The following is a 55,803-nucleotide window of genomic DNA, read 5'->3' on the forward strand; positions in this document are numbered from 1 at the left end:
CAGGGCTCCTGCCACTCTTCAGGGCGCTTGATCGCCTACCGAAATACTCGGTTTTGGACCAACCGATGATCAAGGCCAGCCGTGACGAGTGGCTGGATTTGATCATGCGCTCGGTGGGGCTGGAGCCGACGACGCTCTCGCACCGGATCAAGCTGCACTACATCGCGCGCCTGGCACCGCTGGTCGAGCCCAATTACAACTACATCGAGCTGGGGCCGCGCGGGACCGGAAAGTCCTATTTCTTCAGTGAGTTCTCGCCCTATGCAACGCTCATCTCGGGCGGACAGGCGACCAAGGCGACCCTCTTCTACAACAATGCGCGGCGCAAGGTCGGACTGGTCGGCTATTGGGATACGGTGGCCTTCGACGAGGTGGGCGGGATCAAGATCCGCGATCCCGACACCATCCAGATCATGAAGGACTTCATGGCCAACGGCCGCTTCTCGCGCGGTGTCGAGGTCATCGCCGATGCCAGTCTGAGCTTCGTCGGTAACATCGATCTCTCAGTCCAGCAGGTCGTCAACTCTACCGAGTACGACCTTTTTCAGCCGCTGCCTGTCGAGCTGGACCTGGCCGTCATGGACCGCTTCGCGGCCTATATCCCAGGCTGGGAGATGCCGAAGAACAGCAGCGAATTTCTCACCGACCGCTACGGCTTCATCACCGACTACCTGGCCGAGGCCTTCCACTATCAATTCAGCCACACCAATCGCTACGAAGAGGTCAGCAAGCGGATCCGCTTGGGCCAGGCCATTGAGGGGCGCGACGAGAAGGGCATCAAGAAGACGGTCTGCGCCTTCCTGAAGATCCTGCACCCGGACGGTGCGCCAAGCGACACGGAATTCGAGGAGTATGTCGCCTATGCGATCGAATGCCGCCGGCGGGTGAAAGAGCAGATGAACAAGCGCAAGCCTGATGATGAGTTTGCGCGGATCGGTCTGTCCTACTTGCGCTCGGACGATAGCGAGGTGGTGGTCTACTGTCCGGAGTCCAAGGACGCCTTGGCGACTCAGCAGCCAGCACGCCGGCGTTTGGCGAATCGACAAGGCGAGGTTGGGCACGACAGCGGTGCATCAATACCTGGAGATGAGCATAAGGGAGTTGGCGCGCCATCGTCCGCATCGTCTGAAGTCGAAGCTGGGACTTCCAGCAATCCGGCTGGAGAAGGCTCGACTCCAATCGATCCAGGGGTCCTGGAAGGTCCGCAGCCGAGTGAACGACATTTCACCATCCTCTACGACGATACCGGACACACCTATGAGTCGATCATGGGACCCTACTTGAGAGGGGCTAGGGCTGTCGTTATCGAGGAGCCCTATATTCGTGCCCCGCATCAGATCCACAACTTCGTGCGGTTCTGCGAGACCTTGTTGAAGGCCGGCACGATCAAGCAGGTGACGCTGATCACTAGCTACGACGACACGGCCCAGCTCAAGGACGTTGCTGAAAAGCTGGAAGACCTCAAGCAAAGCCTGCTGGAGCTGGATGTGGTGCTCGATGTGCAGCTCAATCCCAACTTGCACGACCGCGAAATTCGTATCGACAACGGGTGGGTCGTCAAGATCGGGCGCGGGCTGGACATCTATCAGAAGCCTAATAGCTGGTTCGAGGTTGGCGCCAACGATCTCAGTCTGCGCAAGTGCCTGGAGACGAAGGTCGATATTTTTCGGGCCTGAGGTGTTCTGTCAGGGCTTCGCCACCTCAAGGATAGGCGGCTCTTGCGACAGTGACCGATCCAATTGCGACCAAAGATCCTGTTTCACCCGTCGGATGCGCATCTGCGGCATCAGCCGAAGACGCTCGATCGCCTCGTCGAAGGTCCAGCGTTGCCGGAGCATCTGCTCGACATCCTGCCCGAAGGTGGCGGCGGGATACTTCGGCAGCGTGATCCACCCGAGGATGCGTTCGTCGAAGTGGCGGAAGAGCTCCAGCTCCGCGACGGTGCGACCGCGATGCTCCAGGGCGCCGAGATGGGCGTTCAGCCAGATCAGTGTCGGCACGCGCGTGTGCTCCAGGACCGCCTTTGTGCTGCTCAGCGTCTCGGCAACATCCGGCCCACCGGCGATGACCGAGTTGATCACCACCCGCACGCCCAACCCTTCCAGGACCGTGAAGAGGTCGTTTTCCACCGCATAGGCCATGAAGGGTTGGAAGCCGTTGCTGCCGACGTCGACGACAAAGTGCGTGGCCGCGTCGGCCGCCGAGAGCATCTCGACGAGGCGATCGAAGGCGCGCGGATTGACGACATGCTCCTCGGCGAGCTTGAGGTAGTCGCAGCGCAACGGCTGGTAGCGGAGCAGTGTCGGGTTGGTGGTGTCGGTATCGATGCACCTCAGCGGAACACCGGCTTCGAGGAGGTACTGCGCCAGGATCGAGGAGACGTAGCTCTTTCCCACGCCGCCCTTGGCCTGGAGGGTGATGTATAGCTGGGACATGCGGGGGCACCTTTGCGGGAGTTTGTCTCATGGTGATTTGGCGGGCAGGGTGCCGTGCGGATTTCCGCGCGCAGCGTATGCCGCTCCTCTGACGATGTTCCTCCGCGCCCCGTTCTAGCTGAGGTCATCGACGTCTGCGGTCGGATCCCATTCGAAGGTCGTGGGCCGGACAGCGCCCGGTTGTTTCGCAGACGGGCTGCTTGGCGTCGACGGCTGTCCGTGCGTGTTGTCGGGCACCGTTGTCTCTGTCGCCACGCCGGGGAACCGCTCCAGCTGATGGCGCCGGCGAGGCAGATCGGTGATGGATCCCAGATCTCGCTTCAGCGCTCGCACGTATCGGCGGAACTGCCGCTCGCTCATCGGCGGATGGAAGCCCAGATCATCGAGCGCGCGGTAGATCTGCGACGCGGAATAGCCTTCCAGGAGGCAGGTTGCGATCAAGCGGCCGTGGACGCAGACGAAGGCGGCGGCCTTTGATTGACGGGCCTGTGCGTCCTCCGCAAGGGCGTTCAGAAATGACGCCGTGTCGGGGAGATCATTTTGGGCGGTCTTCATCGGTCGGCACTCGCAGGCTTGACTGTGGGACGCTTGCTCCGGGTGATCGATCCGCAACCGCGAGGATGCATGAGGGCTGCGTTGTCCTCGGCGATCGCGTCAGGCTTGCCGATCACTTGTCCATCCCGACCGTCAGCGGCCCGGGCGCTGTCCATTCGGCGCCCATCGGGTGTCCGGAGCCTGTCCGAAGCGGCCATGACGCGTCCACGCGCTGTCCGGGAGGCGACCACAGTCCGGTGGCTGTTCAATCCGATCCTATGGAGGGGCCAAGCCCCTGTCCGGGAGAAACGGTCATTCCGCCAATGAACCGTTTCCGTCAGACGGCAGGCACTCTCGTTGCTTAGCCTGTCGGTCCCGATCGCGCTGTCAGTCCCGGCCGGGTCGTATGTGGAGCGACCGCCTCGGGTCGCGGGAAGGTAGCGCAATCGCACGCCGTCAGGGCAACGGGCTTGCGACGGGGGAATAGGGTGGATGCCCCACCCACATCCACCCTAGATACTAGGGTGGAGGAGGGCAGTGGAGTGTCGGGGGAGATGACGGGTCACTGGGTAGCACATCGATGGGTGAGATCCCTTCAACAACGTCTTCGCACTCTGCTGGCGAGCTGGTGGCGGACAACCGCGATGCCTGGCTGCTTCAGCAGATCGATGCGCTCGACACCGAGGTCGAGCAGCGCTGCGCCGTGATTCTGGAGGTGCTGCGAGAGCAAGCGATCGATCTCCAGACCGACTTCACCGAGGCGATGCTGCGCGAGCGCCGTACCAGCCCGCCCAGCGAGCGGGGGCGTATCGGACTGCGGGTCCGGACCGCCACGACCTCGGCGCCGGGCATGTTCCAGATCGAGTGGTATCGGGTCCAGGGTAAGCAGCGCACCAAGTACCTCCGGCGCGGCAAGGACAAGCACGGCCGGCCGCGCATGGCGTACAGCCTCGCCAGCTTCGGTCGGATCACGACCTGGGAAGAGGCCCTGATCCGCGAATACGAGCCACAATGCGCGCGGCTACGGGCGTTGCTCCACCACATCGGTCAGCTCCGCCGATCGACGCATCCGATCCTGCGGGAGTATCAAGAACTGCTGGCACTCAGGGAGACGGCTGAGCCGTCAACGGGCCCAACGGACATCCTGCCGTCCGCGACGCGACTCGACTGATCCACCGTGCCAAGGTGTCTTCGGTCGCAGGGTCGATCACCATCAGCTCGCTAAGAAACTGCGCAAGATCTGGGTCGATGGCGGGTACAGCGGAAAATTGCTCGAATGGGCCGCCGAGCGTTTTCAATTCGTCCTGTCGGTGGTCTTGCGTCCTAAGGAAAGCCGCCGGTTTGTGCTGCTGCCGCGTCGCTGGGTCGTCGAGCGAACCTTTGCTTGGCTCAACCTGTCACGACGCCTCAGCAAGGACTACGAGCGCCTGATGTCGAGCAGCGAAACCTGGATTTATCTGGCGATGATCAAGCTGATGGCCAACCGACTAGCCTGACACAGAGGTTTCCAAACAGCTTCTGACTGACGGCGTCGTCCGAGTAGCGGGGAGTCGCCCGTGGCGGCTAACCGGAACGATTCGGCTATGGACGGTCACTCGTGCCCTTCGCATACTGCGTTGATTGCTTCCTCAAGGCGGACACGGCGCTTTTTGTGAAGAAGCAAAGAAACTATACTCAGATCGTGACTCGGATGGATCGTCATTGATTTCTGCTACCCACCGCGAAGCAGCCGTCTGCACCTCGCTGTCGCGGCTATCAACGCTCTATAGCGTCGTGCATCTGGATCCCACCCAAGCAACAATGTTACGGCGTGATGAGTTGATCGCTGGCCACTGCCGCACATAGCAGCGGCGAAGGAGTATTCGGTTTGACCGCCTTGAGTATCGCGCGGAAAGGATCGCATGATCCCCATCGCACGTTCCCCATCAGAATCTGGCCACGCAGGAGCACACTATGCGCCGCGTTCTCACGCTTGTCTGGCTAGGGGTGCTGCTTCGCAAGCTTGTCGGTTTAGTCAAGCGCGGTGCTTACTGGCTGTCGCGCGATCTCCCAGCCGCAGTCAAGCGGCTGCGCGTCTCTAGCCTCGACCGTCTGAGCGCCTTTCAAGTCCACCTCGTCGGTAATTTGTTGCTTGGACTCACCATCGCGGTCCTGTTGCATCTGGTCCACGAGAGTGCCTATCTGGCGCAGGTGGAAGACCTGGCGATGGACTGGGCCACGCTCATGCACCGCGGCACCACACCAGGCGGCGATCCCCGACCCATCGCCTTCATCGACATCGATGAGACAAGCTATCGCGCTTGGGGTGAGCCTCTGCTGACACCACGCGATAAGCTCGCGGCGCTGATCAAGCATGCCATTGGGGGCGATGCCGCGGTGGTGATCGTGGACATTGATCTGAGCCGTCCGGATGGGGAGAACGGTCGGGCTCTTGAGCAGGTGCTGGAGTCCTATGCAGACCCGAGTGCGCGCGGGGCCGAGCTCCCTCCGCTCGTTCTAGTTCGCACGCTCCGCGGTCAACTGCCCGAGCATGCCGGCCTCTTGCCTTCGGAGCGCGAGACGCTCCTGGACTCCTTGGTTGATACCGCACCTGGAATCTATTGGGCTACTGCGATCTTCGACCTCGACTTGGATGGCCGGGTTCGCCGCTGGCGGCTGTGGCAAGCCGCCTGCGATGCAGAAGGGACTCCTGTGGTTTATCCCTCACTGCAACTACAGGCCAAGGCCCTGCTCGACGGCGATGATGAGCAAAAAAGGCAGCTGGCCGATGCGCTGCAGGCACTGACCCCGCAGAGCTGCGCGCCCAGTCGTCAGCCGGACGACGCGCCTGAAGCGATTGGTGCTGAAGCCAGGGAGGTGAATCCTCATGGAGTCCGGCCGACACCCTCTCGGGATATGCAACGCCGCGGCGGAATGTCGATCGCGCTCGGCGACGACATCATCGACCTGCAGCCCCACAAAGCCGCACGGCGCATCCTTTATCGCATCCCCTGGAAACTAGGCAACGATGAAGCGCGACCCGTTGTGCAGCTGGATGGTCACCAGGTCCCCTTCTTGTCCGTGCGCTCAGCAACGACCATTGCCGACGCCGTCGGCCCCCTAGACGCGAGCTGGTTGGCGGGGCACCTCGTGATCATTGGTGCCAGTCACCTTGACAGCCGTGACCTCTATCAGACACCAGTCGGTCGAATGCCAGGTGCCCTGATCGTAGCGAATGCCATCACGTCGCTGGACGAGCATGGCGAGCTGCGCACCCCAAGCCTGCTGGAGACGCTATTGATCGAGGCCGTCTTGATCCTGGCCATGAGCCTGCTGTTCGCCCGATTCGACTCCTTCTGGGGCAGCCTGCTGTCCGGTGCTATCGTGATCGGTCTCCTGCTGCCGCTCAGTCTTTGGCTGTTCGACTCCGGCTATTGGCTGAGCTTCGCGCTTCCGCTGCTCGCGATACAGCTCCACCAGATGGCGGGGGAGCTCAAAGTGGTCGCCAGCTCTTGTCTTGAAAGGGAGTGCAAACATGACTGACCGAAGCCTCCATCGGCTGCAGTCCGCGTTATACGCCAAATCGACTTCGGCCGGACGCGTCCGGAGCAGCGTGAGGCGTCCTGAGCGCGGCCGTCTGCCACCACTTCTCGCTGTTGTCGCCTGGATACTTCTGGCCGCCGGTTTGGCCATGGCCGATGAGGCCGTCGTCGCGACTCGCGCAGGCTGGATCGATAGCTTCGAGGGTCCGGCAAAAGGTTACGCCGTGATCCGGGTCGGCCAGGAGCTTCCAGTCCGTTACCTGATGCCGCTTGAGCAAGGTGACCTGGTAGAGGTACGCGCCGCAGACGGACGGATCAGGATTCGTCTGGGTGAAGGCAAAGAGATCTCGCTGAGCCACGCGCGGTCGCGCTTTACTGTGCCCGCACCGGCGGCCCCCCCGACGACGTGGGGAAATCTCGTGCGTTGGGCTGGCGACTGGCTCACGGCGCTGCACTCCGACGCTGCGCCAACGCGGACGATCACGGCTGCCAGCCGAGGCGAGACCGACATACCGCTGTCGAGCGGGCTCTTGTCGAGCGAGCGGGTTGGCTGGCCCGCTGGCCAGCGCCCCATCACGCTCGCCTGGAACGGCGGTCAGCCGCCATTCCAGGTTACCGTGGTGGCAACGGCAGATCCGGCCAAGGAGCCAGTGCTGAAGGAGATCGGCATCCGCCAACGCATTCATCGCACGGCGCCCGTCATGTTAGAGCCTGCCGAGTACCTCCTCGTGATCGCCGACGCCGCGGGCTATGCTTGGCGCACCCTGGTTATCGCTGGCGCCGAGGAGGCGGTGCCGAAGCCGCCGGCCGGATCCATCCCCGACGACCTGCCGCCGGAGGTGCGGACCACCGTCGAAGCCGCTTGGCTTGCCTGTCAGGACGGGGGGCAACCGTGGCGCCTGACCGCCTATCAGCAGGTCGCCGATCTGGGGGACTACCCGCCAGCGGCGCTGCTGCGCCGCGCCTTGGTTGAGGACGCCAAACTGCCAGCGAGTGCCAAGGCCGGCGATTTGACATCTCCATGAGAAGCCTCGGCTTCACACACAGAAAGTCCCGCGCCGTCAACCAACTCCGGATGAGCCCCATGAACCGCTTACGTTGCACCATCCTGGCACACGTACTGGCTATCACCCTGGTATCGGCCAATACCTCCGCAAGTGACGAAGCCGCGCAAGTCTACGCGCCAGGAAACAAATTCGCCCTGGTTATCGGCAATTCCCGCTACCGTAGCTTGCCCCTCGAGAACCCGGCCAATGATGCTCAAGCGATTGCCGCTTCACTGGAGAACGTCGGGTTTTCCGTTACTCATCGCGAGAACCTCGAACGCGCAGAAATGATGCGGGAGATCACGATGTTTGGCTCAAAGCTCGAAGAAGGCGACATCGGCGTCTACTATTACGCCGGGCATGCTGTTCAATATAACGGCGAGAACTTCCTTTTGCCCATCGGTTCCATTCGGGAAGTCAAGACCGCCGCTGACTTACAGCGCACAGCCGTTAGCATGCAGCACATTCTCGATAGCATGGCATACAACGGCGGGTCTGCAAACGTCCTTGTCTTAGATTCATGCAGAAGCTCGCCATTCACACAGCTCGCAGACATTCAATCCGGCTTATCACGGGGGCAAGGCGTCCGCAAAGCAGAGTCAGCGGGAGGGGGCTCGACAGCGCCGACGGAGAGTTCAGCAAGCGCTCAGAGAAGCGTGGTGAGATTTAACAGGGAGCAACGGCTGCAAGAATCTGCTGGGGGCGTTCTCATCGCATATGCCACGTCTCCGAACAATGTCGCTCTCGACGGCGACGGAGACAATAGTCCATATACGCGGGCATTGCTGCGCCATTTAGAGACGCCAAATACAACGCTCGAAGATATCCTTAAGCGGACCAGGAATGATGTCGTTCGAGATACCGAGGGGGCGCAGACACCCTGGTATGAATCTTCGATCGAGAAAGAAGTGTTTCCTTCAGGAAAGGGTACTATTGAGTTCGCAGCCCTCCTTAAACACTTTGTTGAGTACAAGGAAGACTACGAGCGCAAGAATAACTTGAGTATCGGTTGGAATAGAGGCTCCGAGAGAGGATTTCCAATTGCTTGGGCTCATAAGGACGTGTTGAGTCCGAGCCATGCCAACTACACGAAGTCGCTTCCCGATGAGTTCCAGTATTCCGACTCACTTTTGCTCACGGCAAACGAGAAGGCAAGGAAAAGGTTTGGTGTGTCTCTCCTGCGTGCGGGTAAGGTGGTTCTCACGAACAAGGGTATCCCGACAGGGTGGAGGCTTGAGGAAAGGGATACGCCCGTGGCATGGAAGATCGTTCTCGGGGGTTCGCGATGCTGTCCACGTGTCATTCAAATTGCCGTCAGCGCAGTCGTCGAAAAGCCGAGGATTCCCGGAGAGCATATAGTTTATTCGAAAAGGTTATGCGATGGCGTTGGAGGCGGCGACGGTTATGAAGTCAACATCTATAAGCTCAAAATGCCAGATGCCAGGCCGGTATGGGTCACTACCAATCTACACAAGGGCGGGAATGACCCAACGACAGACATCGCGTACCACGTCTTTTTTGGCGAGCCAAACACAGAAGAATTATCTTTACTTCTTGAAGAATGCCGGGAGCTGAATCAGATCAAACGCCAACTAGAGCTAAGTCAGTTATTTGAACAAGGAGACTGGCAAGATGTGCCGGGAACGGAATGGGAAGGCATATCGGATTCCATCGAGATGAACGGCATCAGCAAAAGAGGTGAGCGATACACGTTCGATGCGCTGTCGGGAATGCAATATTCTCGAATCGAGCTTGACTGTAGCGACAGAAATTATCGAGTCTTACGCGAGCATGCAAGCAACGACGATGGGGGTATTTTCTTTGAGCCCGTCGAGAATGCGACCTGGCAGGACTCCAGTGAAAACGTGATGCACTATTATGCGCGAATGCTCTGTGATTAGCGTTTTCACTCCAGGGTTAGCGCAACGTCGGCCGCTTCCAATGCTCCGTCTTGTCTGGATGGGGCACGCTGTAGTCCTGCTGGCCCTGTTAGCGACAGGACCACTTGCGTACGCCGGGCAACATGCCCTCTTAATCGGGATCTCAGACTATGCTCGAGCAGGATTGACGCCGCTGCCAGGGGCGTTGACGGACGTCGCCATGATGCGAGACGTGCTCCACGATCGGCTTGGCTTCCGGCCGGAGGAGATCAAAGTGCTGACCGACGAAGAGGCCACACATGCAGGGATTCGGCGAGCTTTCGCTGGGCTCGCCGAGCGCGTCGCGCCCGGGGATTTCGTTTACATCCACTATTCCGGACACGGTTCGCTTCTCGCAGACCAGAGCGGCGAGGGCGAGCGCGGCGGGCAGGATCAAACGTGGGTGCCTTACGGTGCGCGTACTTCGTTCGCGGTGGGCTTGAATCGATACGACATTCTGGACGATGAGATCAACGCCTGGCTCGCGCCAATCGTTGGGAAAGCCAGTGCGCTGGTCTACGTGGCAGACGCTTGCCATTCAGCAACGAACACCCGTGGGGAACACGCACTGGTTGCCAGGGCGGCCCCGTCGGCCGCGCAGGCGGATCATCCCTTTGCGCGCTCCAAGCGGGAGTCGACCACGCTCGCCAACGCAGTGCTGATCGGCTCGGCACGGGACGATGAGAGCGCAAGCGAGGTCGCTATCGACCAGGGCCATGACCTGGCGGGTGCCCCCACCACGGACTCGAGCACGAAACTCCAGGCCGGGGTCTTCACCTACCAGTGGGAACGCGCGGTACGGGAAGCGCAGCCCGGCGATACCTGGCGACATCTCTTCGACCGCACGGCCATTCGCATCGCCGCCCAACACCACTTGCGTCAACGGCCACAACTCACCGGCACAGCCGCAGATCGCCCGGTATTGGGCGGCGAAGTGAGCAAGCAAGCGGTGGTTCCCGTCGCCGGGGTCGAAGGACAAGCGGTGTCGCTGAAGGCTGGGCGTCTGTCGGGAATCACGATTGGAAGCGTCTTCAGCACGCAGGACCCCGCTGACTCCGTGCGGGTGCGTATCACCGAAGCCGGTGCAGGTTGGAGCAAAGGCACGCTCGAGCAAGGGAGACTCGCTACGGGCGACTTTCTTGTAGAACGCGAGCACGCCTATGAAACCGCGCCACTGCGTGTGGCTACTCTACCTCCGGAGAGCGACGGGGATGCTTTGCTCTTGAGGCGTGCCTTCTCCCGCGTGACGACTCTGCCCGGCTTTGTGCCCGCCACAAAAGACGAGGAGGCAGATCTCTTTGTCGTCGTGTTGAGGCCTCTGCGCAGCAACGGCGGTCTTCAACATGCGGTCGGCGCGTCGGGACGCGACAGTCTGCCAATTCAGGATCCGCAGGCGGCACCGCAGCTCTGGGTTCTGGATCGTGGCGAACGTCTGATTCATGACGACATGGCCATTGACCTCGGGCCGGAGTCCGAGGCATTCGCAACCTTGGCTGCGAACCTGACGCGCTATCGTCGTTTGGTCGAGCTCAAGCGCTTGGCATCCGAAGACCAGGCCGCCAGCGATCTGGGCCTCGCGGTGATTCATTTCGCCCCGTGCAAGCCGGGCAGCACTGGTTGCGAGCCCATCGATAGCGACGGTCACTATGTGTCACGCGTGCCTGGCACGTCCGCATGGACTGTACTTCAACGCGATTCCGGATTGCCAAAGAATACTGTCGCCAGCTTTGAGCTTCACAATCCTGGACTCCGAGATCGTTATGCTTATCTGTTCGAACTGGCGCCAAATGGCTGCATTAACTTAATCTTCCCCAGTCGAGACCTACCCAGGGACATCGCCCGCCTGATTGGGGGCCAACGCTTGGATCTGAGCCAACCGCCCATTGAGACTGGCGTGATTATGGACACCGTCGGCGACGCATCCCTGGTGCTGTTGTCGACACAGATGCCGATCCAGGCGGAGCTACTTGCCCAGACGTGCTATCGGGGAAGCATGTCGGTCGTCGCGAGATGGGGCATGAATCCACTCGAAGCGCTCTTACTGTCTGCCGTGCAAGGAAGCGGCCAGCGAAGCGCCTTCACCTTCAGCGTCGGCACCTGGGGCGGAACCGTGATCGACTACCGCGTTGTCGCGCGGGACACACCACCATCTTTTTCGGATTGATCGCCGCAAGACTTTCCCTGAATGCGATCTCGGCTCCAAGCTGTTGAGCTTTTCGTGCACTGCCTTGATCGAGGCGGGGATCGCCGTGCGTGCCCCTTGATAGGCGGCATGCACCGAGGGCTGCTGACGCGTCACCACCTGCAGCATCAGCTCGAACAGCGTCGAGAACAACACCCTCCGGGTTTATTGGTCTTGGGCGACCGCATCGAACCACGCGTCGAGCTGCTCTGGGCGGAAACTGCGCTCGAGCACCGCGCGGGCCATGTTCGGGATGGGGAAGTTCTCGGCGAAACGCTCCAACAGCGGGTCAGCATAACGATCAAGGTCCGGTCGTTAACAAAGGGGCCAGACTATAGGGCGATTGGCGCCAGATGCCGATGCGGCAGTGACCAAGCCGCCCAGGCTGCCAGGATCGCCCTGCGTGCACCTTATGTGACCTGCAAAGCCATGGTTGAGCGTCGCATATCGGATCGATAGAACGGGTGGCTGCTTAATTCAGGAGCGACTGGGATGGGTGTCGTCCTCCTCGGGAAGGCGCGTAATGATCTCAAGCAGATCGTTGTTGTCACGATCCAGTAAGTACTCCTCGGTATCTCGATCGAAGTCGTCGCGCCAGTAGCTGAATGCCTTGCTCTGACCCTGTGGGGACTCGTCGGCGATCTGGATCGGACTCGAACTTGTGACGGGTTCTCCGTTTCTGAAGATAAAGAACAGAGCCGTCAGAAGCAGCCCCACAGGACCGGCCACGAACAGAGAGAGGACGATCATCAGTACGTGGCTCGGTTTCCAGGAGCCGCGCGAATGGACTCTACGCATATGCACCCCTCAGGGCGAGCGACTCAGATGTCGTGCAGTCTGTAAGGATACTGCACAGAATGCTATCTGCAGGAAATCGCAGCGACTGGTGCGGGGGCACCGGGTGCGAGCTCTCAGTCCACGCTGATTTCTGCTGAGACAGCGTGCACCAACCGTTCTGCTGAGCCAGCGCTAGCCACGGCATTGACGGACTGTGCGGCCGGTTGAGATAGGCTAAGGTGCTGGTATTGAAGAGATTGTCCGTCTTTCCGTAGTGATCGCGACCTGCACCAGTATTTGCTGACTCGGGATCGGTTTATCGGGATCGGCGCGCAGTCGGACGGCCCGTCAAGTCCTGCGGAATGGAATCCGTGAAGGGTTACTGGGAGCCTGCGAGTTATTGCAGAGGCGCTTGCGCGGCTGACCTGGTCACGGAGTCGTTGCTGGCGACTGAGCGACCGCCACGCCTAATGATCGCAAGCGTTTCCATCACCTGCGCGTAGTCGATCTGAGTCGCGTTGCCTCCAACGCCGTCGTGGAAGCTGAGATTCGAGGCATCTTTCGGCAGCCCGGCCCAGATCTGCGAGAGGTTGTAGGCGAAGCTGTCGTCGTCGAGGCGTCCCGCGGCCCAATCATTGATGCCTGCGTCGCGAGCGAGCGTCAGTGCGAGGCGGTCCTGAAAGGCAGGCGTGAAGGGCTCAGAGCCACTGATCCGCAGGCGCTGCTTTAGATCGGCGAGGGTGTCGGCAAGAAACTGATAGCGCCCGATCGCGGAGCCGCCATTTCCGTGCGCGAGCAGCTCGTCCTGTAAAGCCTGTACTTCGGCGAGGGTCAGCGTCGACAGGATCACCTGGTCTTGGTCGGCGTGGCGGTACCAGGCGTTGTAGTTTCCATGTGATTCTGGCGCAGCGATCAGGTCCAAGACCTGTCCCAGCGGGCCAGCGGTCACGCTCAGGTGTCGGAGTGGGAGCCCACCGAGCTGCGCGGCGGCGGGGAGGCTAGCGTTTTTTTTTCCGCCGTCGCCTGTGGCGGATGACGAGGACGGAAGGGTCAAGGCAGGTGGCGGGTCAAGGCGCTCTCCCAGGTGCCCGATCGGTGGAGCCGGCTCGGCTGTTTCGACGATTTGCTGCGTCTGGTTGTACGCGCCGATCAGTCGCAGGTCACTGTCATCGCGCGCCGTGACCGCGCGCTCGATCAAGGTGGCGATCTGCTCGCCGGTTGCGACCGAAGGGGCTTCTTCGATCACGGCGGCGTGCGCGACCTGCTGGGCCTCACTCGGCGCGAAGGCGAAGAGGCTGGTTTGTGATGCGGTCCGGTAGAGTTCGGTCTGCGCGGCCGTCAGCCCATAGCCCGCCACCTTGGCGAGGCGTGCCTCGACCATCGTCTCGCGGGCACGCGTCCAACCTTGCTCGCCTCCTGCCGCGGCTTCACCGGCCGCTCGGGCGGTATCCCATCCGGAGCCGTTTACAAGCGCATGGCCATAGGCCAAAGCGGCTTGCGCGTTCGCGGACGCCTGACCTGCCAGGCCCATGGCTCCTGCCTGGGCGAGGGCGCCCGACTCGCCGAGCTGGAGCATCAGTCCACCGACGTGCTCTTGGACGGTGCGAGCGATGGGTGCCGGCAACTGCACACGTTGGTCGATGGTCTCCAAGAGTTCGGCTTGCCGCTCTGCCCGCAGCTGGTTGGTTCGGATCGTCCCTTGGTCCGCGACCGATTGGCGGGCTCCAGCCGCGAAGGTTTCCACCTGCTCCGGTCCGGTCATCACGCGGGCGATGGTCCCATCCGCCTCGACGCGCAACGTCCTCAACGCGGAAGCCACCTGGTCACGGTTGTCCTGCACGCCAGCGGTGGCGACCTCCATCCGCTCGTCGCCCAGCGCTGGGGTCGCGTCGGCTAGGGTGGCATTGACCTGCGGGTCGACCCCCGCGGGAATGCTCACCCCGAGCAGGCTCGAATAGATGCCCATTGCCGCCGTTTCCGCCTGCTGGCTCTCCGCCGCTGTCATGGTCTCGGTACGCCCACCACCGTAGAAGCCGAGAAGCAGCCCCATCCCGGCGATGGCGCGGGCCTGCATGGGCTCACCTACGGCACCGCCTGCGAGCAGTCCGTCGGCTTGGCGCGCGACATCGCCCGCGAGGCCGAAACGGTCGATGGCGTGCTCCAGTCGGCTCATCGCCGCGGGTTGTCGGAGCAGCATCGCGGAGGTCTCGATGGCACTGAAGCTAGCGTCTGTGCCAACCGAGCGGGCGAGCGTCGCCGCTTGCTCGTACGAGCGCCCGGTGCTCAGGACGTTCTGGGCGCTGCGGCTGAGTTGGGTCGTTTCGCTATGTGTGAGTCCTTGACTGTAGGTCTCTCCGTGGCTACGGCTGATGTCAGCGGCCAAGCCTTCGTTGAAGGCAGCTTTCAGTTGCTGATCTCTCGTGACTTTCTTGGCGACGGCTTGAGCGATCTCCGCCGCCTGGCTGTCCGATACGTCGTACTGCTGCCGGATGTGGCCCGTGAGGTCGCCCGCCAGTCCGGTCCGCGTCGCGCCGGCCATGACGCCTTTCAGGCCCGCACTGAGCAGCGTGCCGAGGCCTTCTTTGCTGATGCCCGTTTCCGCGAAACGCCGCGAGAGGTCTTCGGCGCTCATCATCGCCGAGGCGTCCGCTTGACTATAGGACGCATCGAACTTCTGCCCCAGCGCATACTGTGTCGCCGTCTGCTGATTCGCCGTTGCCGACTGTGCGAAGGCCTGCCCGAAGGTGCTCTGGAAGCTTTCCTGCGCCTGCTCGGCACTGACTTCCGCCGAACGCAGTGTCGCTTGTGCCGACTGCCCGGCCTTGAACGACCAGACCATCCCCTGAGCCCCGGGAGCGTGGGTGCCACCGAGCGCCGTGGTCTGCATCAGCGGTCCGACGGTGCTGGCCGCACTCGGCTGCACCACATCCGGGGCGGTCAGCCGCTCATTGACGTGATCGCCACTCTGCAGCCGACCAGCTAAATGGGTCGCCGTGATGGCGGTGCCATAGATGAGCATGAGACTGATCGCCGGGGTCGATGCGATCAGCAGGCCGGCGGTCGCCAGATAGCTCTGCAGCAGCAGGTCGCTCTCATAGAGCGCGCGGAAGGAGGGCAGCACGGCGCTGTTCTGATCGGCGAGCGCCTCGAAGGCCCGCTGGGCGGTGAGGATCAGATAGAGGTTGGAGACCGCCAGGACCGGCATCCACAGCTGAATCCAGAGCCCGAACAGCAGATACTTGCCGACCATCCGCACCCCGATCGGTCCTAAGCCGATCACGAAGGCCATGAAGGGGCCGATGGCGAAGATGAAGCCCTCGAAGTAGACCATCATCGGCTTCATGATGGCGACGAAGAGGTTCTGCTCGGTCGCCCATTGGCTGTTGCGCTGCTGGATGGCCTGACTGGTCTGAGTCGCCGCCGCCTGATCGCCGAGGTTGCGGTAGTGCTGCACCACCCCCTTCTCGAACATCGGCAGCAGCGCGGCCATCACCATGTACTGCTGGGCATCGACCGCGTCGCGCGAGAGGGCGGTGAGGGCGCCATTCACACGGGTGTCCACCGCAGTCGCCGCGGTCCCGAGCTTCGCGGCCAGCGCTTGCCGGAACTTAGGCAGGAACTGGCTATTCGTATAGCTGCGCAGCCGGCTGTAGGCGTCCACGCAGGGCAGGAGCTCGCGCGTCGTGCCCAGCTGGATCTCGGTCGTCCCGGTGACGATCGGCGTCTGGAGCGCCGCATCTATGTCCGTGGCCTTCAGGATCGCATCCATGCTCGCTCCATTGATCTGGCGGTCCACGCCATAGAGCACGCAGTCGGCCACATAGTTGATCCAGGACTGCTCGACGTCCGCGCCCTCGGTCGGGCTGTTGGCGTCCCCCGTGGTCAGGCGTGAGAGCGCGGTCTTGCGCACCGTCGCCAGCACTTGCAGCGCATCGACATAGCCGTGCTCCGTCATGGTTGGCGTCGTGAAGACCTGCTCGAACAGCCGCGTCACCCCATAGCCCAGATTCGACACCGCCGACCCCACGACCGCCGGACCCAGTGGAACGTTATCCACCACCCGCGCCGAGCCCGAGTAGGCCCCCTCGATGGTCACCGAGACCGTCGGCACGAACAGCAGGGCATAAAGCAGGAAGGACACCAGCAGCCCCTGAAAGCGGATGCCCTGCGCCCCCAGGGTCAGCCCCTGGAAGGCGATGATCAGCACCCCGATCAGGAAGCCGATGGCGACGAACTGGAGGAAGTCCGCCGAGCTGAACAGCATGGCCACCGCATTGAGGACCTGCTGGAGGAAGACCGGATCGCCGATCGAGTAGATGGTCCACATCTCAACGGGCTCCCGACGCGAGCACCCATCGGCCCAATCGGCGGAAGGCGCTCTCACTCATGGCCCGCCTCCGCATCGCCCTGGCCCTCGGTCGCCTGCATCACGTCCAGATAGCTGGGCGCCTTATAGAGCGCGAGCAGGTTGCGGTAGCTCTCGAGCAGCTCGTTGGGATTGCCGTAGCGCGCGGCGAGGGTGTCGTACTCGGTCCAGATGTCCTCGCGCACCGCCGCCAGGTGCTGCATCAGCGCCGTCGCGTGGGTGTGCTGCAGGGTGCCGCTCGCCAGACGCACGCTGCTCAGCATGTCGCGCACCAGGACCTGGACGAGCTCGATGGCGATGATGGGCGCGGCGCGCTCGGCGAAGGCCAGGGCCATCCCCGGCTCCTGGCGGGCGAGGGTGCGGATGGCGCCACCCAGGCCCCAGGGCGCCTGCTCCATGAAGCCTTGCTCCTCGGCCGAGAGGGTCTCGATCCCGAGCTTGAACTTCTGCACCAGACCGGCGTCCCCGGTATCGCCGATCAGCAGGGCGCGCACGCGCGGGATGAGTCCTTCCAGAGCCACTTGTTCCTGCGTCGGCTCGCGACACTCCGAGAGTGATGCGCAGCGCCAGACGACGACCTTCTGTAGGTCACCGTCGCCGCTGCCATAGAGCAGGTCGCTCACGGTGAGGGTGGCTTCCAGGTAGGTCGTCGGCAGACTCTTGCCCCCATCGTCACTGGTCTCGAGTCCGCCATCCGCCGAGCCGACGATGAGACTCCCGGTGAGACTCATCAGCGCCTCGAGCAGGGCCTTGTCCCCATGGCTGTACCAGCTCTGCACCGAATGAGCGGTCAGCGCCTTCCACACCAGATTGCCCTCGAACTGCTTGCTCGCGGCGGCCGGGACCTGCTCGTAGACGGTCTCCAGCGGCCCCTTGCCGGTCACCGTCGAGCGGTTCTCGAAGACGTCGCCGATCTCGTAGAGGTCGGCCATGAGGCTCGCCTCGCCGTAACGCTTGCCCGTGAGCGCTGAAGCGGCATCGTTCACCAGTCCCTGGGCGAGCTGACAGGAGTTGGCCGAGAGGGCATTGATCTGGGCGACCTTCTTCTGCAGCTGCTCGATGATCTCCGCCGCCGAAGGTGCCATGGTGGTCAGCGCCAACTGGAAGGCATAGCCCGCCGCGTTGGAGGCGATCGAGCGCAGCAGGTTGGTGAACTGCTCGACGTTGATGAAGGAGAAAGAGCCGCCGAAGAGGTCGATGCCGCCGCAGCCGGCCTCGTAGGAGGGCGGGACGATGGAGATCGGATGCACGTTGGTGATGCGGTTGCGCGAGACGATCGAGCCGCCGGAGAGGACGCCACGGCGCTGTCCCAGATGTGCCGAGGGGTCGGTGACATTGACCAGGGTGCCGAAGAGGCTGTTCATCTCGTCGCTCAGGTCGGCGTGGGCGGGGAGGGTGGTGCAGAGGGCGATCGCCAAGGGCAGCGTCGGCCAAGGCCGGTGAGGACGATGAGTCGGCATTGGACGCCTCGCTTAGGGCAAGTTCAGCGGATCGGTGTGAAGAGGCGTGGCCGCCGGGATGGCGCCGCGCGCATGCGCGCGCAGCACTGCGAGGAAGGCGGCTGGATCCTCCGGCACCTCCGCCGGGAGCGCGCCGGGCGAATCCAGCGACAGCGCCGCGACCAGCGGGCGGGTTCGCGCAAAGCTGTCCGCATCGATCCAGCCCGCCTCATGCGCGGCGACCAGGATGCGCTGCTCAAGGTCCGTCAGTGACAGCAGCCCCTGGGCGAGGGGGACGATCCCGTCAGGCGGCCGCACCAGGAAGAGCGCCGGCGTGGAGATGACCCCGAGCCGTCGCGCCTGTCCGGCATCGGGGCGGAAGTCGGGGAAGATCCCGCCGGACAGCGGCCGGCCATCGAGCGCGATCGCCTGGATGGTGAAGCCCTGCCGTTTTGTGAGGAGCCGCAGCACCGGCGCCTGAGCCGCGCAATAGGGACAGTCCGAGCGGTAGAAGAGCCAGATCCCGGCCTCCCTGGCCAGACTCTGGAGCACCTGATCGCGCTGCTCGCCGGCCACGCGATTGAGCAGGTTGGCATAGTTGCCGACCGGCCGGCGGGTGGTCTCGTCGAGATAGGGATCGCTCTGGACGACTCGCTGAAAGGTCTCGGTGAAGCGCGACGCCTTGTCGAGGGCGAGCTTCTGCAGATAGAGGTAGAGGGCGACCCGGGTCGGGCTGGGGTCGTCGATCGCCTGGAGCCGGTAATCCTCGAGGTGCGCGCGTAGCCAGGCCGCTGAGAGCGGGGCAGGCTCGGTCAGGTCCGGAGCGCTGACTGACGGCGCGATCGGCGGTGGGGAGGCGGGTGTCGCCGCCTGCTCCGGCTCCGGCTCGCGTGGTCTGGGGGGCGTGAGCTGCGGCTGGCGCTGATACCAGAACCAGCCTTCCGCGCGACGCTGGTAAAAGCCGGTCGGCTCGGCCGCAGTCGCCAGCGGTGGCTGAGCCGCCAGCAGGAGGGCGATGAGCATCGCTCCCGACCGGCCGGGAAGGCCATCAGGCCTGGCGTCGAACATGCTCGCGCGTCGCCTTGTGCTGGCGCCGGGATTGGCGCAGCGGCGTCGCATGCGCGGCGATCTGCGCGGGCGTGGAGAGCGTCACCGGGTACCAATGGGGCCGCTTGTAGGCATGGTGGCGGCGCTTGGCGATCGGCAGCCGGAGCATCTGCCCATCGATGAGATAGACCAGCGGACTGCAGGCGACGAAGGCGATCTGGCCGCGGCGCTGCAGGCGATTCAGCGCCGCGATGCCCGCGTCCGAGACGCCCTGCCAGAGCACCACCCGGTCATTCAGGGTGCAGGCGTGCGGGCCTGCAAAGCCCTCGATGCGCTGACACAGCTCGATGAAGGACACCCCACCACCAACGCCTTCGATGAGCGCGCGAATCGCCTGCTCCATGCGCTAGCCGCTTCGCCCGTCCGGCCAGGGAAGGGACAGGGACCGGCTACCGGATGCGGCGCTGCGCAACCGCACGGAAGCGGTGGCCTCGAGTGCCTCGCGGTCGCGCTCCTCGCGCAGGCTGAGCGCGCGGCAGACCTGGCGGACACTCACCTTGGCCGCCAGGGCGGTCTCCAGATAGCGCTCGGGCAAGTCCAGATCGGCGAGGCGGTCCCAATGCGCGAGGATGCTCTCCTCTTCGGTCAGGCTGGGATTGGGCGGACGACCACCATTGGGGAACTCCTCATCCAGGCGAAGAATGCAGCGCTGACTGCGATACTGCTGCGGAATCCAGCCGTAGAGCCGGCTCATCAGGTGTCGCGGCGCCCCGTGCACCAGGAGGCGATGCTGAATCTCCTGGCTGCGCTTGTAGTCATCGACCCGGCGCAGCGCCAGGTTGAGCTGGGCATGGTCGATCTGGACCTCGATCCGGATGAAGTGCGGGCTCAATGTCGTCAAGACCTGAAAGTCCAGGAGCGTCAGTGCTTCCAGGGCGCGAATCTCATCCCAATCGAGCCCAAGGCGAAGCGCGCAATCATAGTCGGCCTCGTGGAATTGTTGGGTCATCCTCTGCAGAATGAGGACCGTGAGCTCTTGGTTCTCCATTGAAGCCTCTTTGCCTGCTTGATCGGTGCGCCATCCATCGATTGCCATCGTTTGAAGCGCCGCTTGTCGAATACAGCGGATCGAATCATAAGCGCCTCGAATCATATCGGGATGGGCGGCAAGACTCGCCCATGAACGGTTAATGACTCATTTACCGTTTCCGATGACGTCATTCAGGTCTTTGATGCCGGGGATGCGCGGGTGAGGAGCGGATCTGGAATGTCACTCCGCGTCCGGGTCACCATCTGTCTCGTCCGCGGATGGATCCTCATCGGTCGCGGTCACGACCTCGCGGGCGGCGTTGTCGACGGCCTCGCTCTGGCCACGGCGTTTCGCCTCATCGTAGGCATAGCGATGCAGCTCGATGAAGCTCTGGGCCGCGCGTCCGAGCTGGTTGCGCCAGCGGATCCCGATCTCCGTGCGCGCCTTGCTGGAGAGCAGGCCCGAGAGCCAGAGGGTGTCGATGGCGATCATCAGCTGATCGACCTCCAGGATCAGATGGGTGTAGGCGCCGATATGCGGCGAGGCGATTTGCACCTTGAGATCGACCGGATGGGTGTAGCGCGGCCGAGCCTTCAGCAAATCGTGCCGCTCGAGCTCGAGCTGCAGGCGCTCGCGCTCCGCCACCAGGGCCTCACTGAGCGCCTCGAGTCGCTGGGTGATCACCCGCTCGAACTGATCGGCCTCCTCGTCGGTCGCAACGATCCGCAGGATGACGTCGATGCCGTAGAGGGCCGTCATGGTGGGGCGGAACTGGCGGAGGCTGACGAGCCGTCGCGCATACTCGCTGTGAATGCGGATCTGCCGGTCGAACACCGGCCGACTGTGGCGGTAAGCGCGGGCGGAGCGGCCTGATCCGGCCACCTTGTCCGCGGCAGGCGGCTGACCGGGATCGACGGCCGGGGGCTGAGGCGGCGCCGCAGGTGTCGTTGCTTCGCTGGGTTCGATAGCCATCGTGGAAGGCTCCTCCGGGCTGAGTGGCGATTGGCGGCGTCTTTTTGCCGTGGCGATCCGGTCATTCGGCGGTCGATGAAGCACACGCCATTGGATCTTGTGCATGCGCGCTCCGCGACGCAATGAAGAACGGTTAATCCAAGGTGACCGTTGATGGGAATGAACGGTTTTTGAGCCAATGACCGTTCATGCGCTCAGGCAGTGAGGCGAATGGATACACTCACGCATGGATTCCGCCGCTGTTTGTTAAACGAACGGACGAGCTTCGATGCGCGTGCTCAATGCTCTATTCACTCTGCTATGCGTCCTCTGCTTCTCCACAACCCTGACGGCAAACGATCACCCCGCAATGCGTCTGGTCGCTGCCGCATCGGCTTCGCAAGCCATCCCCACATCGCTCGCAGCGACTGCCAGGAGCACCCCGGCGCCAACGGTAGCCGCCACATCGACGCGCTTCCTGGAGGGCACGCTCTGGGCGGCGATCGCACGTCGTCACGGCCTGGACCCCTACCTGCTGTACGCCGTCGCACTGCAAGAGACGCGTCACCGTGCGGGACCCCATACCTCGGCACCCTGGCCTTACGCGCTGCGTGGACCGAAAGGGGCGCAGTTTCCCGGCTCCCGCCAGGCCGCAGAGCGCGCATTGCGCCAGCTCATGACGCGTCATCGCCGCCAGGCGATCGATGTCGGTCTCATGCAGATCAACCTGTACTGGCATGGCGACAAGGTTGCGGATCCCGTCCAGTTGTTGGATGCCTGCACCAATCTCGAGATCGCCGCGGAGATCCTCGCCGAGGCCATCCGATCCGCGCCGGGCGACCGCGAGCTGGGGGTGGGGCGGTATCACCACTGGAAGGATCCAGCCATCGCGCGTGCGTACGGGCGCCGGGTCCTGCGCATGGTGCGGGCGATGATGGCGCCTGAATGAGCCGAACTGGCGACAGCGGGATTGTCCGGCGCCAGTCGACCCGAAGTCGCTAGTCAGCATCGCTTGGCTTGGCGTCGATCTGGATCAATCCCCGCTGACGTCCGGTGACGGGATCCTCGGTGCGCATTGCGGCGGCTAGCAACGCGGTCGGCACGAGCTGCATCCCGAACCCGGGTGTGACATCGAGCAGCAGCACCCGATCGCTTGCGGGGTCATAGCCGCCGATCGGCGAGAAATGACCGAGAGCGACGCCATGGATCGGCGCGCGGTCGAAGTTGACGATCAGCCGACGTCCCGGGGTGCTCAGCGATCGCAGCAGGGTGCGCAGGTCCTGCTCGCTCAGATCCCGTCGCACCTGCACGTGCCCGATGCCTGTTGCCTTCGCAAGGGCCGCCACCTCATCGAGTGTCATCCCCGTTGCCAGCATCCGCAGCCACGCCAGGGTGTCGCCCTGGAAGAGGTCGCGCTCGCGCGCGACGGGTCGGTTCAGTGAGGCAAGGACGTTGCGCAGGCTGGCCGGCCCGCAGGAAGACCACAGCGCCTGCGTTCTGAAGTCCCGCAGGAAGCGCTGAGCCAGCGGGGCTTGCTGGAGCTGGACCAAGGCGGCGCCGTCGGTCATCACTCCGCTCGCGAAGCGCTCGGGTTGCGGCGCAACCAGCGCGCGTCCGTACCACATGAGGCCCGCGAGCATGCCGAGCAGCAGGACGCCGCTGAGCGCCCACCGCAGCGCGCGACGACGCCTGTGTGCTGGCTGATCCGATGCCGAGGTGTTCGCTTGGCTCATCAGGGTTCTCTCCAGTCAGGACGCTCTCTCGAATCTGGGATCGGGGTTTGGGCGTCACCCTATCCAGCTGTACCGGGCCTGCCTAGGCGTCTTTGACGCCCCTTGCCGCGGGCATGGCGAAAACTGGCGTCTTTGACGCCTTGTGACCGTGGCGTGCATCGCTATGCTCACCGAAACGACGTCACGATCAGGCTAAATCCATGACAAACCAAAGGATTGAGTGCCCAGAGCGCCAGTCTCGCCGCCCGTTTCGATCGGCTGCTAACGCGCACGCAACGCTGTCGGATGCGGTGAACGGAGATCGGCTGTCACCCATTCGCGTCCTGATTGCGGAGGACGAGGCGCTGCTGCGAACAGCCGTCGCCGAGCTGCTACCGCAGGTGGCCGGCTCGATGGTGCAGGTCGTCAGCAGCTGTGCGACCCGCGTGGAGATGCTGCGTGATACCCGGGCCCTGCAGCCGGACGTCGTGCTCCTGGATCTGCGGATGCCGGATCGCGACGGCGTCCTCTGCACGTTGGGTGGGGCGGAGACCATCGCTGCGCTCCAGCGTCAATGGGCTGCGGTACGGGTCATCTGTCTCAGCGTCCATGCCGAGCCCGACCGCGTGCGCGCTTGCCTTGACGCCGGAGCGGCGGGTTATCTCGGAAAAGGCGTCTTGCCGGAGGAGCTGTGGCGGGCCGTTCGGACGGTCGCCCTGGGTGGACGCTATGTCGAGCCGATGCTTCAGGCGCGGCTCGCCATGCAGAGCGCCGGCGCTGACGCCGAGGCCGAGGTCCGCACGCAGCTCCTGGCGGGGCGGCGCGGCGACGTCCTGCGCCTCCTGCTCGAGGGCTATTCGCCGACCGAGATCGCCGCGACGCTTCCCATCACCAAGAAATACGTCGACAAGAAGATCGCGGAGATCAAGGCACTGCTTGGCGTCGAGACGCCCATCCGGATCTATCGGCTGTGTCGCGCGCTCGGCATCGTTGACGACTAGCCAGGACGGGCACGTCTGTCATGCCCACCACCGCTGCCAACGACGTCTACGACCCGGATCTGGCCCTTGCCCGTGCGGGCGGGCGTGCAGAGGTCCGCGACCGGATGCTGATCGGTCTGCTCGACCTCCTGGACGACCCAGCGTGTGGCGGGCGGCTGCTCGCGGTGCAGCGCTACGGCAGCGAGCGCGCCGCTTGCCGAGAGGCGGCACATCGCGCGGCTGGGGTGGCGCGGCAAGCCGCGACGCGGCAGCTCGAAACCCTGCTGCGCGCACTCGAGCAGGCCCTCGAGGCCGGCGACTTGGAGGAGGCCGGGCGTTTGGGAGCTGACCTACCCGCGATCATCGCGGCCGTCTGCAACGCCGTTGCGCATGCCGGGTCATCGGGTTCTGGCTGAGCGGACGTGCAGACGGGAAGGGGAGCATGGTTGCACGATCGACTGGACGAGGAGAGGGCATTGCATGGATGGATTGCGTCAGCTGGTTGTGGTGCTGCTGTGGTTGTTGCTCCCACGCCCCGCGCTGGCGCACGCCTGTGAAGAGGCTGTGCTGATGCTCATCCATCCGGCCGTGGCGTCGGCCTATCAGCCCGTTATCGATCAGCTCGCCGAAGGATTGGCCGAGACTGCAGGGCAGTCCATTGCGGTCTGCGCGCTCAAGGCGCTGAACGCGGGGTCCTGGTCGCGTCCGCCCGGTCAGGTCGTGGCGGTCGGCGCATCCGCCTATTCAGCGGCGGAGCGGGCCTTTCCGCAAGCCCGGGTCTTACCGATCCTGGTCGAGCGCCCGCCTGGGCGCGCACGTGACGGCTTCTCGCGCTTCATCGATCCCGCCCTGCTATTGCAGGGGCTGCGATCCATCGCCCCCAAGACCGAAACGCTGTACTTCATCCACCATCGGGAGGTGCCGGCCGCGTTTCTCGCCCGCGCCCAAGGTGCCGCGGACGCGCTCGGCTTGCGCTGGACTGCGATTGGGGTCGGCGACTTGCGTGAGGCGGCGTTGGCGATCGAGCGTGTCAGACGCGAGGCTGGGCCGACCAGCGCCGTCTGGTTCCATCGCGACGTCCTGGCGCTCAATCCCGACATCCTGGTCCCGCCCATCGTGCGGCGCAGCTGGGAGGTGGGCTTTCCCGTCATCAGTGACGACGCCGATACGGTGGAGCGGGGACTGCTGTTCGCGCTGACCCCGGATTACCGGGCGATTGGTCGGGCAGCGGCCATGCAATTGGGCCAGCCGCGGTCGGGGCTGGTGGACCTGCGTTGGGTCCACCGGGTGCTCAACCCGCGCACCGCGCGCGCCCTTGGACTGGCGGTTCGTCCGAGCGAGGAGACTGGCTTTGATGCCCCCGACGAATGACGCTTCTGTCCCCACTGGGAAATCCTATGGCCGCCAACTCATTGAGGCCTTCCTGGTGATCGCGCTCGTGCTCGGGCTCGCGGTGCCGCTGATCCTCTTCTGGACCGCCTGGCAGCAGGCTCGGCTGTTTAGTCTGAGCACGGCCGAGGAGCTGGCCACTATCCTGGCCGAGGACGCCCGCTATGCGCTGCTGGTGGGCTCGCGGCCGGATGCCGAGGCCCTTGTCGACAGCCTGATCAAGTTTCCCGACCTCACGCACGCGCGGCTTCTGGACGCAGAGGGACGGATCGTGGTCGCACAGTCGGCGGTGGGGCCGCACGCGCAGGCCAATAAGGCCGCAACGGTTGAGGCGCCGGTCGCGGCCGACGCGCAGGGGAGGGCGCCCGCGCTCGACACCAGGACGCCGGATCGAGCGACGGCGTTGGGACGCGTCATCCTGACGGTCTCACTGGACCGTGCGGCCAGCGTGGCACGCGAGACGGCGCAGGCGTCGCTGCTGCAGATCGGGGGCCTGATGCTCCTGCTCGGCGTCGCCGTTGTGCGGCTGTCGCTGCGCATGCTCACGCCGCTCGGGACCCTGGTGCACCACCTGGGCGACCCGCTCGGGACGGCCATTCCGCCAGCGCCTTCGGCGAGTCCGGCCGAGGTGCACCGCCTCTATGCGGCCGTTGGCGCCATGCGGGCACGGCTTGCCGAGAACCAGCGTCAATTGGAGGCCCACGCCGAGGAGCTCGAGGCCAAGGTCGCCGCGCGGACGCAAGCCCTTCGTGCCGCGCGTGATGCCGCCGAGCAGGCCAATCGCGCCAAGACGCTCTTCCTCGCCAATGTGAGCCATGAGCTGCGGACGCCGTTGCAGGCGATCATTCTGCACGCCCGGCTGCTCGAGCGTCAGCGCTCCGGTCCAGATAGCGCGCCGTTGGCCGTGATTCTGCGCGCTTCCAACCAGCTGCTCGCGCTGATTGAGCAGCTCCTCAATCTCGCCAAGGTCGAGTCCGGGCATGCCATCGAGGTGACCTACCAGCGCTTCGCGCTCGGGCCTCTGCTCGAAGAGGTGGTCGCGACGCTCACCCCAACGCTGTCGCGGCGCAATCGGCTCGAGCTGAAGCGGCCCCCTGCGGACATCACCCTGATCAGCGACCGGGGACGGCTGACCCAGGTGCTCTACAACCTGGTGCGCAACGCCGACAAGTTCACCGACGGTGGTGTCATCCAACTCACGTTGGAAGCGGGCGATGCGGGGGAGGCGGTCATTCAGGTCATCGACCAGGGCGTCGGGATACCGCCGGAGGAGCGCGAGCGGATTTTCGAGCCCTTCTACCAGGGCGTCAGTGGCGTGGCGGGCAGCGTGTCCTCCGGCATTGGCCTTGGTCTCTGGCTGAGTCGGCGCATCCTCGAGGCGTTGGGTGGGAACATCCGGGTCCGCAGTGCGCCCGGGGTCGGCAGCTGTTTTCGGATCGCGCTTTCGGTCACGCCAGGGGGTGCGGTCGTCCCGCCCGCGGTGCCTCAACCATCGGATGCCGTGTTGGCTCCCGCTGATCGCTCCGAGCCTCGCGGTCAGCGCCTACTCCTCGCGGAGGACGAGGAAAGCATCCGCGCCCCGCTGGCGCTCTTTCTGCGCGAGGCCGGCTTCGACGTCGACGCCTGTGCCGACGGTACCGCGGCCTTGGCCCTGCTGGATCAACGGCCGAACGCCTACGCCGGCGTGATTCTCGATCACCGCATGCCCGGCTGCCAGGGGCTCGACATCCTGGCGCACCTGCGCGCGTCGGCAACGAAGACCCCCCCGGCCGTGATCCTCACCGGGGACGACCGGGCGCCCCTGCAGGCGGCGATCGCCCGCCTCGGTGCCCACCTGATGGTCAAGCCAGTGCTGCCGGAGCAGCTCATTGCGACCATCGTGAGGCTGATCGAGCAGTCTGCGCAGGCTGATCGCAGCACGCCAGGATGAAGACCCATGACTCGACTCTTGTTTGCCGCCCTCGGCGTCCTCGCCAGCCCTGCGCTGGCCGAATCCTCCGCACAAGCGCTCTTTGGCTCGGAGCGGACCGTGAGCATCGCGACCGGACGCGCGCACCTCTATCGCACGGCGCCTGCCGTTGCCACCGTCATCACGGCCGAGGACATCCGTGACGGCGGCTTTCGCTCCGTCGTCGAGGCGCTGCGGTTGGTGCCCGGCTTCCATCTGGGCTTGACCAATGACTATTCCCCGAACGTCCTGGTGCGCGGTTTCTCAAGTCTTGGCTCGGGCAATCTGCTGGTGCTGCTCGACGGGGTGGCTCAGACAGACCTGATCCTGGGCAACCCACTCAATGTCCTGGGGACCATCCCCATGGATGCCATTGAGCGGATCGAGGTGACAAGGGGGCCGGGCTCCTCGGTGTTCGGCGCGGATGCCTTCTCGGGGGTGGTCAATGTGATCACGCGCAAACGGGTGGACCAGCAGCAGCTCACATTGAGCGGCGGCTCGGAGGGCACGCGTGACGGACGGCTGCTGGTTGGCGCGCACGACGATCGGGCGGATCTGGTCATCAGCGCGGAGGTGATGGACAGCGACGGACATACCCCCAGGATTCGCGCGGATCGGATGTCTGAGATCGATGCCGTGCTTGGGAGCGAATTCTCGCTGGCGCCAAGTCGAGTCAGCACCGACCAAGACAATCTGGGTGTGCTCGCGAATGCGCGTCTTGGGCAGACACGCGCCATGCTGCGCCTCTCGCGCACGACCCAAGGGCTGGGTGCCGGGACACTGGGGGTGATCGATCCGACCGGCGCGCGCACCCTGGAGACGGTCGAGGGACGCCTTGCGCGCGAGGTCCGGTTCAGCCAGCGGCTCGCGCTCACCCTGCAACTGGATGCTGCGCAGACGCGCTTGGACCTGGACGACGTGACCTGGTTTCCCGTATCGGGGCTCTTCTCCGACGGTTTGCAGTTCGACGCCTCGGCCGAGCAGGAGACTTGGCGCCTTCGCGCGGATCTCCGCTATGCGGCGACGGATCGGCATTTCATCACGGTCGGCTTGGGCGTCGAGCAGATCCGTTACGCGGTGGATGCGCTGGAGCTGAGCGGGCTGGCGTCTGCCGTCGCGGGCTTGGGGAGCCTCTCCGGCACGGGTGCGGCACTCAGTGCGTCGATGCTCAGTGATCCGCTGACCGGCTATGCGAGCGGGCTGGCACAGCTCCTGTCTGCCGCTGCGACGGGGGACGACGACGATGGCCATCGTCGGCTCTCATGGGTGTACGTGCAAGACGAGTGGCTGGTTGCTCCGAAATGGTCGCTGACCTGGGGCGCACGGCTCGACGACTACACGGACGTCGGCACGCAGGTCAGCCCGCGCGCGGTGCTGGTCTGGACGCCGCTGCCGGAATGGACCGCAAAGGTGCTTTATGGCGAGGGTTTTCGCGCGCCGACGCTGCTGGAGACGCAGAACGGCCTGTCACCCGTCTATCTGGCGAACGCCGAGCTTGAATCCGAGCGCCTGCGTACCTTCGAGCTGGCACTCCAGTATCAGCCCCATCCCGATCTGGCGCTCGGGCTGAATCTCTTCCGCCACGAGACGGTGGATCAGATTCGTCACCAGAATCGCACCCTCTACGCCGAGGCCGAGAACGTCGGTCACCAGGTCGGCCAGGGCGGCGAGCTCGAGGCGCGCTGGGCACCCTCGCGCAACCTGCTGCTGCGTGGCTGGTACGCCTACCAGTACAACACGGACGAAACGACGGGGGAGGACGCCGGCTACAGCCCGCACCACCGGTTCTATGGTGCGCTGCAGGTTCGCCGAGGCCGGACCTTCTTCAATCTCCAGGGGATGTACGTCGGCGACCGCGCCCGCGTGGCGGAAGATACGCGCGACGAAGCACCTGAATACGGCCAGCTCGACCTGCTCATCCGTCATGACCTGACCAAGCAGGTCTCCCTGCAGCTCGACATCCGCAACCTCCTGAACGGCAATCTGGAGGAGGCCTCGGCCGGGACCTCGTTGCCGCAGGATCTGCCGTTGGCGAGCCGGACGTTCTATGGGTCGATCGAAGTGCGGTTCTAGACAGGAATGCACCTCACTGGGCAGCGATTCTTCCCAACTCGTATCGTCTTAGGTCGCGGATTTCGTTATCCGATCGTGCGCACGGTCGGTTTAAGCGAAAGTTGTGGCGCTGAATTCGCTCATCGAGCTTATGCCTTGCAGCTTGCGCCTGTCGCGCTGGCGTGGCAACACCGATTTGAGCACCTAGCGCATGAGAAAGCTTGAGATTACAAAGGCCGCGGCCTTCCTGCAGATGGGCTCGGATATGCTACGAGAGCGGGCGGTTGCTGGCGAACTTCCGGACGCCAAGCCCAGCAAGACGCGCGTTTTCTGCAAGAAGACCTAGCCGCGGGGTCGCGTTCTTTGTACGCTGATCCTGCGCGAGCGGCAGAGCCGAGCAGGAGGATCAACACATGCTCTACCGCCGAAAGAACAGCCGTTGCTGGTGGGTTCGCTTCACCACACCAGACGGCAAGGAAATACGACGAAGCACTGGCACGGAGGACAAGAAAGACGCCGAAGAGTTCGAGGCGAAGCTGAAGCAGGAGCTTTGGCGGGTTGCCCGGTTGGGGGAAAAGCCCAAGCGCACATGGCAAGAAGCGGTAGTCCGATGGTTAGAAGAGACTGAGCACAAGGCGAGCCGGCAGGACGATATCAACCTACTCCGCTGGCTTGACTCACACCTCGGGTCCCTCTTTCTCAATGACATTACCACGGACAAGATCGACCAAGTGGCACGTGCTCGAAGTGGAACAGCGCCAGCAACCAAGAACCGCATGGTTGCACTGATCCGCGCCATATTGCGACGTGCCGAACGTCAGTGGGGCTGGATCGATCGGGCGCCGTCTGTGCGGACTTATGCCGAGCCGGGCTTACGCATTCGCTGGCTTACCCGTGACGAAGCCGACCGACTGCTGAAGGAATTGCCCGAGCACTTGGCCGACATGGCGCGGTTCACGCTGGCTACGGGACTGCGGCGCGCCAATGTTACCGGGCTGGAATGGGGGCAGGTCGATCTCAGCCGCCGGGTGGCCTGGATTCATCCTGATCAGGCAAAAGCCCGACGGGCGATCGGGGTGCCGCTAAACAACGATGCCGTGCTGGTTCTTCGGCCCTGGATCGGGCGCCATGATCGCTGGGTGTTCACGTACAAAGGGAATCGGATAACCCAGGTTTCAACAGCTGCATGGTACAAGGCACTGGAGCGCGCCGGTATCGAGGATTTTCGCTGGCACGATCTCCGGCACACCTGGGCATCCTGGCACGTTCAGGAAGGAACTCCGCTTCAGGATTTGATGCAGCTTGGGGGTTGGTCGAGCTATGACATGGTGCTCAGATATGCGCACTTAGCGCCTGAGCACTTGGCCGAGCACGCGGCACGCATCGAACGTTCCCGCACATTAACCGGCACACCGTCGAAGCCTGAAACGATAAGCCATTGATTTTATGGAGCCGATGAGCGGATTCGAACCGCTGACCCACGCATTACGAATGCGTTGCTCTACCAACTGAGCTACATCGGCAGCTAAGCCTGTCATGGTACCGAAGCGGGTCTCGATTCTCAACCCATTGCAGTTGCGCGTTGGCTCAGCGAGGCGCATTCAGGGCGTAGGGGCTGGGGTCTAGGATGGGGGTGTGGTCGAGTGCCAGGTCGGCGATGAGGCGGGCGGAGGCGGGTCCGGTCACCAGGCCGTTGCGGTAGTGGCCGGCGTTGAAGTAGAGCCCTGATATCCCCGGGTAGGGGCCGATGTAGGGGATGCCGCTTGGCGACCCCGGCCGCAGGCCGGCCCAGTGGTCCTCGATCGGGGTGCGTTTGAGCACGGGGAAGAGGTCCACGGCATTCCTGTAGAGCGCCTCTTTGTCTTCCGCCGTCGTGCTCTTGGAGAAGCCGGCGTGCTCGATGGTGCTGCCGAAGAGGACGCGTCCATCCCGGCGCGGGATGGCGTAGTGACTGTCGCGCAGGGTGATATGGCTGATCTGTCCGGGCTTGCCGTAGAAGAGAATCATTTGGCCGCGCACCGGCTTGATCTCGGGCTTGTTGTCGAGCTGCTCGAGCAGCTTGGCGGTCCAGGCCCCGGCGCAGACGATGGTTTGCTCGGCCTCGATGCGGCCCTTCGGCGTGCGCACGCCGATCGCGCGGTCGCCGTCGATGAGCAGCTCCAGGACTTCCTCGCGCTCGCGCAGCTGGATGCGCTTCTCCAGATAGCGGCGTACGGCCTTGGACAGGCGCGGCGTGCGCAGCTGCCGGATCTCGGGAAAGCGCAGGGCGCACTCGGGCGCTAGGCCGAGCTCGGGCTCGATCTGGTGGAGTCTGCCCCTGTCGAGGATTTCCAGGGGCTGGCCGAAGCGCTCGCTCCAGCCGCGGGCGAGGTCGCGCTCCGCGCTGTCCAAGATCAGCATGCCGCTCTTGGTCAGCTCGGGATCCACCCCGGTGGTGTCGAGGAGCTCGGTCGTCAGGCCGGGATAGACCTTCTGGCTCCAGCTCGCCAGGAGCGTTACGGCATCAGGGGATTGCCAAGGATAGAGCGGCGAGAGAATTCCGCCGCCCGCCCAGGAGGACTCGCGGCCGGTCTGCCCCATCTCGACGAGCGTTACCTCGGCTCCCGCGGTCATCAGCTCTTTCGCCGTCAGCAGTCCGATGATGCCGCCACCGATGACTAGCACTTCGCTCATAACAAGAACCTGGGGAGGGTGGCCGATGGTGGCGCTTGCCCGTTCGCGAGCTCGCGATCAGGCCGGGGCCTCGTCTGTATCCTGGGCGAGCTCGCGCGGCAGCGGGAAGACGACCTGCTCGCGAATGCCCGCCTGCTCCTCGACGTGCTCCGCGCCCCATTCCTTCAGCTGGGCGACCACACGCTCGACTAGGACCTCTGGCGCGGATGCACCCGCAGTCAGGCCGATGCGCTTGGCATCCGCGAGCCAGTCCTGCTGCATGTCTTGAGGTCCGTCGATGAGGTAGGCCCTGCAGCCCTGCCGCTCGGCAAGCTCGCGCAGCCGGTTTGAGTTCGAGCTGTTGGGCGAGCCGACGACGAAGAGCAGCTCGGAGCGCGCCGCGAGATCGCGCACGGCGTCCTGGCGATTCTGCGTGGCATAGCAGATGTCGCTCTTCTTCGGACCCTGGATGTCGGGGAATCGGGCCTGCAGCGCGGCGATGATCTCTCGGCTGTCGTCCATGGAGAGGGTCGTCTGGGTGACGTAGGCGAGACGCGTGGGATCGGGGACCGCGATCGTCTCGACATCCTTCGCCGTTTCGACGAGCTGGATGCTGCCGGCACCCGAGCACTGCCCGAGGGTCCCCTCCACCTCTGGGTGACCCCGGTGGCCGATGAGGATGACGGACATCCCGTTCTTGCAGTGACGCGCGACCTCGAGGTGGACCTTGGTGACGAGCGGGCAGGTCGCATCGAAGAGGCGAAGCGCTCTCGCCTCCGCCGCCTGACGGACGCTCTGAGGGACACCATGGGCGCTGAAGACCAGGGTGGCCCCGTCCGGCACGTCCGCAAGGTCCTCGATGAAGATGGCGCCGCGCTCGCGCAGTCCGTCGACCACGAATTTGTTGTGGACGACCTCATGGCGCACATAGATCGGGGCGCCATAGATCTCCAGCACGCGCTCCACGATAGCGATGGCGCGATCGACGCCGGCACAGAATCCACGGGGGTTGGCAAGGCTGATGTTCATAGTCGCAAAGGATAGGGAAAGCGGGTTGGTGGAAACAGATGGCGTGATTGGGGTTTTGTATGGTGATTGGTGTTCTTGCGGCGGCTGACCGAAGGCGCAGGGGCTCGACCAACTGGGATTCGCTTTGCCCTCGCGAATGCCCATGCGCCTAGCTCCAAGTCTTACGCCAAGCTGCGATCCCATCATTGATGCGGGCAGCATCATTGCTGGGAGTGTCGGCCTCCAGGCCGACGCCTGTTGACCTGGAGGTCAAGACTCCGAGCTTGGCCCGTTGTTGCGCTGTTGGAGTTGCGGAGCCTCAGCGTCAGGGGCTCGCGGGACAGTGCCGCGGAGGCGCGCACAGCGGGGGACGCCCCACGGCAATCTACCCTGCGGCTATCGCCTTGTCACACCGGGCTGGCTGTCATGCCGGGTCTGTCAGCAGCTTTAGGCGCAGCGTCAGTCGCTGCCGGCAAAAGGGGTGATTGAAGTCGACCTGCACGCGCTCCCCGTCGACGGCAAGCACGGTGCCTGTCGTTTCGTGGCCGCCCGGGATGGTGAAGTAGATGACCGCGCCTGGTGTCGGCTCGGCATGGGGAGGAAAGTCGCTCCGCTTCATCCAGTGACGGTTCGCTTCGTCATAGGGTCCGAAGAGATCCGGACCCTCGGCAATGATGGTCGTCTCGACGCCGGGACTCAGGTCGTGCAAGCGGGACTCGAGGGCGGGCGCCACCGTGCCGTCGCCAATGCGCCAGACCAGTGGCTCGTCGTCGAAGGTCGATAGCGCGACGGTGCCGTCGTCCAGGCGGGCCTCGAGGTGAAGCCGGATTTCGCGGTTGAGCCGCGCGTCACGGCGGCTAGCCGGAGGCTTCGCGGGTATGCTCATCTGCAAGGAGTCTCGGCACCTCTGGATTCGGTCCCGATCGGTCTCGGCATCGCCTAGACGAGCAGCTCCTGCGTCACGAAGAGATAGCCGAGGGAGATGGCGACGACCGCGATCGCGACATAGGGGAGTAGAATGCAGATGCCTGGCAGATCGTTGCAGACTTTACTGTATTTGCACAGCGTACAGTTCTTCATACCCCGTCCTTCCTCAGTCTTGCGCTCAAGCTCCGCTGCTGGAGAGAAGCCCCAGGTGTCGGCTAGCGAATAACCCCGCTGCCGAGGAGGGGTATCCTCACTCAGATGCCGTCAGTAATCAATGCGTTTCTTATATTCTGACGATTGCAGCAAAGGCCATGCGTGGGATGGTGATCTCTGATGATTGCGTGCCCGAGGCGGACCCGACTGGGGCGGCGCTAGGCGATGCTAACAACCCCGATCTGGATGATCCGCGCGTGATCAGCCAAGAGAGACAGCAGGTGATCCAATGACCCAGCTTCAATCCGGCTCCGAGCTCCCTCGTGTCGGTTTCGTCAGCCTCGGCTGCCCAAAGGCGACCGTCGACTCCGAGCGCATTCTGACTCAGCTGCGTGCCGAGGGCTACGCGATTCAGTCGAGCTACCTTGGTGCCGACCTGGTCATCGTCAATACCTGCGGCTTCATCGATGCGGCGGTGGACGAATCACTGTCTGCGATCGGCGAGGCGCTGTCCGAGAACGGCCGCGTGATCGTGACGGGCTGCCTGGGTGCGCGGGCCGAGCTGGTACGCCGCGAGCATCCGGAGGTTCTGGCGGTCACGGGGCCGCATGCCTTGCCTGAAGTGATGGACGCCGTGCACGCGCGCCTGCCGGCACCGCATGATCCCTTCACCAGCCTGATCCCGCCGCAGGGGGTGCGGCTGACGCCGCCGCATCTTGCCTATCTGAAGATCTCCGAGGGGTGCAATCACAGCTGCAGCTTCTGCATTATCCCGAGCTTGCGCGGGGACCTCGTGAGCCGCGGGATCGGCGATGTGCTCGATGAGGCGCAACAGCTGGTCGACGCTGGCGTGCGCGAGCTCTTGGTGGTCTCGCAGGACACCAGCGCCTATGGCCTCGATCTGCGGCATCGGCCGGATTTCTGGGGCGGCCGCCCCTTGAAGACGCACATCACCGAGCTGGCGAGCGCGCTCGGCGAGCTCCCGGCCTGGACGCGGCTCCACTACGTCTATCCCTATCCCCACGTCGATGCGCTCATTCCCCTCATGGCGGAAGGGCGCATCCTGCCCTATCTGGACATGCCCTTGCAGCACGGCAGCGAGCGGGTGCTCAAGGCGATGCGGCGCCCGGCCGCGACCGAGAAGGTCCTGGAGCGTCTCGCGCGCTGGCGGGCCGACTGCCCGGAGCTGGTCCTGCGCAGCACCTTCATCGTCGGATTTCCCGGCGAGACGGATGCGGACTTCGAAAACCTGCTCGACTTCCTCCGTGAGGCGCGCCTCGACCGGGTGGGCTGCTTCAGCTATTCGCCCGTCGCCGGCGCCACGGCCAATGCACTTCCAGACCAGGTCCCCGAGGCGGTCAAGGAGGAGCGGCGCGAGCGCTTCATGGCCGTTCAGGCGGAGATCAGCCGCGAGAAGCTGGCCGAGCGTGTCGGTCAGCGCCTGACCGTGCTGGTCGACGCGGTCGAGGAGGATGCCATCATCGCCCGCAGCTACGCGGACGCACCCGAGATCGACGGCGAGGTGATCATTCCCGGAGCCTGGGAGATCGACGTGGGCGATTTCATCGAGGTCGAGGTCACGGAATCAGGAGACCACGATCTTTGGGCAAGCCCGGTGGATGACTGAGGAAGGACGCTGAGCGGCAGTCTGAATACGGCGATCACCCGTCCTGTAGGGGCGAATTCATTCGCCTTCTCGCCAGCGCTAAGGGCGGCTAAAGTCGCCCGGACGAGGTTCCTCAGGCGGCCTCCGAGTGCTGCGCCGAGAGGGAAAACACCTCGTTGGGTCCGAGGCGGGCGCTTGACGCCTGCGCGGCCCCGTCTCCGGGGCCGCGCAGGCGGATCAGAAGGCCGGACCGCTCTCCTTACCCACCTTGCGCAAGATGAGCGCGAGCGGACAGAAGCCGGTGAAGGCCGACTGGAAGAGGTTGGCGCCGACGAAGGCGGTGAACCACAGCCAATAGGGGCTCACGAAGTAGGCGAGTCCGACGGAGATAAGGATGAAGGCGCCGGCGACGGCGAAAACGATGCGTTCGATTGTCATGGAATTCTCTACACTTAGATGGTGATAATGCGTTAACACACAGATCATACTCAGCACGGCCAGCCTTGTTCAACACGGCCGGCACTCCCTGAGCCTTGGTCGTTCATGGGCCGACACGACGACGCGCTAGCGGTCGCTTGGCCAAGCAGATTCGGACGGCGGTAACCATGGCAGACGATGCGCTTGCCCTCCTGCTCGCAGGTCTGAAACGTCCGGAGGCCTATCCCAACCCGGTCGATGTCGTCGAGCACATCGAGACCCATATTTCCCACATCTTGCTGGCTGGCGACTTCGCCTACAAGCTGAAGAAGCCGATCAACCTGGGCTTCCTGGATTTCTCGACCGCCGAGCGGCGCCGGCATTGCTGTGACGAAGAGCTGAGACTCAACCGGCGGCTCGCCCCTTCGACCTATCTCGATGTCGTCCCGGTTACGGGCTCGCCCGAGCAGCCTCGAATCGGCGGGGCGGGGCCCGTGCTGGATCATGTGGTGCGCATGCGCCGTTTTCCGCAGGCTGCCTTGTTGGATCGCCGCCCGCTGTCACGCGATCTCATGTGTCGACTGGCCGAGCTGGTCGCCGATTTTCACGCCGAGATCCCGGTCGCTGAAGCCGATACGGACTTTGGCACGCCCGACGCCGTGCTCGAGCCAATGCTCGAGAACCTGCGCCAGGTGCGCGCGCGCGTTGCCGTGCCCGAGAACCGTCAGCGGCTCGACCGGCTCGCAGCCTGGACGCGGAAACGCTTCGTCGAGCTGACGCCGCTCATCGAGGGCCGGCGCAGGGATGGCTTCGTGCGCGAATGCCACGGCGATATGCACCGCGGGAACATCGCGCTCGTCGGCGAGCGGATCATCATCTTCGACGCCATCGAATTCAATCCCTATCTGCGCTGGATCGACACGGCGAGCGAGATCGCCTTTTTGGTCATGGATCTCGAGCAGGCCGGCGCCACCGAGCAGGCCCAGACCTTTCTCAACCGCTATCTCGAGCGCAGCGGCGACTATGGCGCGCTCGCCGTGCTCGACTTCTACAAGGTCTATCGTGCCATGGTGCGCTCCAAGGTCCAGGCGATCCGGCTCGGGCAACCGGATCTCGACGCGGAGGGCGAGCGCGAGGTTCGTGCCTTGTGCAGCCATTATCTCGGCCTCGCCGAGTCCTATACCCAAGGCCGCCGCCCGCGGCTGCTCATCGCCTGCGGGCTGTCCGGCTCGGGCAAGAGCCGTCTGTCGCGCCGGCTGCGGGAGGCGCTGCCGATGGTTCATCTGCGCTCCGATCTGGAGCGCAAGCGGCTCTTCGGCCTGCATGAGCTGGCGCGCACGGCGACTCGGATGGATCGGGGCATCTATTTTCCGGACGCCACGAACTGGACCTACGACAGGCTGCATCGGCTCGCCGATCAGGTGCTGTCGAGCGGCTACGACTGTCTCGTCGACGCGACCTTCATCGCGCGGGATCGCCGCAGGCGTTTTCAGGCGCTGGCACGCCGGCACCATGCCGGTTTTGGCATTCTGGCGCTGGACGCGCCCCTCGATGTGCTGCGCGAGCGTGTGAAGCGGCGCCTGGCCCGCGGTCGCGATGCCTCTGAGGCAACGCTCGATGTCCTGGAGCGCCAGCACGCGGGCAGGCAGTGTCTCAGCGACGCCGAGCTCAGCCACGCCGTGCGTGTGGATACCAGCCAAGAGCCCTCGCTGCCCGACTTGTTGGCGAGCATCGAGGCCATTCTCGATCGACAAGAGGCGCCGCGCGACGACGCGGCGGATGCCTCCGAAGCCAAGGTCTGCGACTACGGCTGATGCCCGTCGGTCCGGGCGGCCTCGCTAGATCAGGATCAGCGCGACCCCGGATAGCATGATGATGCCGGCGGGCAGCCGTGCCGCCAGGTTCTTCTCCTTGAAGATCAAGGCCCCGTAGAGGATGCCGAAGAGCAGGCTGGTGCGCTTCACCGAGACCATGTAGGCGACCTCGACTTGCTTCACGGCCAGAAAGTGGGTGAAGACCATTGCGGACATGAGCGCACCCACGGCGATCACGCCCCAGGCGCGCTCGGCCAGCTTGAGGAGCATCCGGGGGCGCGGCAGGACGACGGCAGCGAAGACCGCGATCCCGAGCAGCCCGAAATAGAGGGCGCCGAAGGATTCCGCCGGCACGTACTGCATGGCGCCCTTTCCGAGCGTGGCCGTCACCCCATAGATGGCCGCGACCCCCAGCATCATGCGCGAGCCGCGCTCGCGAACGATGGCGGTCAAGGGCGCCAGCCAGGTGCGCCACTGTCCCATGCGTGCATGGGTGCTGTTGAGCAGCCAGGCGCCGGCCACCACAAGGAAGATACCCGCGGCGCCCTTGGCGGAGACCTGCTCGCCCAGCAGCCCCCAGGCGATCCCGATGACGAAGACTGGCGAGAAGGCCAGATAGGGAACCGTCAGCGACAAGGGGTAGTCGCGAATGGCGGTCATGTAGAGCAGCATCGCCGCGAGCTCCAGCGGGACGAGGATGGCGATCCACAGCCAGAAGGCCGCCGGCAGCTCGGTGATTGGCGGCATGCCGGCCAGCAGCGGGGTCATCAGAAGCCCCGGAATGCAGAAGCGCACGACCAGAAGCTCGATGGCCGACAGCCCTTGGAGCCAGGCCTTGGTTGCCGCGTCCGCGCTGGCCAGGCTCAGCGCACAGAGTAGCGAGAGGGTGATCCAGCTCAATGATGGGCGTCCTGGTGAGCCAGAAGCAGGCAGTTGGTCCGGCGCACGGGCTGGCTTCGACCGCCAGAGACTGTGCTCAGGGCGCGTCTTTCGGCGAGTCAGCTGGCAATGTCAAGGGGCGCGGTGGTGCGATGACGTCGATGCCGGCACCTGGGCGATGGGCATTCTCGCTGATGCGTCGTCGCCAGGCCTTGGCGCCGGGCTGGCCTTGGAAGAGCCCCAGCAGATGGCGGCTCATGGCGCTCAAGGGCACGCCGTCCGCGAGCTGGCGCTCGGCATAGGGCAGGAACTGCTCGAGCACCTCTTGGCGCGTCGGGATAGGGTCGTCGTCGCCGAAGATGATGCGGTCCGCATGCGCCAGCATCCAGGGGTTCTGGTAGGCCTCGCGCCCGATCATGACGCCGTCGAGGTCGCCCAAGAAAGCGGTCGCCTGCTCGAGGGTCTTGATGCCGCCGTTGATCGCCAGACATAGATCCGGGAAGTCGCGTCTGAGCTGGCGCACGACGTCATAGCGCAACGGCGGGATGTCGCGATTCTCCTTGGGACTCAGCCCCTTCAGCCAGGCCTTGCGGGCATGGACGATGATCGCGTCGCAGCCGACCTGGGCGAGCGCACCGATGAAGTCCACCAGCTCCCCGTAACTGTCTCTGTCGTCGATCCCGATGCGGCACTTCACCGTCACTGGCAGGCTGACCGCATCCTTCATCGCCGCGACGCAGTCCGCGACCACAGCGGGCTCCGCCATCAGGCAGGCGCCGAAGCGCCCGTTCTGAACCCGGTCGGAGGGGCAGCCGACGTTGACATTGATCTCGTCATAGCCCCAATCCGCCCCCATGCGCGCGCAGGTCGCCATGTCTTTCGGATCCGATCCGCCGAGCTGGAGCGCGACCGGGTGCTCCGCCGGATCGAAGCGCAAGAAGCGGTTGCGGTCTCCGTGGATGAGCGCGCCTGTGGTGATCATCTCCGAGTAGAGCAGGGTGTGTCGGCTGATCAAGCGCAGGAAATACCGGCAGTGGCGATCCGTCCAATCCAACATCGGGGCTACGGACAGGCGCCTGTCTAGCTGTCCTGTCTGTGATTTTGTGCCAGCGGCTGGATTCTCTGGTCTTCCGCGCGTCTCGCGGAGGTCTTGGTTCGTCATCGTTTGGTCGTGCTCGGAAGCCATTTCCTAGGCGATTGCCGGAAGTTCGTCTACCAGGTGGCGTCAAGACAAGCCAGATGGGATGAGAGTTGACAGAAATCGCCTTACCGTCCCCGGGGGGAGAGCCTTGAGACAGCCACATGGCCGCCGTCATTGCGCGTAAGCGCCAGAATCGGGCGACAGTCTACACTGCTCGGATCCGCCCGAAAGAAGCGAGCACCAGCGGACGCTCAGGACGCGGGAGATCGCGAGGTTCGCGCGCAGCCGGTGGGAGCGGCTTCCCGCCGCGAAGGACGCTTGATCGCGGCGGGGGCCTTCCCTGCACGATGCTGCCGCATGCTGCGCCGCACTGCCCGACCGGAGTCTTGTTGAGGGTGCGCGCTGGAGCACCACTGGGCTTGCCCGAGCGGTACACAAATGATTCACTTGCCGTGACGCCTCGCCGTGGGACGTCGCGCCCCTGACCCAGCCAAGTCCATGAACCTAGATTCGGCAGTTGACCGCTTCGTGCTTCATGCAAGGCCTTGATCACTTTCAAGATCGGGGTTTCCTGCTGGCTCACCCGCCGGGTGAAGCCCGCCCAACCGCCGGATCTAGGATGAAGCCATGCCGCGTCCCATCACCCTGCGTCCCGAGCAGCCTGCCGCTGAAGGGGCGCTAGGCGGGAGGGGGCATCGCGCGGGGTTTCTGGCCCTGGAGTGAGGTGAGGACCGGGGGCGCGATTTGCTCCCGGATGCGCTGGAGCATGGTGTTGAGCGGGCTTGGGCTCTGAGTGATGGAGGGAGCGCTATGGAGATTTCCTGGGATCGGAAGTTCGAGGTCGGCCATGAGCGGATCGACTTCGAGCACCGGATCTTCCTCGGGCTCATCGTCGATCTGGATACCGCGATCTGCGCAGGGGCAAGCAAGGAGCGGCTGTCGCGGATCGGCAGGGAAGTCGAGGCCTAGGCCCGATTCCATTTCTTCAGCGAGGAGAACATCATGATCGATGTGGGCTACCCCGACTATGATGCGCATCGCTGTGAGCACAAGCGCCTGCTTGCCCTGCTCGAGGACCGGGCCTACTCCGTCCTGCACGACGAGATGAGTCCGCTCGGATTGGCGACCTTCCTGTTCGAATGGTTCGCGCTGCATAGGATACAGGTCGACAAGAAGCTTGGTGCTTTCCTCCGCGAGCGGGACTTCTGAATCTTGAGCGATCGACATCGCGAGGTCGGCTCCGGGGCAGGTCGCTTGATTGCAGGAATCCTCTGGTGCTCGGGCGGGCGCCGACGGTCGCCATGACCTGGCGCCATCTCGATGTAGAGTTTGTTGCCTCAGACCGCAGGTGGACATCGGGCCGAGGTGCTCTGCCGCGGTCGATTCACCCGCATCCTGATTTCCAGATCTGGACCGACTGGCTTCCGGGTGATGTCGCGCTCAGGTCCTGGCTCGCCGGTGTGCCGACTGCCTTCGCCAGTGAACGCGCATCTTCATGATGAGCATACTCGCCGCGATGAGCGTGACACCGCAGACGACGGCCACGACCGTCGAGGCGAACAGAAGGCAGAAGAAACCGGCAAGGATCCCGGCGTAAGGGAAGGTCTCGTAGATGATAGAAGGAAGCCGTTTCATGCGGGGTGCTCCGAAACAGGCTTTGAGGGAGGATGAGGTTGCGTCTTGCTCCTTCCAGTGTGGACGACGCGCGACAAAACTGCCAGGTCATGCCGGAATCGCCTTGGCCGGGCCTGGGGTAGACGCGCCCGACTGGGGCTTGGCCTGTCGCCATCAGGTGATGACGCGGCCCGAGCCAGGGCGGCGACTTGGTGGCTGCGACTGGTGCTCCTCGCGTCTGCGTCGATGCGTCGAAGTGCAGTATCATGCTTCGGGTGCTCAGTAAGGCTCCTGCTGTGGCGGTTGACGATGACGGTCCCGAGCGCCTTTGGCCCACCGCCTGTTGGAGTCGTCTGACGCACCGGAACGCTGGGCGCGCCTAGGGAAAGCCCGCGGAGCCGTTCGGCTTTGTCTGGTGATGGCGTGATCGCGGCCTGGATGTGAGCGCCAAGAGGCAGAGAATGTGCTGGATCGTTAATTCCCAGCCACTGGGCTCAAGCGTCGGCGGCCCTGCTCGCGAGAGCAAGCCCCGAGGGCGTCCTGGCGTCTCCCATGCCGTCGTGCGGGGGCGGCGTATCTTTTGCGTGATCGCCGCGCTGCTTATCCTCGGGGGGCGGTCGAGCGCCGCGGATCTGTCCGTTGGGGATGGGGTGAGCGGCGACCTCGATCGGCGCTGGTACGATCAAGGTCAGGCCTACGTGGCGAATCAGCTGTATGCCGCTGCCGTCTGGCTCGACAGCTTCTTCGGGGATCCTCGGGCCGAAGCCGCGGACGGCACGGATGCCTATCTGCATGTCATCTTCGATGGCTTCTATTCCGGTGTCGAGGACGAGAGCGAGAACGGCATCAAGTTTCGCGGCGGAGCCAACCTCGAGCGACTGAACGAGCGGCTGCGCCTGGTGGTGACCAGCGATGCCGATGCTGCCGTCACCGGGCGTGAGCTCGCAGGCACGGCCAGGGACGAGGTGAGGGATACCGACGGTGCCGTGGGCCTGAGCTATCTCTTTCGTGACCGGCCTGGGCAGAAGTTCTCTCTGGGCGGTGGCGTTTCCGGCGGCCTGTCTCCAAGCTTCCTCCTTGCCGGACGGCACCGTTACGCCAAGTCTTGGACGTCTCGTACCGCCTCGCATGTCACCTCGACACTCTATTGGAAGTCGGATGACGGGCCGGGCGTCAGTAGCCTCGTCGACTACGAATGGATATCCGATCCGGACACCCTGTGGCGTTACACAGTCTTCGGCAACTTTCGTGAAGAGACCGGCGGTGTGGACTGGTCCACACAGGCCAAGTGGGCAAGGCGGCTCGACGACAAGACGGCCGTCAACATTCGCGCCGGCGTGCAGGGCAATACCGAGCCGAGCAACGTCCTTACGGAGGGCTGGCTCAAGGTTCTCTATCGGCGCAACTTCCTTCGCTCTTGGCTGTTCTATGAGGTCGAGCCCGGCCTCTCCTGGCACGAGCGTGTCCAATATCGCACCGAGCCGACGATCGCGCTCCGGCTAGAGATCCAATTCCGCCGTGACTGAGCGGCGGTGCGACCCGCCGCCGACGGGATCTGCCGGCTATGCCGCTCGCAGCCACCGCTGCCACCGCTCCCCCCACTCGAAGCAGGCCAGCCCGATGAGAATGATGCCGCTGCCCATCCAGACGCGCGGGCTGAGCACCTAGTCGTTCGCGATCTGGCCCAAGAACAACGCCAAGACAGGCGTGATGAGCGTGATCAGCGCAACCCGGCTGGCCTCGACCCGATGCAGGACGTCGTAGTAGAGGATGAAACCGAGCGCCGAGCCGAAACACGCCAGATAGAGGATCGACCAGGCTGACCTGGGTGTGATCCCGCTCGGTATCTCGGCGTCGAGAAGGGCCCAGCTCAGCAAGAACAACGGGACCGCGATCAGCAGGGCGCCAGTCGTGGTCTCCAGCGGGTGCAGGCGTGCCCTGATGCGTTTGACCCAGACCGCGCTGGCTGCGTGGATAAGCACGGAGGCGCAGACACCGCCCACGCCCAGCAAGGCGCTTCCGCCGAGCGCTAGGCTCTGGCCAAAGATCAAGGCCAGGCCGCCGATTCCCAGCGCGATCCCAAGCAGACGTCCGGGCGTCAGGGCGCGCTCCCCGAGCCACAAGGCTGCCAAGAGCGCTGTGACAATGGGCGTGAGTCCGAACAGCACTGAGATCAGGCCGGATGGGATGAACTGAGAGGCCCAGTAGACGCAGCTCATCGCGCCCCAGATGCCGAGCCCAGCCGCCAAATAGGTATGCAGTGCCTTGCGGTGCCAGCGGACGCGGCGGCTCATCAGGGCGACTAGGGCCAGGCAGATGAAGACGCCCAGCACCATGCGTGAGGTGACACCGAACAGAAAGCCTGCCGACTCGCTGCTCCACTTGATCGCCAGTGGCGTCGTTGCCCAGATGAGCACGACGCCAATGAATGCCGCCGGAGCGGACACTGTCCACCTCCGTTTAGGTTGGCTCGACAACGAAAAAGGCCGCGGTTTGGATGCCGCGGCCTTGGGGATCTGATTGAGAAATCGACGACTTTCTCGATTCAGTCAGGCACGCGGTATCTGCGGAGCCAGCGCATTGGGCGGCTCACGACGATTCGATGCCAACGGGTGTGAATCGAGATAATCATGGCCCGAGTGTCACTCATCCTGCTCGGTCCAACAAGCCTTTCTTCGGCACGTCCTACGAATCGGTCCTGCGGTCGGGCGTCCCGTCAGGTCGAAATTTCGTGATGCTGCACCGACCTCGTCACGGGTGGAAGCAATTTGGACGGGCATGAGCGCATGAGCGAGCAGAGGCTGAGGCAGGTCTATGCCTATCATTTCGACAGCAAGCACCGGCCGGAGCGCTATGCACCAGGACCCGGAGGCCTGGATTGGGCCACGCAGCCGGACCCCTTTCGGACATTCGAGGATGTGCCGCGGATCCGGCTGCCGCTGCCGACACAGGCAGGTCCGGCATTCGCGGATGTGCGCGCTGGCCGCCGGCCTGAGGCGGCAAGGGTCGATCTCGGGCATCTGGCCGCCTTGCTTCGGTTGTCGATGGGGCTCTCCGCCTGGAAGGCTTACGGGGACGCGCGCTGGGCATTGCGCTGCAACCCGTCCAGCGGCAATTTGCATCCGACCGAGTGCTACCTCGTCACCGGCGGCTGCCTGGGCGTGCCCGGCGGTGTCTATCACTACCACAGTCACGATCATTGTCTGGAAGAGCGTGCGAGCGAGCTGACCGAGCCCGCCGCGGCGGCGGAGCCGGCGGGCCTAGTCATCGCGCTGACGAGCGTCCACTGGCGAGAGGCGTGGAAATACGGTCTGCGCGCCTATCGCTACTGTCAGCACGACGTCGGCCACGCACTGGCCGCTATCGGCTACGCGGCGGCAACGCTGGGCTGGTCCGTCGAGCCGCTGGATTGGCCGGATGCCGCCTTGGCGGCCCGTCTGGGCATCGATCGCGCTGCCGACTTCGATCCGCAGGAGCTCGAAGCCCCGGACTTGGCTGTCTGGATTGGGAAAGGGCCTCCGCGCCATGCCGAGATCGAGGCCTTGCTGAATCGGCCAAGATCCTATGCGGGCCGAGCGCGCCCCTTGAGCCCAGATCACGTCGATTGGCCGGGGATCCATCTGGTCCACCAGGCCTGTGAGCGCGACTCGCCGCGGCCCGTAGAGCTTGCTGAGGCGGCACCGCTCCCGCCGCTCGTGGATAGGGAGGGCGGGCAGGGCGCGGCGGCACTCATTCGCCAGCGGCGGAGCGCCGTCGCCTTCGACGGGAGGAGCGCCATGACCCGCGATGCCTGGCTGAGTATTCTGGATGCGCTGCTGCCGAGGGCGGGCGTGCCGCCCTTCGATGCCTGGCCCCGAGCGCCGCGTGTGAGCCTGATCCTCTTCGTCCACCGGGTGAGCGGCGTCACCCCTGGACTCTACGCCCTGGTTAGGTCGCCCGAGCACCTCGACCGCTTGCGGAAGAGTCTTCGGCCCGACTGGCTGTGGTCTGTTCCGGATGAGGTGCCGGCGCATCTTGGTCTCTACCGCTTGGTCGATGGGGATGCATGCGACGCGGCGCGAGCCCTGTCATGCCACCAAGCCATCGCGGGCGATAGCTGCTTCGCCGTGGCCATGCTCGCGGATTTCGATGTCGCACTGGCTGACGGGGCCTGGCGGTATCGCGAGCTCTTCTGGGAGTGCGGGAGCATCGGGCAGGCGCTCTATCTCGAAGCCGAGGCCGCCGGGCTGCGGGGGACAGGGATCGGCTGCTTCTTCGACGATGCGGTGCACGCGCTCCTGGGTATCCAAGACACCCGCTGGCAATCGCTCTATCACTTTACGGTCGGTGCCCCGGTCGAGGATGTCCGCCTGCGGACGGAGCCGCCCTATGCGCACCTGGGTAATTGAGGCCATGCGCATGAGGGGCGCGGTTGAGCCGCGCGGTGCACAAGAGTCGCAAAGGCTTTCGAGACATTGCGGTGTCGATCTTGCCCACCCGGCGGTGTAAGCCGCAGATTCGCCAAGCCTTTGTCTTTCTTCGCGTCCTTTGAGCCTTTGCGGTTCAAATCTCCGATGCTGCCGCTCAGCGGCCGAGGGCGGCCATGACGTGCTCGTAGTGCGCGATCGTCTCCTCGGGCGGCACCTCGAAAATCTTGACCGCGCGCGGGAAGCGCCGGTCGATGCGCTGGAGCGCCTCGCGCCAGTCCATCCCTTGCATGAAGTCGTCCTCAATCTCGTCCGTGGCCTCGCTGGGTCGCGTAAAGGGCCGGTGCTGGTCGGCGAGCTCCCGGTTGGCGTGCAGGTGGAAGTGAAGCTGTGCGCCGCGCCGAGCCTGCGCCTCGAGAAAGCTCAGCCATTCCAGTAGCGACGCGGAGGACCAGACCTTTGCGTGCCCGATGTCGCAGCACAGGTGGGGCGGAGATCCGCCTGAGGTCTCGAGTGCCTCGAGCAGCGCCCGGTAGAAGTCGAGATCGTGAAAGGTGTTCTCGATGTGCAGGCGCAAGCCGTATTCGGAGGCCAGGGTCTCGGCGAAGCAGAGGTCTTCGCTGAGCTCCTTCCAGAGGCGCTCGCGCAGCGACTGGCGCGCGGTCATGGGGTAATTGCCGAGGTGGGTGACGACCAAGGCCGCGCCGAGCTCGGCGGCGATGCCGAGCTGTGCGCGCAGGGGCGACTCCCGGTGGCGGATTCCGAGCAGACTGAGCTGGCGGTGATTCAGGTGGGCCGCGATCGGCGCCCTGCTCTGCGGTAGCTGTGCGCCGAGCAGCGCGAGCGCCTGAGCATCCTCGAAATAGAGTCCGACCTCGATGGGCGCGCCGCGCGCAAGGGCGTGGTCGACGATGAGCGCGGTCTGGGCGTCGCAGCGGTCGACGATCTTGAATCCGATCCAGGCAAGGGCCGTCTCGCGGGCGTGGTCAGTGATGCGTGTCCCACCAGGTCGGCAGCTCTGCGATCGAGGGTAGGATCACCATGGGGAGCGGGCTGTGACTGAGATCCGCAGGCCGGAACTTGCCCGTCTTGACGAGCATGCCGTGGATGCCCAGGGCCTGCGCCCCGCCGATGTCGCTGACCACGTCGTCGCCGATCATGCAGGCGGTGCGGGGCGTTGCATTGAGTCGGTCCAGGGCAGCTTCGAAGAAGCCGCGCGCTGGCTTGCCGACTATGGTCGCCTTGACGCCCGTGGCAAATTCGAGCGCGGCAACGAAGGGGCCAGTGTCCAGCCGGAGCCCATCGCTCGCCTGCCAGTAGCGGGTCATCCCCAGGGCGATCAACAGGGGCTGGGGGTCCGCCATGAGCCACCGGAAGGCTCGATTCAGGGTGGCGAAGGACCAGCTTTCGCCATAGTCACCGACCACCACGGCCGAGACGGGGGCGGTCGCCCCTGGCGCAGCAATGGTGAGGTCCGCAAAATCCTCCTTGGTGGCCTCTTGCACGAAGAGGCCCACAGGTCCTTGCGTGTGCGCTTGGAGCCACGCGACGGCGGCGATCGCTGGTGTCAGGATCTCCTCCGTCGTGACCTCGATGCCCATGCCGGCCAGCTGTTCTGCCAAGGCGCGGCGCGGGCGGGACGTCGTGTTGGTCACGAAGAGGTGCGGGATCTTCCGGGCGCGAAGCCAATCGACCGCCTTGCGAGCCCCTTGGATCGGGCGACCCTCCTGATAGAGGACGCCGTCTAGGTCGATCAACAGAGCGGCGATCTTGTTTGCCATCTTCTCCTCCCCTCATCGTCAGGATCCCTGGCGCGGCCGCTATCTTCGCGGCCTTTCGAGCGTCGTTACTGGCCGCGGATCTCCGTCTTCGGGGCGACGTCTAGCGAACCGCCATGACGAGCACGATCACGAAGAGGACGACTGCGCCAAGGGGAAGGATAGCGGCTTGCCAATCTCCTTTCTGGGCTTTGGGGCCATGCTCTTGCCAGTGTTTATAGGCCGGCCACAGGTAGAAGAGCATGAGAACGAACACCGCGGCAGCGGCAATCTTGAGGAACAGCTCCATTCGCTTCTCCTTGTCGCTGAGCCAGACAAAAAGCGAAACCCCGGCGCGAGGCCGGGGTCTTGACTAGGTCGCGGCAGGGGCGTCGATCAGTCGTCGCCCATGATTCCGAGGATCTGCAACAGGCTGATGAAGATGTTGAAGATGCTCAGATAGATGCCAAAGGTTGCCATGATGTAGTTGGTCTCTTCGCCCCGCACGATGCGGCTGGTATCGAAGAGGATGAAGCCGCTCATCAGCAGGATGATCGCGGACGAGATGGCCAGCGACAGGGCGGGCATCTGCAGGAAGATGTTCGCGATCACGGCAACCAGCACCACCATCATGCCGGCGAAGATGAAGCCGCCCATGAAGCTGAAGTCACGCTTGCTGGAGAGCGCGTAGCCCGACAGACCCAGGAAGATGGTGGCCGTGCCGCCGAAGGCCAGCGCGATGGTCTGCGGACCGTGGGGCAGCGCCATGTAGATGCTCAGAATTGCGCCCAGCCCGAAACCGAGCAGCCCCGTGATCAGGAAGATCACGCCAATGCCGGCAGACGAGTTGGCGGTGCGCGGCAGGACGAAGATGCCCAGGATCATGGCAACAATTACGGTCGCCATGTAGGCCCAGGGCGGAACGGCGAGCGCCAGCGAGAGCATCGCAGTAAGCGCACTGAATCCCAGGGTCGCCGCCAGCAGCAGATAGGTGTTCTTGAGGACCTTGTTCGTCGCGGGCGCGGACTGAGCCGTGCGCGTGACGGTGAAGCCAGGATTAGCCATTTGGTCGATTCACTCCTTAGCGTAAGTTAGTGATTTTTCATCAATCGCGAGTATTAGGACTCGGTGCCTTTGCTTCAAGTTCCCAAGGATACCTGAGCCGGACTTGCATGCAAGCCGGTTGCAATGTTGGGGAAATGCCCCTTGTGCGGTATCATCCGCTATTCGAGGCGGGCATCTCGGGCTCGACAGGGCTCAAGACTGGCCGACTCGACCCGGAGAGGTGGCTGAGCGGTCGAAAGCGGCGGTCTTGAAAACCGTTGACTCGCAAGGGTCCGGGGGTTCGAATCCCTCCCTCTCCGCCAAGCAAATCAGCGAGTTACGAAATCATGCGAAACTCGCGACTCCTGCCAAGGCTCGATTCTGAGCCAAATCTGAGCCAAGACCTTCCGAAAACTGCGCTAGAATGGTGTCGTGTGGTGCTGCTCTGAGCCCACACACGACGAAGCCCCGAGGTGCTGAGAACACCGCGAGGCTTCTGACCACGACCAACCTGTTGCAGAGGTTCGGCATGGCTCCATCCGATTGTAGCCGACCGGACTTCGGGAGTCCGGTTCAATGGCATCTATCCGCAAGCTGACCGACGGCAGGGCAAAACCCTGGCAGGTCCGCATCACCCGCAAGGGACAAACCCTCTCACCCGAATACTTCCGCACCAAGACCGAGGCCAAGGACTTCGCCGCCAAGGTCGAGGCCGATTTCAACCATTGGTCCAAGGTGCTCGGCGGAGAGCTGAAGCGGCATACCCTGGCCGACCTGATCGACCGCTTCATGAATGGCTACCAGAGCAAGGACGCCAGTCTGCCGGCCCGGATGGCTTGGTGGAAAGAACAGTATGGCGAGCGCGCCCTGTCCGACTTCACCGACGACACCCTCCGAGATGGCCTAGCACGGCTCGCCGAGGGCGCCGCGAAGCAGGGCGGCAACAAGGTCACGGAGACCGACCGCAAGCTCTCACCGGCAACCCTGAACCGCTACAAGACCGCGATCGGCGCGCTCTACAAGCACGCGATCGATGCGGGTTGGTACGGCATCAAGATCAATCCGGCTGCTGGTATCAGGCAGCGCAAGGAGAACAACAGCCGGTTCGGCCGGTGCCTCGAAGACGACGAGCGCGCTCGTCTGCTGGAGGCTTGCGACCAATCCGCCACCTGGACGGATCTCGGGCTATTCGTCCGGCTCGCCCTGCTGACTGGCGCCCGTCGCGGGGAACTGCTCAATCTCGAATGGCGCAACGTAGACCTGAAAGGCGGCTCGATCCTCCTGACCGCCACCAAGAACGGCGATGATCGGCGCGTCCCCCTGCTGGGCGAGGTTCGCGCGCTACTCGAAGCCCGCGCCAAGATCCGGCGCCTTGATGATCCGCGTATGTTCCCAGGGACCGCCGCCCATCGCGCGCCACCCATCGACAAGGCATGGGATCGCGCCAAGGAAGCCGCCCAGGTCGAGAACCTGCGGATTCACGATCTTCGCCATAGCTGCGGTTCCTACCTCGCCAAAGCTGGCGCGTCCGCTTTCCAGATCGCCGCCATCCTCGGGCACCGCTCCGGCCCAGGGCTCACCGCGCGCTATGTCCATCTGGTGGCTGAGGACTCGCGCGAGCTGATGGAGTCGGCATTGAGCGGCAAGATCGGGGAGCGTCAAGGAGGTGGCCCGTGCTGACCGATGTGATGCGGCACCTGTTCGACGCCGTGGAGCCGACGGTCATTGAGGAGTCCGTCCACCAGTCTTTGCGAGAGATGGAGCTAAACCCCAATCCTTCGACCGGGAGACTGCTTATAGGGTATGCGAGCTGGTACCTGTATCGCGACGCGCCTATGCCGGGAGGATTGCGTCCGTATATCGCGAGAATTCTTCGGCAATCCTACGACGACCCTGATAACTGCGCGTCCGCAATGGGATTAAGGCGCGCCAAGAAAGGCCGTGGTCTACTGCCAGAGAGAACGGCTTATACCCGAATCATATTGATGGAGTCGTTAATGGTTGCGCTCTCCCTGAACGAGCATCAAGCATCCTTGGCGGTCGGTAGCGCGTTGCATTGCGATGATTCAGGATTGCGAAAGCTCCGATCGAAGCATCCTGATTACGTGGAAAACCTGCATCGGATTGCCGAGAAGCTGCACGAGCAGGGCACGCTCGGGTTGGTGCTTTCGCCGCCACTCTTTGAAATATCCTTCAGCGACCTTGTGAAAAAATGGCGTGAATTGCGTCCTAACGCCTAACTGACCACATCTCTACCCTGCGTCTCACGATCAACCAGTGAGACGCAGCAATGACACCCTCACCGACTGCCAGCACTCCGCTGGATCTCTCCGACATCGTTCCATTCGCTGATCTCATTCGAGAATGCGAAAAGAAAGGCATCGCGACCAAAGGACAGCTCACTTGGTGGGCTCGCTATCGGCATGAAAACGGGCTGACATCATCAGGCGCACTCGTCGAAAAGCGCGCCAACCCGCGCTCCAAGCGTCCCATGCTGTTCGTCGTGCGTCCCCGCTTCATCGACTGGCTGGCCAATGGCCACCAGGCCGCAGCGTGATAGCGGGGAGGCGCGTCATGAAAAACGCACTCCGCACTCGTCCCGCCAATATCATCGAAAACCGGCACAGCAAGCCTATGGTGTCGTCTCTGACGATCGCTGATCTCTTCAGCCGTCGTCATGACAGTGTTCTTCGCGCGATTCGTGCTGTGCTCATTGGTAAGTTGGGTCTCCGCATCTGTGCGGAGACATCTCTCGACGTACAGGGGAAGGAGCGCCCGATCTACTGGCTAGAAGAGCGCGACGCACTAACCGTGATGCCCTTCATTGGCGGCAAGCACGCGATGGATGGCCAGCGCCAGCTCGTAGACGCCTACTTGGCTTATCGAGACTCCTTCGCCAATCCGCCGCGCCAAGACATTCTCCGGGCCAAGCGCGCCAGCAATCGCCCGATGCTGGACGCACTCATTGAGGCACGCGAAGAAATCGGCAAGGCGACGGATGAGCGGCACTACATGTGCGAGGCGAAGCTCTGCAACTGGGTCATCACCGGGCGATTCGAGGCAATCGACGAGGCGACTCTGAGTAATGTGGACGCCGAACTGCTGGAGCAGGTAAGAGACCGCAACCGCGCGCTCATCCTGGCCGGACTCGATTACCAGGAGCGCAAGGCCCGGCTGTCAGCGTTCGCGACAAGGCAACGAACGCGGATGATCCAGGATTCCACAAATGAGAACGCCCGAGGTGCGAACTCGGGCGCGGAGACTACCAAGCGAAGCGGGCGAAGCGACGACACCATGGTGAGAGGGCATCGTCATGGATGAGCATAGCAGACGCGGCATCCGCCCGCACACCACCACGCCGACGACTGAGATACCGGGCACACCCACCCCGATCCCACTGCCCATCGATGGGCTGACCCTGGACCCGGAGATCCAGCAGCGCGCCCAGATGGATGATGGGCTGATCGCGGAGTATGCCGAGACCATCGCCGAGTGGATCGCCTCGGCGCCCATCGTCGTCTACTCAGACGCTCACCTCCACCCTGGCGCCGGCACCAGCACCCGATGGGTTGCCGACGGGTTCCACCGCGTCGCCGCGCTCCAGCGCATCGGCGCCTATGAAGTCCCGGCGATCCGGTATGACGGCACCCGCCGAGACGCACTGCTCCATGCCATCGGTGCCAACCGGGCGCATGGGCTCAGGCGCACCCGCGCCGATGTCAGACGCGCGATCGAGACGCTACTCCGCGATCCTGAGTGGGCTCAGTGGTCGGATCGGCGGATCGCGGAGCAGGCCGGCGCGTCGGATAAGACCGTCGCCGCCGTCCGTCGCGACCTGCCCAGGTGCGGAAATTCCGCACCTGGAGGCGAGCCCGAGCAGCGCATTGGCGCCGATGGCAAGACCTATCCGGCCCCGCCGCGCCAGCCAGCACCCGCGCACCAGCGGCAAGACGCGCCCGCCCCAGAGCCCCAGGTCCAGCGGACGGAGCCCGAGCACTCCGCAGACCCGACCCAGGAGCGCGCCCGCTCGACCTCGGCGCCCGCGCCCAAAGAGCCAACGGCCAAGGATGCCATGCACGCCGCGCATGCCGTGACGGGCGCTCTGACCGCGCTCTATCGCGTCGATAGCGCGCTCCTAGCCTCTGATGCCGAGACGCTCATCCGCGAGCTGCACAAGGCTATCGAGCGGCTGACAGCGCGCGTCGAGACCACGGAGGGCGCGACCAATGGCTAAGCCCCGCAACTTCTTCTACTTTCGGGTAATCCCCGGCGATATGGAGCTGCGCACCAAGGGTGTCTCGCGCGATGCCGAACTGATCCTGCATCGGCTCATGCGCGTCTACTTCACGCGCGATCGGGAGATTCCGGCGACCCCGGCAAAGATCGCCAACCTCGTAGGTTTCACCGAGGGCGAGGTCCATGATGCATGGGAGGATCTGGCCGAGCTGATCGACATCGGCGGCTCAGAGGTCCGTATCCCGTGGTTTGACGCAGAGGTTGAGGAGGCGCAACGCAGATCCCAGCAGGGCCAGCACGCCGCTAAGCGACGGTGGGAGGGGCGCCCATGAGATCCGCCACACCATGCCGCCGCAATGCTCCCGGCAATGCTCCCGGCAATGCCCGAGCATACGTCGAGCAATGCTCCTCTACTCTACCTGTATTGTGCATATGGGACGCAGATTCCCCCCCAGGAGCCCCGGACGCCGAGTGGTCAAAAACTGACCAGCAGGGAACCGCAGAGGAGGTGCAGCCATGAGCCCGGCAGACACCCGCACCTATCTCGGCTGGCTCGTCCGTGACGCTGGTCTCGTCGAGGTAATCCGTATCGGCGACCGTGGTCCTGACCGGATCGAGTGGCATACGGACGTGGATCAGATGCTCGCTCGGGCTCAGGAGTGGGCCGGGACCGGCAACCTGTTCACGACCTTGCACCGGATCGACCCTGGCGCGCTGGCTGAATATCGCGAGGAGCAGAGACAGGTAGATCCCCGCCGCACTCCGCGCACTCCCGACGTAGCGATCCGCCGCTACACCCGGTTGTTTTTCGACTTCGATCCGGCGCGACCGAAAGGGACCAGCAGCACGGACGCAGAGCTGTCAGACGCAGAGACCCGCGCCCGAGGGCTCCGTGCTCGGCTACGGGCGCTCGACTGGCCCGAGCCGCTGATAGCCATGAGCGGGAATGGCTGGCATCTGCAATATCGGACGGCGCTCCCCAACACCGACGAGACCCGCGAGATCCTGCGGACGATCTACCGGGGGCTCGACTCCGAGCTGACCGACGACGTGGTGACATTCGATGTCACGGTTCGGAATCCGGCCCGACTCTGCGCCATATACGGCAGCACGAAGCGCAAGGGGGCAGACACCCCTGAGCGCCCTCACCGGCAGTCTCGATGCTGGATACCGTCAGACTGGCGTCAGGTCATGCCCCGGCAGGTCGAGGCGCTGGCGAATCACTACGCTCGCCTATCGAGCACGACTCGCATGGATGCCCCCCAAGCCCCACAGGAGCCCCGTACAGCCGTCCGCGTCTCCGGGAGGGGCAACTACGCCACACTGGATGTGGTGCGCTGGTTCCAGGCCCATGACGCCTATGTCGGGCATCTCGCCGACAACAAGCATGGCGTCAGATGTCCGTGGTCCGACGAGCACACGTCGCCATCACCGAGGTCAGGGTCCGACACCATCGTCTATGAGTCAGACGGCGGCTGGCCCGGGTTCTACTGCCATCACAGCCATTGTGCAGGCAGGTCCATCCGCGATGTCATGGCCCGATGGGGCGATGCCGACGCCTATTGTGCTGAGGCATTCCGGGCGCGGAGGGCTGCATAGATGTTCACTCTCTATCCGCATCAAGAGCAGGTCATCGAGGAGCTGCGTGAAGGCATCCGGCAGGGGCACAAGCGCCAAGTCCTCGCCGCCGCTACCGGGTTCGGCAAGACGGTTGTCGCCGCACACCTGGCGCTGTCAGCCGTCCAGAAGGGTAAGCGCGTGCTCTTCATCGTTGATCGAATCGAGCTGGTCAGTCAGGCCGTGAGGACGTTCAGCGCGCTCGGGCTCCAGGTCGGCGTGCTCCAGGGCGAGAACACCAACTACTCCGAGACGGATGACATCATCGTTGCGTCGATCCAGACGATCCGCACCCGCTCGGCGCCCGATTGGGTGCGGCTCATCATCATCGACGAATGCCACATCCTGCATCGGGCACATATCAGGCTGATGGAGCGTTGGACCGCGATCCCATTCATCGGGCTGTCTGCAACGCCGCTCCGCAAGGGATTAGGCCGCTATTTCACCAATCTCGTCCGAGGTCCGTCGATTCGCTGGCTCACCGAGAACGGCTTTCTCGTCCCCGTCCGAGGGTTCGCTCCCGCATCGGATGCCGTCGCTGATGCCATCAAAGGCGTCAAGGTCCGAGGTGGCGATTACGTCGAGGCGGATCTCGGTCAGGCGATCAATCAAAAGGAGTTGGTCGGCGATATTGTTTCGACATGGCAGGAGCGCGGAGAGGACAGGCAGACATTGTGCTTTGCAACATCCATCGCGCATTCAAAAGCCATCCGCGACGACTTTGAGGCCGCTGGTGTGGCTGTCGCGCATATCGACGCCTATTCGAATGCCGACGAGCGCAAGACAATCATTGAGGGATTCAAAACCCGTGATATTCGAATCCTCACGTCCGTTAATGTTCTCGGTATTGGCTTTGATGTGCCTGACGCCGCTTGTCTGATCCTGGCTCGCCCGACAATGAGTGAGGCATTGCATATTCAGCAGATGGGTAGGGGCATCAGAACTGCCGAGGGTAAGACCGACTGCATCATCCTGGATCACTCGGGCAACACCCATGAGCACGGCCTTCCAATCCATTTCGAGGTGCCAGACCTAGACACCAGCGAGAAAGGCTCGGGCGAGGTCCGCAAAAAGCGGGACGAGAAAGACAAGCTCGTCACCTGCACCCATTGCGGCGCGCTGATGGAGAGAGATCAACTGACGTGCATGGAATGCGGATTGGATCGACCACAGCGAAAGAGCAAGGTCTCATATCGGGACGGGG

At 64.0% G+C, this 55,803-nt stretch carries 51 protein-coding genes, 2 tRNA genes and 1 pseudogene (1 of these 54 only partly in view); 30 read left to right on the top strand and 24 right to left on the bottom strand.

What is annotated here, in order from left to right; genetic code table 11:
• Positions 1-1,676: BREX system Lon protease-like protein BrxL (locus tag G3446_RS06835; RefSeq protein ID WP_164452002.1), on the top strand; the 1,676-nt coding region annotated here is incomplete at its 5' end.
• 9 nt (positions 1,677-1,685) lie between these two features.
• Here the strand turns inward: G3446_RS06835 and G3446_RS06840 are convergent.
• Both G3446_RS06840 and G3446_RS06845 read right to left on the bottom strand, forming a co-directional pair.
• Positions 1,686-2,435: a P-loop NTPase family protein gene (locus G3446_RS06840; protein WP_164452004.1), complete on the bottom strand. Its 750-nt coding sequence runs from the start codon at positions 2,433-2,435 to the stop codon at positions 1,686-1,688.
• A 114-nt stretch (positions 2,436-2,549) separates the two neighbouring features.
• Positions 2,550-2,990 carry a hypothetical protein gene (locus G3446_RS06845; protein WP_164452006.1) on the bottom strand — a complete coding sequence of 147 codons (441 nt, stop codon included), beginning with the start codon at positions 2,988-2,990 and terminating at the stop codon, positions 2,550-2,552.
• Positions 2,991-3,597: 607 nt separating this feature from the next.
• On the opposite strand from G3446_RS06845, the gene mobI reads away from it, so the two are divergent.
• The 6 genes and pseudogenes from mobI (at position 3,598) to G3446_RS06875 (ending at position 11,619) form a co-directional block, all read left to right on the top strand.
• Entirely contained in the window at positions 3,598-4,140 is a 543-nt protein-coding gene (gene mobI, locus G3446_RS06850; RefSeq protein WP_342450057.1) for a conjugative transfer protein MobI(A/C), read from the top strand.
• A gap of 52 nt (positions 4,141-4,192) precedes the next feature.
• Positions 4,193-4,465, top strand: a pseudogene (locus G3446_RS06855) (transposase); the annotation flags it as partial.
• A gap of 457 nt (positions 4,466-4,922) precedes the next feature.
• Positions 4,923-6,491 (top strand): CHASE2 domain-containing protein, encoded by a 1,569-nt coding sequence (locus tag G3446_RS06860; RefSeq protein WP_164452010.1) that lies wholly within the window; start codon positions 4,923-4,925, stop codon positions 6,489-6,491.
• Positions 6,484-7,515: a hypothetical protein gene (locus G3446_RS06865; protein WP_164452012.1), complete on the top strand. Its 1,032-nt coding sequence runs from the start codon at positions 6,484-6,486 to the stop codon at positions 7,513-7,515. Before G3446_RS06860 ends, G3446_RS06865 begins: the two co-directional genes overlap by 8 nt.
• A 59-nt stretch (positions 7,516-7,574) precedes the next feature.
• A complete protein-coding gene (locus tag G3446_RS06870; RefSeq protein WP_164452014.1) occupies positions 7,575-9,437 on the top strand; it encodes a caspase family protein in 1,863 nt (620 codons plus the stop codon).
• A 58-nt stretch (positions 9,438-9,495) separates the two neighbouring features.
• A complete protein-coding gene (locus G3446_RS06875) occupies positions 9,496-11,619 on the top strand; it encodes a caspase family protein (protein WP_245232362.1) in 2,124 nt (707 codons plus the stop codon).
• Between the two features lie 495 nt (positions 11,620-12,114).
• On the opposite strand, the gene G3446_RS06880 is transcribed toward G3446_RS06875, so the two are convergent.
• From G3446_RS06880 to G3446_RS06910, 7 genes are all read right to left on the bottom strand, one after another.
• Entirely contained in the window at positions 12,115-12,387 is a 273-nt protein-coding gene (locus G3446_RS06880) for a hypothetical protein (protein WP_164452018.1), read from the bottom strand.
• A 424-nt stretch (positions 12,388-12,811) separates the two neighbouring features.
• Positions 12,812-16,741, bottom strand: a complete 3,930-nt coding sequence (locus tag G3446_RS06885) for a conjugal transfer protein TraG N-terminal domain-containing protein (protein ID WP_164452020.1) — start codon at positions 16,739-16,741, stop codon at positions 12,812-12,814.
• 53 nt (positions 16,742-16,794) lie between these two features.
• Positions 16,795-18,240 (bottom strand): conjugal transfer protein TraH, encoded by a 1,446-nt coding sequence (locus G3446_RS06890; RefSeq protein ID WP_164452022.1) that lies wholly within the window; start codon positions 18,238-18,240, stop codon positions 16,795-16,797.
• 12 nt (positions 18,241-18,252) lie between these two features.
• Complete coding sequence (locus G3446_RS06895) at positions 18,253-19,242, bottom strand: conjugal transfer protein TraF (protein ID WP_164452025.1); 990 nt, start codon at positions 19,240-19,242, stop codon at positions 18,253-18,255.
• A 25-nt stretch (positions 19,243-19,267) separates the two neighbouring features.
• Complete coding sequence (locus G3446_RS06900; protein ID WP_164452028.1) at positions 19,268-19,669, bottom strand: hypothetical protein; 402 nt, start codon at positions 19,667-19,669, stop codon at positions 19,268-19,270.
• Positions 19,670-19,672: 3 nt separating this feature from the next.
• The gene (locus G3446_RS06905) at positions 19,673-20,314 is read right to left on the bottom strand and encodes an STY4526/YPO1902 family pathogenicity island replication protein (protein WP_245232357.1); all 642 of its coding nucleotides are present in this window, start codon (positions 20,312-20,314) and stop codon (positions 19,673-19,675) included.
• Between the two features lie 222 nt (positions 20,315-20,536).
• A complete protein-coding gene (locus tag G3446_RS06910; RefSeq protein WP_164452030.1) occupies positions 20,537-21,268 on the bottom strand; it encodes an AcaB family transcriptional regulator in 732 nt (243 codons plus the stop codon).
• Positions 21,269-21,617: 349 nt separating this feature from the next.
• Between G3446_RS06910 and G3446_RS06915 the strand changes: the two genes are divergently transcribed.
• Complete coding sequence (locus tag G3446_RS06915) at positions 21,618-22,196, top strand: lytic transglycosylase domain-containing protein (RefSeq protein ID WP_164452032.1); 579 nt, start codon at positions 21,618-21,620, stop codon at positions 22,194-22,196.
• A gap of 49 nt (positions 22,197-22,245) precedes the next feature.
• On the opposite strand, the gene G3446_RS06920 is transcribed toward G3446_RS06915, so the two are convergent.
• Positions 22,246-22,980, bottom strand: coding sequence for a phytochelatin synthase family protein (locus tag G3446_RS06920; RefSeq protein WP_164452033.1), 735 nt, complete (start codon positions 22,978-22,980; stop codon positions 22,246-22,248).
• A gap of 290 nt (positions 22,981-23,270) precedes the next feature.
• Between G3446_RS06920 and G3446_RS06925 the strand changes: the two genes are divergently transcribed.
• The 7 genes from G3446_RS06925 (at position 23,271) to G3446_RS06950 (ending at position 30,770) form a co-directional block, all read left to right on the top strand.
• Positions 23,271-23,960 carry a response regulator gene (locus G3446_RS06925; RefSeq protein WP_342450058.1) on the top strand — a complete coding sequence of 230 codons (690 nt, stop codon included), beginning with the start codon at positions 23,271-23,273 and terminating at the stop codon, positions 23,958-23,960.
• A gap of 20 nt (positions 23,961-23,980) precedes the next feature.
• Positions 23,981-24,355, top strand: a complete 375-nt coding sequence (locus G3446_RS06930) for a hypothetical protein (RefSeq protein ID WP_164452038.1) — start codon at positions 23,981-23,983, stop codon at positions 24,353-24,355.
• Between the two features lie 64 nt (positions 24,356-24,419).
• Complete coding sequence (locus G3446_RS06935; protein WP_164452039.1) at positions 24,420-25,310, top strand: type 1 periplasmic-binding domain-containing protein; 891 nt, start codon at positions 24,420-24,422, stop codon at positions 25,308-25,310.
• The gene (locus G3446_RS06940) at positions 25,294-27,258 is read left to right on the top strand and encodes an ATP-binding response regulator (RefSeq protein ID WP_164452041.1); all 1,965 of its coding nucleotides are present in this window, start codon (positions 25,294-25,296) and stop codon (positions 27,256-27,258) included. Before G3446_RS06935 ends, G3446_RS06940 begins: the two co-directional genes overlap by 17 nt.
• Positions 27,259-27,264: 6 nt before the next feature.
• On the top strand, positions 27,265-29,349 hold the full coding sequence (locus G3446_RS06945; protein WP_164452043.1) for a TonB-dependent receptor plug domain-containing protein: 2,085 nt from the start codon (positions 27,265-27,267) through the stop codon (positions 29,347-29,349).
• A 190-nt stretch (positions 29,350-29,539) separates the two neighbouring features.
• Positions 29,540-29,674, top strand: coding sequence for a hypothetical protein (locus G3446_RS28640; RefSeq protein WP_280818785.1), 135 nt, complete (start codon positions 29,540-29,542; stop codon positions 29,672-29,674).
• Between the two features lie 67 nt (positions 29,675-29,741).
• Positions 29,742-30,770 carry a tyrosine-type recombinase/integrase gene (locus tag G3446_RS06950; protein WP_164452045.1) on the top strand — a complete coding sequence of 343 codons (1,029 nt, stop codon included), beginning with the start codon at positions 29,742-29,744 and terminating at the stop codon, positions 30,768-30,770.
• A 5-nt stretch (positions 30,771-30,775) separates the two neighbouring features.
• Here the strand turns inward: G3446_RS06950 and G3446_RS06955 are convergent.
• From G3446_RS06955 to G3446_RS27445, 5 genes are all read right to left on the bottom strand, one after another.
• Positions 30,776-30,851 (bottom strand) — tRNA-Thr (locus tag G3446_RS06955).
• 64 nt (positions 30,852-30,915) lie between these two features.
• Complete coding sequence (gene thiO / locus G3446_RS06960) at positions 30,916-32,001, bottom strand: glycine oxidase ThiO (protein WP_164452047.1); 1,086 nt, start codon at positions 31,999-32,001, stop codon at positions 30,916-30,918.
• A gap of 57 nt (positions 32,002-32,058) precedes the next feature.
• Complete coding sequence (ispH, locus tag G3446_RS06965) at positions 32,059-33,009, bottom strand: 4-hydroxy-3-methylbut-2-enyl diphosphate reductase (protein WP_164452049.1); 951 nt, start codon at positions 33,007-33,009, stop codon at positions 32,059-32,061.
• Between the two features lie 403 nt (positions 33,010-33,412).
• Positions 33,413-33,874, bottom strand: a complete 462-nt coding sequence (locus G3446_RS06970; RefSeq protein ID WP_164452051.1) for an FKBP-type peptidyl-prolyl cis-trans isomerase — start codon at positions 33,872-33,874, stop codon at positions 33,413-33,415.
• 53 nt (positions 33,875-33,927) lie between these two features.
• On the bottom strand, positions 33,928-34,068 hold the full coding sequence (locus tag G3446_RS27445) for a hypothetical protein (protein ID WP_167757069.1): 141 nt from the start codon (positions 34,066-34,068) through the stop codon (positions 33,928-33,930).
• A gap of 289 nt (positions 34,069-34,357) precedes the next feature.
• Between G3446_RS27445 and rimO the strand changes: the two genes are divergently transcribed.
• Positions 34,358-35,695 (top strand): 30S ribosomal protein S12 methylthiotransferase RimO, encoded by a 1,338-nt coding sequence (gene rimO, locus G3446_RS06975; RefSeq protein ID WP_164452053.1) that lies wholly within the window; start codon positions 34,358-34,360, stop codon positions 35,693-35,695.
• A 216-nt stretch (positions 35,696-35,911) separates the two neighbouring features.
• On the opposite strand, the gene G3446_RS06980 is transcribed toward rimO, so the two are convergent.
• Entirely contained in the window at positions 35,912-36,112 is a 201-nt protein-coding gene (locus G3446_RS06980) for a YgaP family membrane protein (RefSeq protein ID WP_164452055.1), read from the bottom strand.
• Positions 36,113-36,279: 167 nt separating this feature from the next.
• Here G3446_RS06980 and G3446_RS06985 point away from each other — a divergent pair, with 167 nt between their 5' ends.
• Positions 36,280-37,905 carry a bifunctional aminoglycoside phosphotransferase/ATP-binding protein gene (locus G3446_RS06985; RefSeq protein WP_164452057.1) on the top strand — a complete coding sequence of 542 codons (1,626 nt, stop codon included), beginning with the start codon at positions 36,280-36,282 and terminating at the stop codon, positions 37,903-37,905.
• A gap of 24 nt (positions 37,906-37,929) precedes the next feature.
• Here G3446_RS06985 and G3446_RS06990 read toward each other — a convergent pair whose 3' ends face one another.
• Both G3446_RS06990 and dusA read right to left on the bottom strand, forming a co-directional pair.
• Positions 37,930-38,805, bottom strand: a complete 876-nt coding sequence (locus G3446_RS06990; RefSeq protein ID WP_164452059.1) for a DMT family transporter — start codon at positions 38,803-38,805, stop codon at positions 37,930-37,932.
• Positions 38,806-38,881: 76 nt separating this feature from the next.
• Positions 38,882-39,970 (bottom strand): tRNA dihydrouridine(20/20a) synthase DusA, encoded by a 1,089-nt coding sequence (gene dusA / locus G3446_RS06995; protein WP_164452061.1) that lies wholly within the window; start codon positions 39,968-39,970, stop codon positions 38,882-38,884.
• Between the two features lie 765 nt (positions 39,971-40,735).
• On the opposite strand from dusA, the gene G3446_RS07000 reads away from it, so the two are divergent.
• Both G3446_RS07000 and G3446_RS07005 read left to right on the top strand, forming a co-directional pair.
• The gene (locus G3446_RS07000) at positions 40,736-40,894 is read left to right on the top strand and encodes a hemerythrin domain-containing protein (protein ID WP_164452063.1); all 159 of its coding nucleotides are present in this window, start codon (positions 40,736-40,738) and stop codon (positions 40,892-40,894) included.
• 33 nt (positions 40,895-40,927) lie between these two features.
• The gene (locus G3446_RS07005; RefSeq protein ID WP_164452065.1) at positions 40,928-41,134 is read left to right on the top strand and encodes a hemerythrin domain-containing protein; all 207 of its coding nucleotides are present in this window, start codon (positions 40,928-40,930) and stop codon (positions 41,132-41,134) included.
• Positions 41,135-41,365: 231 nt separating this feature from the next.
• Here the strand turns inward: G3446_RS07005 and G3446_RS07010 are convergent, their stop codons facing one another.
• A complete protein-coding gene (locus G3446_RS07010; RefSeq protein ID WP_164452067.1) occupies positions 41,366-41,560 on the bottom strand; it encodes a hypothetical protein in 195 nt (64 codons plus the stop codon).
• 440 nt (positions 41,561-42,000) lie between these two features.
• Here G3446_RS07010 and G3446_RS07015 point away from each other — a divergent pair, with 440 nt between their 5' ends.
• On the top strand, positions 42,001-43,065 hold the full coding sequence (locus G3446_RS07015; RefSeq protein ID WP_164452069.1) for a hypothetical protein: 1,065 nt from the start codon (positions 42,001-42,003) through the stop codon (positions 43,063-43,065).
• A gap of 138 nt (positions 43,066-43,203) precedes the next feature.
• Here the strand turns inward: G3446_RS07015 and G3446_RS07020 are convergent, their stop codons facing one another.
• Positions 43,204-43,986 (bottom strand): EamA family transporter, encoded by a 783-nt coding sequence (locus tag G3446_RS07020; RefSeq protein ID WP_164452071.1) that lies wholly within the window; start codon positions 43,984-43,986, stop codon positions 43,204-43,206.
• 339 nt (positions 43,987-44,325) lie between these two features.
• On the opposite strand from G3446_RS07020, the gene G3446_RS07025 reads away from it, so the two are divergent.
• Positions 44,326-45,927 carry a SagB/ThcOx family dehydrogenase gene (locus G3446_RS07025; RefSeq protein WP_164452073.1) on the top strand — a complete coding sequence of 534 codons (1,602 nt, stop codon included), beginning with the start codon at positions 44,326-44,328 and terminating at the stop codon, positions 45,925-45,927.
• 175 nt (positions 45,928-46,102) lie between these two features.
• Here G3446_RS07025 and G3446_RS07030 read toward each other — a convergent pair whose 3' ends face one another.
• From G3446_RS07030 to G3446_RS07045, 4 genes are all read right to left on the bottom strand, one after another.
• On the bottom strand, positions 46,103-46,939 hold the full coding sequence (locus tag G3446_RS07030; protein WP_164452163.1) for a TIM barrel protein: 837 nt from the start codon (positions 46,937-46,939) through the stop codon (positions 46,103-46,105).
• Positions 46,932-47,726, bottom strand: coding sequence for a TIGR01458 family HAD-type hydrolase (locus G3446_RS07035; protein ID WP_164452075.1), 795 nt, complete (start codon positions 47,724-47,726; stop codon positions 46,932-46,934). The genes G3446_RS07030 and G3446_RS07035 overlap by 8 nt, the downstream gene beginning before the upstream one ends.
• Positions 47,727-47,826: 100 nt before the next feature.
• Positions 47,827-48,012, bottom strand: a complete 186-nt coding sequence (locus G3446_RS07040; protein ID WP_164452077.1) for a hypothetical protein — start codon at positions 48,010-48,012, stop codon at positions 47,827-47,829.
• An 86-nt stretch (positions 48,013-48,098) separates the two neighbouring features.
• Positions 48,099-48,767 (bottom strand): Bax inhibitor-1/YccA family protein, encoded by a 669-nt coding sequence (locus G3446_RS07045; RefSeq protein ID WP_164452079.1) that lies wholly within the window; start codon positions 48,765-48,767, stop codon positions 48,099-48,101.
• A 214-nt stretch (positions 48,768-48,981) separates the two neighbouring features.
• Here G3446_RS07045 and G3446_RS07050 point away from each other — a divergent pair.
• The 9 genes from G3446_RS07050 to G3446_RS07090 all read left to right on the top strand — a co-directional run.
• A tRNA-Ser gene (locus tag G3446_RS07050) sits at positions 48,982-49,069 on the top strand.
• A 253-nt stretch (positions 49,070-49,322) separates the two neighbouring features.
• Positions 49,323-50,426, top strand: coding sequence for a tyrosine-type recombinase/integrase (locus G3446_RS07055; RefSeq protein WP_164452081.1), 1,104 nt, complete (start codon positions 49,323-49,325; stop codon positions 50,424-50,426).
• Positions 50,420-50,986, top strand: a complete 567-nt coding sequence (locus G3446_RS07060; protein WP_164452083.1) for a hypothetical protein — start codon at positions 50,420-50,422, stop codon at positions 50,984-50,986. Before G3446_RS07055 ends, G3446_RS07060 begins: the two co-directional genes overlap by 7 nt.
• 50 nt (positions 50,987-51,036) lie before the next feature.
• The gene (locus tag G3446_RS07065) at positions 51,037-51,303 is read left to right on the top strand and encodes a hypothetical protein (RefSeq protein WP_164452085.1); all 267 of its coding nucleotides are present in this window, start codon (positions 51,037-51,039) and stop codon (positions 51,301-51,303) included.
• A 17-nt stretch (positions 51,304-51,320) separates the two neighbouring features.
• Positions 51,321-52,067 (top strand): Rha family transcriptional regulator, encoded by a 747-nt coding sequence (locus G3446_RS07070; protein WP_164452088.1) that lies wholly within the window; start codon positions 51,321-51,323, stop codon positions 52,065-52,067.
• Positions 52,060-52,980, top strand: coding sequence for a ParB N-terminal domain-containing protein (locus G3446_RS07075; RefSeq protein ID WP_164452090.1), 921 nt, complete (start codon positions 52,060-52,062; stop codon positions 52,978-52,980). Before G3446_RS07070 ends, G3446_RS07075 begins: the two co-directional genes overlap by 8 nt.
• The gene (locus G3446_RS07080) at positions 52,973-53,314 is read left to right on the top strand and encodes a hypothetical protein (RefSeq protein WP_164452092.1); all 342 of its coding nucleotides are present in this window, start codon (positions 52,973-52,975) and stop codon (positions 53,312-53,314) included. Before G3446_RS07075 ends, G3446_RS07080 begins: the two co-directional genes overlap by 8 nt.
• A gap of 184 nt (positions 53,315-53,498) precedes the next feature.
• Positions 53,499-54,581 carry a hypothetical protein gene (locus tag G3446_RS07085; RefSeq protein ID WP_164452095.1) on the top strand — a complete coding sequence of 361 codons (1,083 nt, stop codon included), beginning with the start codon at positions 53,499-53,501 and terminating at the stop codon, positions 54,579-54,581.
• Positions 54,582-55,803, top strand: partial view of a DEAD/DEAH box helicase gene (locus G3446_RS07090; RefSeq protein WP_164452096.1) — the 5' portion only. The gene runs 266 nt beyond the window's last position; the window shows 1,222 of its 1,488 coding nt (coding positions 1-1,222); it begins with the start codon at positions 54,582-54,584; its stop codon lies beyond the right edge, outside the window. It abuts the gene before it with no gap.

It is taken from the genome of Thiorhodococcus minor, from assembly GCF_010820565.1.
GTDB lineage: Bacteria > Pseudomonadota > Gammaproteobacteria > Chromatiales > Chromatiaceae > Thiorhodococcus > Thiorhodococcus minor.

Excerpts from the sequence above, each read along its gene's own strand:
- rimO (WP_164452053.1), top strand. The coding sequence starts at position 34,358 with ATGACCCAGCTTCAATCCGGCTCCGAGCTCCCTCGTGTCGGTTTCGTC.
- G3446_RS06875 (WP_245232362.1), top strand. The coding sequence starts at position 9,496 with ATGGGGCACGCTGTAGTCCTGCTGGCCCTGTTAGCGACAGGACCACTT.
- G3446_RS07080 (WP_164452092.1), top strand. The coding sequence starts at position 52,973 with ATGGCTAAGCCCCGCAACTTCTTCTACTTTCGGGTAATCCCCGGCGAT.
- G3446_RS06950 (WP_164452045.1), top strand. The coding sequence starts at position 29,742 with ATGCTCTACCGCCGAAAGAACAGCCGTTGCTGGTGGGTTCGCTTCACC.
- G3446_RS07045 (WP_164452079.1), bottom strand. The coding sequence starts at position 48,767 with ATGGCTAATCCTGGCTTCACCGTCACGCGCACGGCTCAGTCCGCGCCC.
- G3446_RS06930 (WP_164452038.1), top strand. The coding sequence starts at position 23,981 with ATGCCCACCACCGCTGCCAACGACGTCTACGACCCGGATCTGGCCCTT.
- G3446_RS06970 (WP_164452051.1), bottom strand. The coding sequence starts at position 33,874 with ATGAGCATACCCGCGAAGCCTCCGGCTAGCCGCCGTGACGCGCGGCTC.
- G3446_RS27445 (WP_167757069.1), bottom strand. The coding sequence starts at position 34,068 with ATGAAGAACTGTACGCTGTGCAAATACAGTAAAGTCTGCAACGATCTG.
- G3446_RS07070 (WP_164452088.1), top strand. The coding sequence starts at position 51,321 with ATGAAAAACGCACTCCGCACTCGTCCCGCCAATATCATCGAAAACCGG.
- ispH (WP_164452049.1), bottom strand. The coding sequence starts at position 33,009 with ATGAACATCAGCCTTGCCAACCCCCGTGGATTCTGTGCCGGCGTCGAT.
- G3446_RS07025 (WP_164452073.1), top strand. The coding sequence starts at position 44,326 with ATGAGCGAGCAGAGGCTGAGGCAGGTCTATGCCTATCATTTCGACAGC.
- G3446_RS06865 (WP_164452012.1), top strand. The coding sequence starts at position 6,484 with ATGACTGACCGAAGCCTCCATCGGCTGCAGTCCGCGTTATACGCCAAA.
- G3446_RS06900 (WP_164452028.1), bottom strand. The coding sequence starts at position 19,669 with ATGGAGCAGGCGATTCGCGCGCTCATCGAAGGCGTTGGTGGTGGGGTG.
- G3446_RS07035 (WP_164452075.1), bottom strand. The coding sequence starts at position 47,726 with ATGGCAAACAAGATCGCCGCTCTGTTGATCGACCTAGACGGCGTCCTC.
- G3446_RS07005 (WP_164452065.1), top strand. The coding sequence starts at position 40,928 with ATGATCGATGTGGGCTACCCCGACTATGATGCGCATCGCTGTGAGCAC.
- G3446_RS07075 (WP_164452090.1), top strand. The coding sequence starts at position 52,060 with ATGGATGAGCATAGCAGACGCGGCATCCGCCCGCACACCACCACGCCG.
- G3446_RS07010 (WP_164452067.1), bottom strand. The coding sequence starts at position 41,560 with ATGAAACGGCTTCCTTCTATCATCTACGAGACCTTCCCTTACGCCGGG.
- G3446_RS06870 (WP_164452014.1), top strand. The coding sequence starts at position 7,575 with ATGAACCGCTTACGTTGCACCATCCTGGCACACGTACTGGCTATCACC.
- G3446_RS06980 (WP_164452055.1), bottom strand. The coding sequence starts at position 36,112 with ATGACAATCGAACGCATCGTTTTCGCCGTCGCCGGCGCCTTCATCCTT.
- G3446_RS07040 (WP_164452077.1), bottom strand. The coding sequence starts at position 48,012 with ATGGAGCTGTTCCTCAAGATTGCCGCTGCCGCGGTGTTCGTTCTCATG.
- G3446_RS06845 (WP_164452006.1), bottom strand. The coding sequence starts at position 2,990 with ATGAAGACCGCCCAAAATGATCTCCCCGACACGGCGTCATTTCTGAAC.
- G3446_RS06915 (WP_164452032.1), top strand. The coding sequence starts at position 21,618 with ATGCGTCTGGTCGCTGCCGCATCGGCTTCGCAAGCCATCCCCACATCG.
- G3446_RS06890 (WP_164452022.1), bottom strand. The coding sequence starts at position 18,240 with ATGCCGACTCATCGTCCTCACCGGCCTTGGCCGACGCTGCCCTTGGCG.
- G3446_RS06940 (WP_164452041.1), top strand. The coding sequence starts at position 25,294 with ATGCCCCCGACGAATGACGCTTCTGTCCCCACTGGGAAATCCTATGGC.
- G3446_RS07055 (WP_164452081.1), top strand. The coding sequence starts at position 49,323 with ATGGCATCTATCCGCAAGCTGACCGACGGCAGGGCAAAACCCTGGCAG.
- G3446_RS06905 (WP_245232357.1), bottom strand. The coding sequence starts at position 20,314 with ATGGAGAACCAAGAGCTCACGGTCCTCATTCTGCAGAGGATGACCCAA.
- thiO (WP_164452047.1), bottom strand. The coding sequence starts at position 32,001 with ATGAGCGAAGTGCTAGTCATCGGTGGCGGCATCATCGGACTGCTGACG.
- G3446_RS28640 (WP_280818785.1), top strand. The coding sequence starts at position 29,540 with ATGAGAAAGCTTGAGATTACAAAGGCCGCGGCCTTCCTGCAGATGGGC.
- G3446_RS06860 (WP_164452010.1), top strand. The coding sequence starts at position 4,923 with ATGCGCCGCGTTCTCACGCTTGTCTGGCTAGGGGTGCTGCTTCGCAAG.
- G3446_RS06920 (WP_164452033.1), bottom strand. The coding sequence starts at position 22,980 with ATGAGCCAAGCGAACACCTCGGCATCGGATCAGCCAGCACACAGGCGT.
- G3446_RS06985 (WP_164452057.1), top strand. The coding sequence starts at position 36,280 with ATGGCAGACGATGCGCTTGCCCTCCTGCTCGCAGGTCTGAAACGTCCG.
- G3446_RS07065 (WP_164452085.1), top strand. The coding sequence starts at position 51,037 with ATGACACCCTCACCGACTGCCAGCACTCCGCTGGATCTCTCCGACATC.
- G3446_RS07000 (WP_164452063.1), top strand. The coding sequence starts at position 40,736 with ATGGAGATTTCCTGGGATCGGAAGTTCGAGGTCGGCCATGAGCGGATC.
- G3446_RS06945 (WP_164452043.1), top strand. The coding sequence starts at position 27,265 with ATGACTCGACTCTTGTTTGCCGCCCTCGGCGTCCTCGCCAGCCCTGCG.
- G3446_RS06895 (WP_164452025.1), bottom strand. The coding sequence starts at position 19,242 with ATGCTCATCGCCCTCCTGCTGGCGGCTCAGCCACCGCTGGCGACTGCG.
- dusA (WP_164452061.1), bottom strand. The coding sequence starts at position 39,970 with ATGGCTTCCGAGCACGACCAAACGATGACGAACCAAGACCTCCGCGAG.
- G3446_RS06840 (WP_164452004.1), bottom strand. The coding sequence starts at position 2,435 with ATGTCCCAGCTATACATCACCCTCCAGGCCAAGGGCGGCGTGGGAAAG.
- G3446_RS07085 (WP_164452095.1), top strand. The coding sequence starts at position 53,499 with ATGAGCCCGGCAGACACCCGCACCTATCTCGGCTGGCTCGTCCGTGAC.
- G3446_RS06885 (WP_164452020.1), bottom strand. The coding sequence starts at position 16,741 with ATGTGGACCATCTACTCGATCGGCGATCCGGTCTTCCTCCAGCAGGTC.
- G3446_RS06935 (WP_164452039.1), top strand. The coding sequence starts at position 24,420 with ATGGATGGATTGCGTCAGCTGGTTGTGGTGCTGCTGTGGTTGTTGCTC.
- G3446_RS06910 (WP_164452030.1), bottom strand. The coding sequence starts at position 21,268 with ATGGCTATCGAACCCAGCGAAGCAACGACACCTGCGGCGCCGCCTCAG.
- G3446_RS06880 (WP_164452018.1), bottom strand. The coding sequence starts at position 12,387 with ATGATCGTCCTCTCTCTGTTCGTGGCCGGTCCTGTGGGGCTGCTTCTG.
- G3446_RS07015 (WP_164452069.1), top strand. The coding sequence starts at position 42,001 with ATGTGCTGGATCGTTAATTCCCAGCCACTGGGCTCAAGCGTCGGCGGC.